We start from the raw sequence: 57,671 nt of genomic DNA, 5'->3' as shown, positions 1-57,671 counted from the left end.
CAGATTGCGGTCGTTCCTAATGCGCCAGGGCACCCGGGTCACAGCGCCTTCAGCAAGTGGATCTTCGCAGACTGGCGTGGCGTCTTCGATCTGAAGGCGCTTAGTGAGTCGGTAGACCTGATCTGCCTGATGACCTACGATCAGCACACTCGATGGACTACGCCTGGGCCGGTCGGGGGATGGGTGTGGATGAAGGAGAATCTGGACTATGCGCTGAAGGTCGTGCCGAGGAGAAGCTATCGCTCGGTATCGCGCTTTATGGATATCACTGGTACGCCGGCGATCCAGGTCTGAACGAAAAGGAACAGAAGCCAAACATCACGGCAGATTACATCAGCGCGATTGACTCTCAGACCCTGCGTGATACTTACGACGGTCATGAGCAGTGGGACCCCGAGGATCACAGTGCTTATTTTTTCTTTTATCGAGATCAGATGCGCGAGTGGATCTTCTATACCGAGAAACGTGGGTTTGCTGATCGCTATAACCTAGCCAAGGAACAACACCTGCAGGGGATTTGTGCGTGGGTTCTGGGTCAGGAAGATAACGCTATTTGGAGCGTTTTGCCCGAGCGGTAATAGCGTTGAGAATCGGGGGCGATTCAACACACCTGTGAACAGATCCCTCTGGTCGAACTCCGGGTTATGCGAGACCTTCTTTCGACATGGAGGCAGATCGGCTCTCCGGGTCGGAAGAACCTGGAAGCGGTTGAAGGCGTGAAATTGATGACGCGCCCTAGTTGGCAGGAAGCTGAACGGAGTCCCAACCTCCGCCGAGTGCCATCTGCAGCTGGGTGCTTGCCACGATTCGCCGGGCAATCAAAGCGGCGGCAGCTCTTTCGTCTGTCAATTCGATTGTCTGATTTGTCAGCACTTCCAGATAGGGAGCGAGGCCGCGCTTATAGCGAAGCGTCGAGAGCTCGGTGCTCTTCTGCGCCGCATCCACTGCCTTAGCCTGCACGGAGGCCTCCTGCTCCAGCACTCTCAAGGCAGAAAGCTGGTCCTCTACATCACGAAATGCAGACAGTACTTGCTCGCGATAGAGCGCGGTGGCTTGTTCTCGCTGGGCCACGGCAAAGTCCATCTGGGCCCTCCTGCGACCTGCATCGAACAGAACTTCGTTGGCCGAAGGTCCTGCGCTCCATTGCGCGCTGGAGGAGTTGAAGATTTTGCTGATGGCGGAGCTTTGCACGCCGGCTCCTGCTCCCAGGAAGATCGTGGGATAGTAGGCAGACTTAGCGACACCAATCAAAGCATTCGCAGAGGCAACACGACGTTCTGCGGCAGCGATGTCTGGCCGCCGCTCGAGCAGCTCCGAAGGAACACCCGTGGGGATGCTGGGGGGATCACCGGCGATGGGCCGCTCAGCGATATGAAAGCCTGTCGCGGGTTCTCCGACAAGCACCGCAATCGCATGTACAAACTGTTCGCGCTGCACACCGAGATCGATTAGTTGTGCGCGGGTCTCTTCCAGTTGCGCCCTTGCCTGTTGAACATCACTGTCGGAACTAAGGCCCCCTTGAGCCGGTCTTCTGTAAGTTGGAGGGTCTCGGTATATGCATCGAGTGTGGAACGAAGAAGCTGCGCCTGCAGATCAACTCCCCGGAGTTGAAAGAAGGTGACGGCGAGGAGTCCTTGCAGACTGAGCCGGGTGTTGGCGAGATCCGCAGATGTAGCCTGAGCGTTGGCTGCGCTCGACTCAATCTGTCTGCGGATGCCGCCCCACAGATCGGGCTCCCAGGAGATGTTCAACGGAATGAGAAAGTCCCAGTAAGATGTCGCTGCGTTTGTCGGTCTTAGCGGCGCATTACTCGAGGCTCGGTTGCGCGATGCAGATCCACCAAGGGATATGGTTGGGTAGAGAGACGCTCGATTCTCCCGAACGAGATCGTGGGCCTGCTCGTAGGCGTGAAGAGCGGCGGCGATGTTTTGGTTTGCAGAGGCACATCGTTGCTCGAGATTGTCCAGCTCGTTGTCCTGATAGATCGACCACCACAGCCCGCGATCGACTCCGTCGGCTGGCTTGGCTGAGGACCAGTCGCCGTTGTGGCCGTCGTCAGTGTAGGCGGGAGGAGCCGGCATAGTCGGAGCCTTATAGTTCGGCCCAACTTTGCATCCGCCCAGCGCCAAGGCGCTGAGGAGCGCTCCTGCAAGCGATAAGCTGCGGACTTTCATCGTTTCCCCTCCGCCGCCTGACTCTGATTGTTTCCGCTATTGACGACTCGAACTTCCTCTCCGTCGACTAGCGAATCGGGGGGTTACCGATGATGGATTCGCCGGGCTTGAGGCCGGCCAAAATTTCGACAGTCGTCCCATAGTCACGACCTGGCGTTACACGCGCCATGTGAACGTGATGATTTGCATCCACAGTCGCGACACGCAATCCGTCCGCTTCCAGAATCATCGCACTGACTGGCACTATCAGAGCGGGTGCGTCGCTCGACACACTTAAATGCACCTCCGTGTAGCTGCCCGGAAGCAGCTCACCCGAGCGATTGTCTACATCCACCTCTGCGAGCAGGGTCCGCGTTGCGGGATCAACGGCGTCGGACGAACGCACCAGCTTTCCTTGAAAGGTGCGACCAGGGTATTGCGGTAGAGTCAACTTCGCGATCGTTCCATTTTTCGCGTCTGGCGAGTAAATCTGCGGGACATTGATAAACACGCGGAGGGTGCGGACGGCGGAGATGTCGAAGATCTCTTTATTTCCCGAAACTGTACCAGCTCCCGCCGTGGTGGTGCTGCCGGTAGTTGAAATGAGCTGTCCAACATCGATGTTGCGGGCCGTGATTACACCATCGAAGGGTGCGACGATACGTTCGAAGGAAACCAACTCTTCCAATCGCTGCACGTTTGCTTCTGCCGAAGTTACCTGTGTGTTCCTCGCCTCGAATGCCTGTACGGCGTTGTCGGTGTCCTGCTGTGAGACGGCGTTGCGGCCGATCAAGTCGTTGTAACGATCCGCCGTTACCTTTGCGATACCGGCGTTGCTCTTAGCGGTAGCAAGATCGGCCTTCGCGGAAGCGAGTTCTTGATCCAGCTCAGGCGTTTCGATCACGGCAAGCAGCTCGCCCTTGCGTACAGGTGCTCCAATGTCGTGATACCAGGCCTTTACATAGCCGGTTGTTCGCGCGTAGATGGGCGCCAGGGTAAAGGCTTGAATATTTCCTGGGAGCACGATCTCGCGGGCATTCTGCTGCATGACCGGTTGCTCCAGGGTTACCGGAGGGGCGGAGGCATTCTCGGTGTACTTCGTCAATTCAGCGCTTGCGTGTTTGCGCGCTATGATGCCAAAGACTGCCACAACGACCGCTATCACCAGTACGATCGCGACGATGGACAGCAATGAACCACGCGAAACCTTCGGTGGCTCATGTCTTGTCTCCTGAGCGTCGCCCCTGGCCGGTTGCTCTTGAGCTATGCCTCGGTCTTGATTCACTTCTGATGTCTTCTGCTCGTCGTGGTTCATTGCCATCTCTCCAAATGCGCTGCCGGCGCAGAGTTTTATATGTTGAACGATCCTGCATTACTCATAGTGATTCTTCCGTGTCTTGTGCCACGGGAGGAGGATCGTTTCGATGCATAAACGAAAAGAAGACCGGAACGAAGGTAAGCGTTCCAAAGGTGGCCAGTAGGAGTCCTCCAATGACGGCACGACCGAGTGGCGCGTTCTGTTCGCCACCGTCACCCAGCCCAAGGGCCATAGGAACCATGCCAATAATCATTGCAAGTGCCGTCATAATGACAGGACGGAACCGCGTGAACCCGGCTGAGAGGGCGGCGTCGAGTGCGTTCATTCCCAAGTCCATTTGCTCTTTCGCGAAACTGACTACGAGAATCGAGTTTGCCGTCGCCACACCCACGCACATGATTGCGCCTGTCAACGCAGGGACGCTGATGTGGGTGCCGGTTAGAAACAGCAGCCACACAATTCCTGCCAAAGCCCCGGGTAGCGCGGCAATAATGATGAATGGATCAAGCCAACTCTGGAAGTTCACCACGATGAGCGCGTAGACAAGCACGATCGAGAAGAGGAGTCCATAAATCAACCCCGTGAAAGAGGTGTGCATCGTCTGAATCTGCCCACGAATATAGACCTCGGTCCCACGAGGCAAATTGCCTTTGCTGTCTTTGACCATCTTTTCGACTCTGGTCGAAACACTTGCGAGATCTGTCCCTTCGACCGCACCATAGATATCGATTACGGGCCGCGCGTTGTAATGGCTTACCGTGCCCTGTTCGGCTCCTCTTCGGATTGACGCCAGATTCGCAAGAATTTGAGGTTGCTGGGTCGATCCATTTGTCGCAATCGGAAAGTTTTCAAGCTGCTGCAAGTTTTGCACGTTATATTGCGGCGTCTGCACGGCAATGTTGTAGCTGACGTGATTTTGAGGATTGAGATAGAACGTCGGATTGGTCTGGAAGCTGCCGCTAAGACTGGTGAGCACGCTTACGGCCACGTCTCGCTGGCTGTAACCGACCTGCTGTGCTCGAGTGCGGTCCACGTCGATCGTCCATGTTGGGAGGTTGAACGGCTGTTGAATTCGCAGGTCGGTTGTCCCGGCGATGTGACTGATCTGCTGCATCATTTGTTCGGCCACGACGCGATTTTGTGCGACCTGCTGTCCAACAACCTGGATGTCAAGCTGCGCCGGTAAACCAAAGTTCAGAATCTGGCTGACCATGTCGGTCGGCAGGTAGTAAAACTCAGTACCGGGAAACTGTTGGGTAAGCTTGTCGCGCAGTTCGTGAGTGTACCCGGCTGTCGGGTGATGCTTCTCGTCGAGCGAGACCAGAATATCTGCGTCTGCGGTACCGACGGGAGCGGAGTTTGAGTAAGAGAGATTCAGGCCGGAGTATGGGATACCGATATTGTCGATAACGGAGGTCAACTCTTTGGCAGGGATCTCCTTGCGGATTACATCTTCGATCTGGTCGCATAGTCTGGCCGTGTCTTCGATGCGGGTGCCAGTGTGTGCACGAACGTGCAGCTTGAACTGTCCTCCGTCCACTGAGGGGAAAAAGTCCTGTCCCAGCCATGGATAGAGCAGAACCAGGGATGCGATCCAGAAACCGGCAATCGAAAAGAGAAATGCGAGCCGATACTCCAAACAAAAGCTCAGCAGACCGTGGTACCAATTGCGAAGTTTTTCGAAGTATTTCTCAAAGCTGAGTTGGAAGCGAACCAACGGATTGCGGCTGACATGCTTTGTTTGTCCCTCTTGATGAGGCTTCAAAAGATACTTCGCCATCGTCGGGACAATGGTTCGCGACAAGAAATACGACGCGAGCATCGCGAAGACAACCGCCTCAGCCAAAGGGACGAACAGGTATCGCGCAACGCCTCCGAGTAAAAACATTGGGACGAAGACGATGCAGATAGAAATTGTCGAGACAAAAGCTGGAACTGCAATCTGAGCGGCACCGTCGAGAATCGCCTGTTCGACTTCCTTGCCCTCTTCAAGATTTCGATTGATATTTTCGATCTCGACTGTTGCGTCATCGACAAGGATGCCGACCGCCAGCGCTAAACCGCCAAGCGTCATGATATTGATTGTTTCGCCGAGCGCGGCCAACATCAACAGAGAACAGATGACCGACAACGGGATGGAGACCGCGATAATAATGGTGGAACGCCAACTGCCGAGAAACAGCAAGATCATCGCGGCTGTAAGACAGGCGGCGATAATCGCTTCGCGAACCACCCCGCTAATCGCTCCTCGAACGAAGACCGATTGGTCAGCGATTGGCTGTATTTTCAGCGCTGGAGGCAATTGTGCGGCGATCAGCGGAAGTTGGGCTCGCACGTTCGAGATAATTTGCAACGTCGAGGCGTTTCCCGTCTTTTGTATTGTCATCAATGAAGCGCGCTGCCCATCTACACGCACGATATTCGTCTGCGGAGGAAATCCATCACGGACATTTCCGATGTCGCGGATGTAAACAGTCGCACCGTTCACCGTCTTTATGGGTAGATCATTCAGCGCCGCAATCGAACTTGGTGCGCTGTTTGTTTCCACCTGATAGTCGACGTGCCCCATCTTCATATCGCCGGCCGGCAGAATGATATTTTGCGTAGATACGGTGTTGACGATATCCGAAGCGGAAAGCCCATAGGCTTGCAGCTTTTGGGTATCGACATCCACCTGTATCTGACGTTGCTTGCCTCCATAGGGAAATGGCGTTGAAGCGCCCTGAACGGTAGCCAGTTGCGTGCGGATGAAGTTGGCGCCGAAATCATATAACTGCTGTTCGCTAAGGCCACGTCCTGACAACCCAAGCTGCAAGACGGGAACGCTTGACGCACTGTACTGAATGACCAACGGAGGCGTCGTACCCTGTGGGTACTGGCGAAGAGCTGTCTGGGAGACAGCCGTAACCTGTGCAACAGCCTGCGAGATGTTTACCGATGGTTGGAAGAAGATTTTTACTACGGAGACACCGTTCAACGTCTGGGATTCGGTGTGTTCGATATCGTTGACCACGGTGGTCAGGTTTCGCTCGAAGGGCAGCACAATTCGATCGCTTAGCTGCTCAGGCGATAATCCCGCGTAGTTCCATACAACGGATACGACCGGGATATCAATGTTCGGAAAGATATCGACCGGCGTCCGCAGCATGACTATGGGGCCGATAACAAACAAGAGCAGCGACAAGACAACAAAGGTGTAAGGTCTCCTAAGCGCGAGACGAACGATCCACATCAAAGCTCCTTGGAACGATACTTTCTTATTTTGCCAACTGCACCGAAGGCTCCATAAGAGATGTCAGTGTGAAACAGCTTCGTTTGAATCAAAAAAACCAAGCGTTTAGAAATCTGATGCGCGACGGCAGAACAAGACTCAAAGTTGCCCGTTGCGGCGTTTTAGAATGGATGCCGTCTTCTTCGCAGGACGCTGATAATCAAGTCGCCGCAAACCTCCGAATACAGCTTCTACCATTGCTTCGGACTCTGAGGCATTCAGTGAGCCGTGGCCGGCGAGCAATCGAAAAATAGTGGGCCCATAGATCAGATCGAGAACAATCTCCCCGTCAACAGCGCTGCGAATCTCCCCACGGTCCACGCCACGCCGCCACATGACACGCGCAGCATCTCTCCGGACGTAGAGGAAACGTTCTCGAAATGAGGCTAGAAAGCCCGGATCACTCTGACCTTCCGCGATGAACTGACAGAAGAGCCTCCCGAGCGTAGAGGTATAGAAAGCGGTCAATGATTTCAGCTGCTCGGTAAAATCTTCTTCGGCCGACCCCGTATCGGGCGTTGCAACCCTGTCCGTCATTCCGGCCAGATACGCGTCCAGGGCCACCATGCTCTTGTTAGGCCACCACTTGTAGATCGTGGCTTTGCTGACGCCGGCCCGCCTTGCGATCGCATCGGCCGTCACTTTGCGCAGTGAGTCGCGCTCCAACAGATGAAGGGTCGCCTTCAGAATGGCCGCCTTTGCCTGGAGACTGCGGTGCCGCCCGCGCCTTCTTGGCTCCTCCGCGTGTTCCAGGATTTGCTGTTTTTGCATACGCCAGTTCTCAACAAAAATTAAGCAGGTCAAACGAGCGTCCAAGTGAATCGAATACTCGCCATTACAGTCTCGGTCAGAGTCCGCAATATTCTGAACTGTACGTTCAGTATAGTTATTAACGGCCGATTTATCGAGTGGTCGACTTTTGCCTTGTGAGATTGTCCGCTAATTTTTTAAATAACAGGGTTACTTGAAAACCATTTACGCATCAATTTCGGTGACGGGCCGCCTGCAACCGCCCGGGGATCAGGCTTCGGAGATTACAGGAGGGAGTTTGTTGTCCGGCATAACGACGCTACTTAAACTGTCAGCCTTTTCATATACTCGGCGTCGATCTTAAGTGCTTCGAGTGGCGGGATGTCATACGCCTCCTGCTCGATAAAGTAGTGCCTGATGCTTGCTTTCTTCGCCGCTTCAAAAACTGGACGATAATCCAGAGTTCCCTTCCCTAATTCAGCGGCAGGAGGCGGCTCCATGACAGATGCTGGCTTATCGGTGTGCTTGAAGTCTTTGACGTGAAGCATGGAGATTCGAGAAGGATAGCGCTGGAGATAGTCCACCGGATTGGCACCACCAACGATGACCCACCCGCAGTCCAACTCGAAGGTCACGAGTTCAGGATCGGTCAGGCGAATCATCTCGTCGAGTGGGACAACTCCATCTTGTTTTCCGAACTCCATCGTGTGGTTGTGATAACCGAATTTCATGCCGGCGGCCTTCAGCTTTTCGCCAAATTTGTTGAACTGATCCGCGTTCCACCGATAGTCCTCCAGGGTGAAGGAGCGGATCAACGAGGGATAGGACATGTCTTTCAGCCGTGATGGATCTTTGATACCAGGGAAGGCGCAGATAATGTACTGCACGCCAATCTCTTTGTTGAAGGCAACAATCTTGTCGAAGTCTTTGCTGAGACTTGAGTAGGGATAGTGGGCGCTCACGCATCTGAGACCTGCCGCCGACATCGCATTCTTGACTTGTTCGGGCGAGTGGTCAAAGTAGCCAGCCGCCTCGACCTCCTGATAACCAAGCGAGGCGAGCTGTTTGAGCGTTCCCTCATAGTCTTTGGCGAGCATCTCGCGGACGGAATAGAGCTGGAGGCCAATCGGCAGGCCAAAGGGTGAGGCCAATAATCGATCACATTTGAGAAGAGAGGAGCTATAGACAACCGCGGCGGTGGCAGACTGGAGGAAGTTTCGACGTGTGTGACGGGTCATCCGGATCCTTTTCACTGATGGAACAATGGTTAGGTCAAATCATCTCTATCGTTTTTCGGCCAGAGCTTGGCCTCTACCGGGGTCGCGCTATGATCAATAACGACCACAGTACATCAATATTTGACTTCCTGGTAATACTCGCAAGGACGACGTGTAGCGAATCATTAGATGGGAGAGGTATGCAGCCCCGGAGGATGACCGATCGCCTCCTCTTGCCAGAATAAGGAGCAAGAGATCGGCGACCGATCCCTCGTCCACCCCGAGGGTCTCGGTCGCGAAAAGACTACGGAAAGGCAGGAGAAGGGCGGTAGCCGGACCGACCGGCAAAGTTTTCTCCTGTTACGTGAGACAGAGCATCGTCACTGGTAATAGGTATTTCCTCCAAGTAAGTGGACTGCGCCCTGCAGAGTCCGGAACCGTCAGGAGCCTGCGAGGGTCTGTCAACGACGTTATGGAGACGAGAGAGAGATTACCAGTGCCACGTGGCGAAATATTTCTATAGCCAAATGCGATGGCGAAGCGCGGCAGGCCTCTGAGTGGCGCAGGTTCTGTTACGAGAGAAACGCGCGCGCAACGCGTTCCGCTACGAGAAGAACTTGGGTCTCGCTCAGAGACGCAAATGCAAAGACGAATTGCACGTGACCCATACGCTCTACCGCAGAACATGCCGGCCAATAGACGCGCTCTAACCGAACCCCGGCGGCAAGCGCGCGCTCGAAGGCCTCTTGTTCAGAGAGGTCAATCTGGAAATCGGCCAGGAAGTGCATCCCTGCGTGGTCTCCATAGACCGTGACTCTGCGTCCGAAGTGTTTTTGCAACGATTCGACCAGGAGGGCGCGCCGGTTGCGGTAGATGACCCGCATCTTTCTAACATAGGGTTCAAGATGTCCCTCGGTGAGAAAGTCTGTGAGGATGCGTTGATCAATTGAAGAGCTCTGCAAATCACAGAGCAGTTTGCCGCCCGTGAATACGTCCTGAAAAGGACGGGGAACGACGAGATAGCCCAGTCTTAAGGTCGGAAATAAGAGTTTGGAAAAGGTCCCGATATAGAGGACCGGAGCGTCGGGCACCATTCCCTGTATAGAAGGGAGAGGCCTTTCGTTGTATCGATACTCGCTATCGTAGTCGTCCTCCAGGATGAGTGCGCCTGCTTGTTTTGCCCATGCCACTAAGTCCATACGGCGTGACATCGAGAGCGAGACCCCCGGGGATACTGGTGCGAAGGCGTCACATAAACGAGTTTGACAGCTTTGTCGCCGTGCTTTTTGAGTTGCGAGACTTGCATGCCGTTCCGGTCGACCGGAATAGGCAACACGGTGGCTCCCTGGGAGTCGAAGATTCGTCCTGCAAATCGATAACCCGGGGCCTCCATCGCGACGCAATCGGATTGATCCAGAAAGATTCTTGCGGCGAGGTAAAGTGCCTGTTGAGATCCGCTGGTGATGATGATCTGATTCGGATCGCAGACGACGGCGCGAGACATGCGCAGATAGTGGGCGACGGCTATTCGCAATTCGGTACTGCCATTGAACTCCTGGGTATATTGCAGGAGTTTTGGAGGGTCCTCCTGCATGCGTCGAACCCACAGCCTGGTCCAAAGCCTTCGAGGAAAGGCGGTTACATCCGGTCCGTGAGAGTCCAGGCGAAGCATCTCGGGTGGATTGGGCGGCCGGATTGGCGCGTCGATGATCGAGCCGTAGCGGGAGAGTCGCACTGGTGCATAACTCTGGACCTGCGGATCGATTTCGACTGTCACCCCGGACGCGTACATGTCCGTTTCCGGCAGAGAGGAACAGACAAAGGTTCCCGAGCCGCGCCGGGTTTCAAGATATCCCTCCGAGACCAATCGCTCGTAACATTCGGTGACGGTAATTCGCGAGACGCCAAGGGACGAGGCGAGAGCCCGCGAGGCAGGTAGTTTGGTCCCTGCTTCGAACCTACCTCCGACGATCCCGTCGCGCAGGCCGTCGTAGATCTGGCGATAGAGGGCTATCGGCGAGACGGGATCGAGATTGAGGGCTACTTCCATGGCATCAGACTAAATGCTTTACGTTCCGGGCCTAACGCTTGTTCCCAGGATAGTTGGCCTCACGAACCAGGTCTCCCAATCCCGGGCTTTGCGTTATTGCGACAGCGCTAGCGGTCGACTGCGAGGTCGAGACCCGATTTGGTGCGCACAAGGGCCCGGACGATGGAGGTGGCGGCGGGTTCGACGGTGTCGGAGCGGGCGTGGGTGGAGGCGAGTTGGAGACCGTAGACGAGATCGCTGCTCGTTTGGAATCAATGCGGTTGCGGGCCAGGGCCGCGACGAGCAGGGAGATGGAGATCTGGATGGACTCGACATCTTCAAGGGGAGGTCGAGTTCTATTGACATCCATCGACTTCTAGGTATAACTTGCTCGATACCGAGAAGTAGAGGGGTAGTGATGGCGAGAAACGATTTTCAGGGAAGTCTTGACTTGCTGGTTCTGAAGACACTCTCTCAGAGAGGGGAGCTGCATGGGTATGGGATTGTTCTGCATATCCAGCGAGCCTCTGAGGAGTTGCTTCGCGTGGAGGAGGGTTCGCTCTATCCTGCTCTTCACCGCATGGAGCAGAGTAAATGGATCAGCTCCGAGTGGGCACTGACAGAGACAAACCGCAGAGCGAAGTACTACAAGCTGACGGCTGTGGGGCGGAAAGAGTTGCAGGATGCGGAAGAGAGCTTTGAGCAACTGGTGAAGGGCATCCGCGCGATGTTGCAGTACGCATGAGGTGATTCCATGTCGCTTGTTCGGCGCATTACGAATCTTTTCTCCCGCTCGCGCGTAGACCGTGAGATCGACGCCGAGCTTCAGTCGCACCTTGACCTGCGGATAGACCACAACCTGGCTGCCGGTATGACCGCCGTCGAGGCGCGACGCGACGCTCTGGTGCGGTTCGGCAACCCCACCGCGACAAGAGAGCGCGTTGCCTCGGCTGATGTGGCGCTCGGCCTGGAGAGCATCTGGTCCGATGTTCGCTACTCGGCTCGGCAGTTGCGCCGCTCTCCAGGATTCGCGCTTACAGCGGTGCTGACGTTGGCGTTCGCCATCGGCGCGAACGCCGTGGTCTTCGGGATATTGAATGGACTTATTCTGCGGCCGCTGAATGTGCCGCAGGCCGAGAGCCTGTATGGAAGCGAGTATGGGGACGGCGCAGGATGGCAGTCGTATCCGAACTATGTCGATCTGCGAGATCGCAATCACAGCTTTGAGGCGCTGGCAGCGTTTAATTTCTCCTTTGTGGCGGTGCAGACGGGCAAGGACCTCTCCGTATCTGCTGGCTTTGCCACGAGTGGAAACTACTTCGACGTGTTGAGGATTGAACCTTATCTTGGTCGCGTCTTTCACAGCTCCGACGAGCATGGCCCGGATAGCGCGCCGTATGTTGTGCTGAGCTATGCATATTGGCATAGCCGTTTTCAGGATGATCGGGGTGTGATTGGCCGTGTCGTTCGGTTGAACCAGCATCCTTTCACCATCATCGGTGTAGCGCCGCAGGGATTTCAGGGCACGCTGCTGTTTATCTCTCCGGACTTCTTTGTGCCGATCGTCAACCAGGCGCAGCTGGCTGCAGGCTTCGACCTGAATGCGCGTGCAAACAACACAGGCATCTTCGAGGTTCTAGGTCACCTGAAGCCGGGTGTGACTCCTGCTCAGGCTGTCGCGGATATGAACGCCGTGGGTGCGTATTTGCAGAAGACTTATCCCAAGGAGTCGGTTCATAAGAGTTCTACGTTGTCACGCACGGGACTGACATCCTTTCGCCGTCCGGTGGAGGGGTTCATTGCGGGGTTGATGCTGCTGGCCGGATTGATTTTGCTGGCAGCGTGCGCCAACCTGGGCAGCTTGTTTGCGGCTCATGCTGCGGACCACACCCGCGGGGTTGCACTGCGGCTCGCACTTGGTTCGAGTCGTAGACGCATCTTGCAGCAGCTATTCACCGAAGCAATGCTGATCTCATTGGCTGGAGGCGCTGCGGGGCTGCTGGGCAGCGTCGTTCTGTTGCGACGGCTGAGCACGTGGCAGCCGTTTTCGGACGCGCCGATCCATCTGCCTGTGACGCCGGACGCAACAGTTTACGTAGTGGCTGTGGCTTTGGCTGTAGTGAGCGGACTGCTGTTCGCCATCGTTCCCGTGCGGCAGGTGCTTCGGACGAATCCGTATGAGATCGTCAAGGCGGGATCGAACGTTCGTCTCGGACGGAAGGTGACGGCGCGCGACGTGCTGCTTGTCGTTCAGATTGCGATCTGCGCGCTGCTCGTTACCTCTTCGATGGTGGCGCTGCGGGGACTGGTGCGTACGTTGCACAGCAATTTAGGCTTTGATCGGAACACGATGCTGGTCGGTGCGAATCTGGCGATGGCTGGCTACAGCGTCGACAGAGCGACCGCTATGCAGCGACGAATGATCGATGCGATCGAGACGATCCCTGGCGTCGAACGCGCTGGGATGGTTACCAACTACGCTCCGTTGATCTATGGCGCTGGTACCAGGGCTAATGTCTTCAAGGATGTAGTTACGGAGCTGAGTCAATCGAATGTCGCGGCGATGCCGTACCGGTATGACATCTCTCCTGGATATTTCGATGCAGCGGGAACGAGTTTGTTGGCGGGCAGAAGCTTCCGATGGAACGACGACATGAGCGCGCCGCCGGTTGCGGTAGTGAACAGAGAGTTTGCGGGCAAGATGTTTGGATCGGTAACGAGCGCGGTTGGGAGGTATTACAAGCTGCAGGATGGGACGCGGGTGCAGATCGTGGGTGTTGTCGAAGACGGGAAGTACCTGAGCGTTACCGAAGAGCAGGAGCCGGCGATGTTTCTTCCTTCCCTGCGAACACCATCGAGTGCGGGGTATATTGCGGTGCGTTCGCGGCGCGATCCTCAGGAGCTTGCCGGGGCTATCAGGAGTAAGGTGCGCGAGCTGGATGCGGGTTTGCCGGTCGACACGAATACGTGGAACAGCATGTTGTCCGTGGTGATGTTTCCGTCGCGGGTGGCCACGTTGTCGCTGGGTGTGCTGGGGATGATGGGTGCGCTGCTCTCGATCACGGGGATCTTTGGGATGGCGGCTTATTCGGTGAGCAAGCGGCTGCGGGAGTTTGGAATTCGCGTTGCCCTCGGCGCGCCGCGGACGGAGGTACTGCGGGCGGCGCTGGGACGCGCAGTCAAGTTGCTGGCATTCGGGTCGGTGGCGGGACTGATCTTCGGAGTTCTGGCGAGCCGGGTGTTGGCCTTCATTGTGTACCAGGCGACTCCGCGCGATCCGCTGGTGTTGGCTGGGGTTGTGCTGGCGATGGCTATGCTGGGATTGGTGGCTACGTGGATTCCGGCGCAGCGTGCGCTGTCGGTGGATCCTATGACTCTGCTGCGGGAGGAGTGAACTGCTCGACTAGAAGCGGTAGCCGAGGGAGAACTGTAGTTGACGAGCTGCGAGGGCGGCGGTGGGGTGCTCAAAGAGAGACGAGCTGAGAGAGCCGATGTAGCTGGTGTAGTTGGTGTGATTGAGGACGTTGAAGGCGGAGACTCCGGCGGAGAGGAACTTGGCTTTGTCGCCTGTCTCCCTGGTGAGACGGAAGTCGTGGTCGTAGATGAGGTCGAGCGAGGCGACCCCGCCGGCGTTGAGCGTGTTGCGTCCGACGCCGTTGGGACGGGCGTTGCCGAGGCCGGTGTGAAAGTCATCGTTGCCGGTGGTCTCGGTGTAGGGCGTGCCGGTGTAGAGGGTGGCGATGACGCCGAGCGAAAGCCAGTGATCGGGGTTGATGTTGCCGATGAGATTGAAGCGCTGACGGCGGTCCTGATCGGCGCGACCCCATTCGTCGTTGGGGTTGTATTGATCCTGAGGGAAGGCGTTGATGCCTCCGGTGTTGTTTTCGAAGCGGGAGAAGGTGTACTGGGCCTGACCGGAGAACCAGCGTCCTGCCTGGCCGCGGAAGGAGAGGTCGAGGGCGTTGAGTAGATTGCGACCACCGGATTCGATCTGTTGAATCTGGCCGTAGTTGAGATTGGGACGTGGGTAGTCGGCGGAGAGAATCGGGTCGGGTGGCAGGAGGGGGCGTTGGCGTCGCGGGAGCGGAAGGACTTTACTCCGACCTGACCGCGATAGGCTGCGGTGACGGTGATGGTCTTGTGGATCTGGCGTTCGACGCCGACGCTGTACTGGATCGCGTAGGGCGTGCGGACGTGGGAGTCAAAACGGACGAGATTGGTGGGGATGTTGTTGTAGTCGAAGCCGGGCGGGATGGGGAAGGTGGGATTCTGGATCTGGATGGAGTGGAGGACGACGCCGTTGTGGAGCTTGACGGTGGCGGGAAAGTCGCCGCCGGTGCGGTCGTAGAAGAAGCCGGTGCCGGTGCGGAAGATGGTCTTGCCTTTGCCGGGGGCGTAGGCGAGCGAGATGCGCGGGGAGAAGTTGTTGTTGTCGGGCAGGAAGGTCTGCCAGTCGTAGCGCAGGCCGAGAGAGGCCTGGAGATGGGGGTGAGCTTGATCTGGTCCTGGACGAAGGAGCCCAACTCATTGATCCAGTAGAGGGCGCGTCCGATGCCTTGCTGCGCGGTGAAGACGTAGGGCGTATTTGTGGCGTAGTTGGGGAGAGAGGCAAATTTGACGGTGCCGAGACGATTGGTGTGGTCGTCGACGGCGCGGCGACTGAACTGCGGAAGTTGAACGCCGACGCGGACGTAGTGCTTTCCGTGGCTCCAGGTGAGGATTTCGTTGACGTGGATGGTGTTCTCCGTGCGTGCGATGTCGGCTTGAGCGCCGCCGCCGATGAAGGAGCCGCTGACTTGCATGGAGGGGGCGTCGGTGACGGATTTGGTGACGTCCTCATCCTTCTCGAAGGTGACGAGGAGCTGGTTGATGAGATTGGGAGTGAGGATGAGGCGATCGTTGAATATGGCGTCGTCTTCGCGGGAGTTGAGGTTGTAGCCTGCCTCGGGGAGGGTGATGCCGCCGACTCCGGCGTTCGTGCTGGTGGAGCCCTCGTAGTTGTAGCCGATGGATAAGCGATGGTTGGGAGAGAAGTCGTGAGTGACGCGCATGGAGTACTGCGAGTTGCGGTTGGGGGTGAGGACGTTTTCGCTGATGGGGCCGTTGGGGCCGATGGCGTTGACGACGGAGGCGGTGTCCTGCTGGCGGTAGGATGCGGAGGCGATGAAGCTGGTGTGTCCGTCGCGACCGACAGGGCCGCCGATGTGGCCTTCGTAGATGCAGCGGGTCTCCGGTGGGTGGACGGGGAGAAGTAATTTTTGCGTTGAAGATGGCGTCGCGAAAGATGAAGTTGGCCTCGCCGTGGAAGTGGAAGATGGGGGAGCCGGGCTTGGTGGTGATCTCGATGCGGGCGCGACCGGGGCGGGTGAACTCTGCGGAGTAGGGGTCGTTGTTGATGCGGACCTCCTGGATGGCGGAGGCAGAGACGCCGACCGACTTCATCTCGACGCCGTCGACGATGATGGTGGTGCCACCGGATGAGCCTGCGGAGCTGTCGAGGAATGGAGTGAGGGTGGCGACGATGTCCTGGTCGAAGACGGGGATTTTGCGGAGGTCGTCGCCGGAGACTGAGACGGTGTCTCTGTTGGCGGAGGAGTCGGTGGAGAGGGTCTGGTCGGTGTCATCGACGTTGACCTCCTGATGGACGGACTGGGTGAAGAGGGTGATCTTCACGTTTGCGATGCTGGTGGTGAGACGGAGCGGAGCGGTGTAGGCAGCGAAGCCAGAGTAGGTGGGGACAATCAGGGAATAGTTGCCGGGGGTGAGGTTGTTGAGGGTGAAGTTTCCTCGGGCGTCGGATTCGGATTGGGCGGCGAGTGCGCCTACAGTGGTTTCGAGTCGCACGGTAGCGCCGGGGATGGATGCGCCCGTGGGGTCGAGGATGGAGCCGCGGACAGACAGCACAGTCTGCGCGAAAGAAGAACAGGACACAGCGAGCAGCAGAAAAACGAACACGTGACGCGGAAACATTCGCTTATGTTAGCGAGTGAAGCTTAAGAAATGCTGAACGGGAGATGAGATCGGTTTGTGTGAATCAGCGAGCGAGATCCTGGAACGTCACCGTGGCACGCTGAGGGCTCTTACTCATAAATTTGAAGGGTGTTTCTGGGTTTATGAGCCAATTCAACAGCGACAGAAACGAACTATCCTTAAGGTCCACTTAATCCCCACTTTGTAAGCTCTATTCATGGCAGATGCCCGAGGCCGTATCTACAGAATCAGCCGGGCTCTTCTCTTTCCCGTTCTAGTTGTTGGGCTAAGCGGATTCAACGGCACAAGCTCGCACGCGCAGAGTGGCGAAAACCTTGCGAATGTTGTGAGGTCAGTTGTCAGCGCAGAGCGAGAGGCGTCTACGCAAAGACCTCCGTTTCTCTATACTTCGATCGAGACGTCCGATCGTACAAAAGGGCATGTGTGGACTGAGCGTGTAGCGGATATCTGGGAGGGAAGACTCAGGTATCTCATTGCAGAGGATGGCCAACCGCTCTCCGCCAGCCGTCGCGCCGAGGAGATCGCGCGGATCAAGTCGATCGTAGCGGACCCGACTTCTCTTCGTAACAGTACGCAAGAGCAACAGAACGATGAGAGACACGCTCGGGGGATGGTCGACCTTTTGCCTCGAGCCTTCGTGTTCGAGGATGGCGGCCACGAGGGGTCCTGGCTTCGCATCAATTACAAACCCAATCCGAACTACATTCCTCAGACCTTCGAAGAACGAGCCCTCCACGGCATGAGTGGAACGCTGGTCGTTGACAGTCGATCTCGACGACTCCACCAGCTCAGCGGCTATCTGTTTGATGACGTTTCGTTTGGATACGGTTTGCTTGGCATCATTCATCGGGGAACGAACTTCACGACCACGCGCGATCTTGTCGGGCCCGGTGTCTGGAAGACTACCGTGCTCGACGTGAAGATCGACGGGCGAATCGCCTTCTTTAAAACGATAGGCCACCGACAGCACTCAATCCATCGCGACTTCCAGCCGCTGCCTCTGGACATCTCCCTTTCGCAAGCGGTGGCTCTTCTTCTAAAGTAGAGCGCGTTTGTCGTCACTCGCAGAGGCCACTCGCTTGAGAGCTTTATTTCACATGATTGGTTGCTTTTTCTGTTGTCCGACCTGATACGTGGGTCCTGGTGTCTAAGTCTCTGATTCGAAGTGGGTTTCTCGTATCTTAATGTTCAGTTAAGTTTCTGGGTTCATCATGGAGTATGGTTTTGCGAAAACTCCCGTTGTGCTCCTTGGCGTTTTTTGCCAGCGTCTGCACAGCTCAAAGCGTTACCCTTCCTGCAGGTACACCCTTTCCGGTCCAGACCGAAGATCATCTGCCAATGCGGGTCGGCCAACCGATAAGATCGGAGCTGATCTACCCGATCTATGTTGACGATACAGAGGTCCTTCCAGCCAAGACCATTGTTTCCGGCACGGTCGTGGGTCTCCGCGCCAACCACTCGCGTCGCGTTACCGCCCGTCTTCGTGGGGATTTCACTCCTTTTCGTACTCCGGTTGTTCGCTTCACGAGTGTGACTTTGGCTGATGGTACGACGGTCCCCCTCGTGACCGGTGTCGCTACCGACGGCGCTCCGATCTATCGTCTGGTCGCACCGCCGCCTCGTAAAGGAGGCTTCATCCACCAGCAATGGGACAATGGGGTCCAAATCTTAAAAGATAAGCTTGCCATCGTTACCGGCCCGGATAAGGGCGACCGCCTCAAGCAGTTTCTCTATACGCAGCTTCCCTATCACCCTCAGCGCATTGAAAAGAAGACGGCGTGGACGGTTGAAACCTCCGAGCCGCTCTCTCTTTCGCCACAAGCTGTAGAGGCTGCTGCAACGCCGCAGCCAGTCGCGATCTCACCTGCGTCGTCGCAGGCTGATAGCAAGACATGGATCATCCAGGCTTACCTCGGCGACTCGCTGAGCTCCGCTACCTCGAAGTCTGGCCAGGCGATAAAGGCGACGGTGGCGGAACCTATTTATAACCCGGACCACACAATTGCGGTGCCCCAAGGCGCCACAATCGTGGGTGCGGTTACAGAAGCCAAGCCGGCGCGCAACTTCGGTCGTGGCGGAACGCTGCACTTTGCCTTTCGGCAACTGATTCTTCCGAGCGGCACGACGCAGAATGTTCAGGCGTCTCTTACGGGAGCCGACTCGGCTGCTCCAGATAAGCTTGCGCTCGATTCAGAGGGCCAGGTCAAACCCAAGCCGCAGGATAAACTTCTGGTCCCCTTCACCCTGCTGGTGCTTGCTGCGCGGCCGCTCGATGAAGACCAAGGTGGGGAATTTGGGAAGAATGCAGTTGCTTCCAACAGCCTCGGGGTTATTGGTTTTATCGTCGGAACAGCTTTGCAGGAGCGAAACGTCGCTGCAGGAATCGGCTACTATGGAGCGGCGATTTCGATCTATGAACGGTGGATCAAGCGTGGACGAGACGTCACCTTCGCACGCGATACTCGTCTGGTGCTCCAGACGACGCCGCGTAACTCCGTTGCACTCCCAACTCCGAAGATGTAAGGGTGAGAAGTTCGGGAGAGCCTGCAGGAAAGCGACCGCAGAAACGAAATGCGGGGTCTCTCCACTACGCCGTGCGATAAGACCGCACGGCTCCGGTCGAGATGACGGATCAATAAAGATGGATAGCTCCGTGAAGACGTTGAGCGTCCGTAACGATGTTTAGAGTTCTTGAGGGGGTCTAATCGACGAAGTTCATCCGGTCGAGAAGGTGGCGAAAGCTCTGGTTGCTTCGCAGGCTATCGAGACGTGGATCTACATTAGCGAATACCATGCTGTTGGAGCGGTCCGCATAGGCTTTCTCGAGCAACTCCATGGTGCGACTCTCATCTTTCAAGCCCGCGTAGACAAGGGCGACATAAAAAGAAGAGACGTAGCCCGTTTGTGACTCCGACTGCAGCTCGTCGAGGATCTTGTAGGCTTCGTTGGGTCTGCCTGCAATGGCATAGACATGTCCGAGAGCTGCGATGACGGGTGGATTACGGTGCGACATGATCGCGGTCTTCTCCAACTCGGCGATTGCCTTGGTGTAGTCCTGCTTCTGCTACTGCGGATCTTTCACAATAGCCAATTGAAAGTAGTTCTCTTGCGCGATCACCTGGGATATCCTTTAGCCCTTACGATCTTTGAAGTTGTGGTCCTTGTGATGCTGCTATTCATCTTTGCCTTAGGTCCAGAGAGACGTGGAAGAAGCTTTCGAGCCAAAGCCGGTTGATCGGCCTGCGAGGAGTTTCACGGTTTAGCATCTTGATATTCGCGTTAGTCTCCACGCCGGCAAATCATTTCGGCGGATGGGCAGTTTAAGGCTGGCTTAAGCTTTGTGTGTTGAGATCTACTCATGCGTGTACTGCTAGTTGAAGACGAAATCAGGCTGGCTGAAAACGTGGCACATGCGCTGCGCGACGGACCTGGCTTCGCGGTAGATCATGCCGAGGATGGGCAAACGGGTCTGGATCTCGCTGAAAATCTGTGCTACGACCTGATTATTCTCGATCTTATGCTGCCGAAGTTGGATGGCTTGACGGTGCTTCGCCGGCTCCGCGAACGAAGGGACAGCACTGCGGTCCTGATCCTGACGGCACGGAGTGAGCGATCTTCGATTATTCAACTCCTCAACAGCGGCGCGGATGACTACCTGAGCAAGCCTTTCGATCTCGGAGAGGTGATTGCCAGGGCAAAGGCGCTTATTCGCCGGGGTAAAGGTATGGCTAGTCCTGCGCTTCGCCTGGGGGATTTGGAGTTGCATACCGGAGACCAGAGTGTCTTCCGTGCAGGCACTCCGATTGTGCTTTCTCCCATGGAGTACCGGATTCTCGAGTACCTGATGCATCGCCCTCGCGCCATTGTCTCCAAGCGAGAGTTGCTGGAGCACATGTACGACTTCAACTGGGTGCATCACTCCAATGTGATCGAGGCGCATGTTTCGAACCTGAGACGCAAGCTCGGGGAGGGAACGAATCCGCCGACCATCGAAAATCTGCGTAACCGGGGTTATAGGCTTGTGATGGAGTACACAACCCCCAAGGAAGCCGGGGATGAATCAGCATGAAGACCTACTCGCTGACACGACGCCTGATCACAGCTGTACTGTTGGTGGAGTTCTGCTCTCTGCTGGCCTTGATTGGAATCGCCAGTGTCTATGAGGGGATCTCACACTTCCGCGCACTGGATGTCGTGCTGCGTGGTCGAGCAGATTCCGTGCTGGGTGCGGTCCAGGACGCAGAAGACCCTGAAGACAACTTGATGCTTTACGGAACCGAGGGGCTCGCTCCGAAGCGGGATATTTATATCGTGCGCGATGACCGTGGCCGCGTGATCGGGTCGCAAGGGTGGCCGGGCGGCGAACAGGAGCTGGCTAGCACCGACAGGAGGGAGTTCCGAAATCTGACGGTCGGCGGGATTCGCTATAGAGTCATCCGCAGGCCCGGTTTGCGCGTGGTCGATCCGGGGGATGCCAAGGGTGGCGTTGCTCGACATATCATCATTCTTTATGGTTCGCGCACTCACCCGGTCTGGGAAAGAGTTCGGAATGCCATCGCTTTCTATGCACTCTCGGGCCTGTTACTTCTCGTCATAACCGGCGTCGTACTGCTGCGTCTGTTGCGCGGTGGGCTTCAACCTTTATATGAATTGGTCGAACAAGCGGGCAAGATCTCGGTAACTTCGTGGAACCTGGGTCCCTCCAGTCAGGCGCGCTATGTACGAGAGCTCGAGCCGCTGGTCTCGGCCATTGAATCCGCGCTCCTGAGACTTGAGCAGTCCTTTGCGCAACAGAGACAGTTCGTGAGCGATGCTGCCCACGAGCTGAAGACCTCGGTGGCGGTGGTGAAGTCTTCTCTGCAGCTTTTGACCATGCGCACGAGGTCCGCGAAGGAATATGAAGAGGGACTCGAGCGAGTAACCGTCGACTCTGAACGCATGGAGGAACTTGTAGCCAAGATGCTGACTCTGGCACGGCTTGAAGATGGCGGGGAACAGCCGGAGTCGTATCGTATTGTCGAACTGGGCGACGTTCTCCGCGACGTGGCTGAGCATTTTCGGACGCTCGCGAGCTTCAATCGCATCAGTCTGGTGGTGAACGCAGATACTTCGACTCTCGTTTTTTGCGATCCCGACCAGCTTCGCCTGCTTTGCTCCAACCTGATTCACAATGCGATTCAACACAGCGGAGCGGGCACCGAGGTCCGCGCGATCGTCAGTAGTCAGGGAGAGTTGGCCCAATTGATTGTTGAGGACGATGGGGAAGGGATTCCAGAAGATGTACTTCCGCACGTCTTCGATCGGTTCTACCGAGGAGATCCGTCCCGTAGCCGGCGAACTGGCGGCACGGGTCTGGGGCTGGCGATCTCAAAGGCAATCGTTTTGCGATACCACGGCGCTATTCGCCTGGAAAGTAAACCTGGGCATGGCACGAGCGCCATCGTTACCCTGCCAGTCGTGCCGTCGACAACCGAACGAACAGATCATAGGACCGCAAGAAATCTGGAAAGAGGAACTTTGACGTCTTAAGCGTCCCTTAAGCCACCTCTGCGATATTTGTAGGAACAAATTTCTTCAGTTCTGGAGTGTTTTAAATATGCCGAATCCAAGCAGGCGAGTAGTCTCCTCCCTCATCTTTGCCGCATCGACGCTGGTTCCTTTCCTTACGACGTCTGCTACGGCTCAAAAGCCATTCCAGATTGAACAGCGATGGACCATCGGAGGCACTGGAGGCTGGGACTACCTGACGGCCGACCCGACATCACATCGCCTTTACATCGCTCACCTGACGCGCGTCGACGTCGTCGACACCAATACTGGAAAGGTCATCGGAGCCGTGGAAGGATTGACTCGATGCCACGGCGTCGTTATCGCTCCTGATGGCAAGACTGGCTTTGCCTCAGATGGTGGAGCGAACAACGTTGTGGTCTTCGATACTTCCAATTTTTCTACACTCACGAAGATTCCTGCCGGAACGAATCCCGACGGAATGGCCTACGAGGGCTCCACCAACACGCTGTGGGCGTTCAATGGAACAAGCAAGAACGCCACGGTGATCGATGTAGCCAGTCGTAAAGCAATTGGCACTGTTGCGCTACCCGGCAGACCGGAGTTCCCTCAGAGCGATGATAAGGGGACGGTTTTCGTGAATATCGAAGATAAAAACAGCCTCGTCCGACTCGACGCCAAGGCTCAAAAAGTTACAGCCACCTGGCCGCTGGCCGGATGCGACTCGCCGTCCGGGCTGGCCTTCGATAAGGATGGCGGACGTCTCTTTTCTGTCTGCGACGGCAAGAAGATGGTAGTCACCGATTCGCACACCGGCAAGTCGCTGGGTACGCCGACCATAGGCGATGGACCTGATGCCTCTGGATATGACGCGAGCAAGAAGCTGGCGTTCTCCTCCAATGGCGACGGTACGCTGAGCGTTGTCGATGCAAGCCAGGCAACGTATCCAGTGATACAGACGCTTTCCACGATGAAGGGTGCACGAACGATGGCGTTCGACTCATCGACTGGAAAGATCTACACGGTAACGGCCAAGTTCGGCCCCACTCCGCCTGCAACGGCCGCAACACCTCGCCCCCGCCCCTCCATCCTGCCCGATAGCTTTACCGTGCTGGTGATCGGCCAGGACTAACCGGGTATATTCCTCGCAGTGGGCGGGTGTGAAGCAAACCATGAAACAAATCTTCCAACTCAATACGATCTTCGCGTTTGGCTGGGGGATGGCGATTGCAGTCGCGCCATCCCCGGCTAACGCGTGGCAGTCGAGTATTTCCGGGACAGCTGCCCAGGAGCTTACAGAGCCGACGCAGAGTGCTGCGGCTCCCGTCAACCCAGGAGCCACGCAGGCGACCGGTGAAGCAACGGCGCAGGCCTTCGTGCAAAATGGGAGCCAGCCCGGTCCGGCGATTACGCTTGACCAGGCACTATCGCTGGCACGAACCAATGAGCCCGCATTTGCCGCGGCAGTGGCAGCGAGCAAGACCGCACAGCTTGACCGGTCGATCGCTCGAGCGGCTTTGCTTCCTTCTGTGGTCTATCACAATCAATATCTCTACACGCAACCGAATGGTGCGCATAACGGGGCCGGCTCGATCGGAGCACAGGCTGCGCCCAAGTTCATCGCCAACAACACCGTGCACGAGTACACCAGCCAAGGCGTTTTTACTGAGACGCTGGGGCTTGCGCAGTACAACGCTGTGGCTCGAGCGGGAGCGGCCGCTGCTATCGCGAGTGCGGAGTTGGAGATCAGCCGCAGGGGTTTAACTTCGACGGTAGTCGGACTGTTCTACAACTCGACAGCGGCGCAAGAACGGACCGTTATTCAACAGCGCGCCACCAACGAGGCCGCTGACTTCGTCAAACAGACGCAGCAACGGGAAGCAGCAAGAGAAGTAGCACACGCGGATGTAATCAAGGCACAGTTGACGCTGCAACAACGGCAGCGAGATCTTGGCGATGCTCAACTGCAGGCGCAGAAGGCCCGTCTTGATCTCGGCGTTCTGTTGTTTCCTGATCCGCGCTCGCCGTACAGTGTCACGCTTCCCGCAGCAACTCTGCTTCCGGAGCGAACCGTGGTGGAGACCCAGGCAGCCGCGAATAATCCTGAACTGAATAGCGCCCTGGCAACGCTGCGATCGAAAGATCTCGACATTACCGCAGCACGCGCTGCTTACCTGCCTGATCTTGTGCTCAATTACTCGTATGGTATCGATGCGGCACAGTTCGCCGCGAACGGCCCTGACGGTGTTCGCAACCTTGGCTACTCGGCTTCGGCGACACTCGACATTCCTGTTTGGGACTGGCTTGCAACGCAGCATAAGATTAAACAAGCCCACATATTTCGCGATGCTGCCAAGGTGGCGCTGACATCTACGCAGCGCACACTGATTGCACAACTTGAGGAGTTTTACGGAGAGGCTTCTCTCGCTCACGATCAGCTTGCTTCGCTTGAGTTGAGCGTACAAACCGCGCGGGAGAGCCTTCGCCTGACCAGGATGCGCTACTCCGCAGGCGAGGCGACCGTTCTGGAGGTTGTCGACGCACAAAACTCTTTTACCAGCGCAGAGCTTGCGTATCAGGACGGCAACATTCGCTATCAGGTTGCACTGGCAAATCTTCAACTACTTACGGGGACGATTTAACCGTGGCCGACAAAATGACAACTAAAACGACTCAACGCGCTGGGGCACCGGGAGTGGCTGCATCTCTGATGTTCCTGTCCGCTTCCCTGCTGCTTCAGAACGGCTGCAAGAGGGCGGACGATACGGCCGAGAAGCCCGTCGTCACAGTTCAGGCCGTCCATCCCGCAACTGGCTCGATCACTGAGGAGATCGACGCAGACGCGACACTCGCCCCTGTTGCGCAGGCTGCAATCTTGCCTAAAGTGACTGCTCCGGTTCGTAAGTTTTACGTTCAACGCGGCTCCCATGTCAAAGCCGGGCAGCTCGTGGCCACACTTGAAAACGAAGATCTCGCCGCGGCTGCGATGGATAACAAAGGTGCCTTCGACGCAGCGCAAGGGGCGTATGCGGCGGCAACGCAGTCTGCGGTCCCCGAAGAGCAAACTCGATCCCGGCTTGATCTGGAGCAGGCCAAGGCCACTCTCGATCTTGACAACAGTATTCTCGAAGCCCGCAAGCAGTTGCTGTCTCAGGGAGCGATACCGGGCCGCGACTACGATACTGCGCGGACAACTGCTCTGCAGGCGCAGGCAGCGTACGATATTGCGAAGCAGAAGTACGAGGCGCTTGGCAAGGTTGGCACCAGCGCTTCACTGGAATCGGCGAAGGGTCAGCTCGCCTCCGCGAAGGGAAAGTACCTGGGTGCGGCGGCGCAGCTTAGCTACACAGAAATCAAAACGCCGATCTCTGGTGTGGTGACCGATCGACCTCTCTTCGCAGGGGAGACCGCCGCTGCTGGAACTCCCGTCGTAACCGTGATGGACACCACTTTCATGATCGCGAAGTTGCACATCGGTCAGATGCAGGCTCAGCGGCTTAGCGTGGGGTCGCCCGCCACGATTACCGTACCTGGTGTTGAGGAGCCCATAGACGCAAAGGTGTCACTCATCAGTCCGGCGCTCGATCCTGGCAGCACGACCGTTGAAGTATGGCTTCGAGTACCAAACCCGAAGGGCTCACTGAAGGCCGGTACGTCTGTGCATGCCACTCTCAAGGGAGGAACTGTAGAGAACGCACTTCTGATTCCGACTGAAGCGGTTCAGCGTTCACCGGAGGGCGCGGGCAAGATCGTCATGGTGATAGGGCCAGACGGTGCAGCTGCGAAACGGACCGTCACTGTCGGCATACAGACGGACGAATCGACGCAGATACTTAGCGGTCTCAAGCCCAGCGATACGGTGATTACAACTGGCGGTTATGGGCTCGACGAAGGCACGAAGGTCAAAGTGGGACCGGCGGAGGAGAAAGATTCGGCAGGCAAGAGGGACGCTGAAACGGGAGGCAAAGAGTGACTTTGCGGAACCCTCCTGCAGTCGACGAACAAGACTTCTGGCTGTCGCGTGCGGCCAAGCCGATCTTCTTCTTCCTGATCGTACTCACGATTGCCGGCATCTACGCGGCATTCCGAGTTCCGATCTCTGTCTTTCCGGATACGAACTTTCCGCGCGTCGTCATCGGCGTCGACAACGGCGTGATGCCGGTCGAGCAGATGCAGGTCACGATCACAAAACCCATTGAAGACGCCGTTAACAGCGTACCCGGATTGATGACGGTTCGCAGCACCACCAGTCGTGGATCGGCCGAAGTGAGTCTGTTCTTCGATTGGAATGTGGACATGTTCCGCACGCTGCAGCTCACCGACTCTGCTCTGGCGAAGATCCAGTCGAGCCTTCCCAGCACAGCAAAGATCACCACTAATCGCCTGACCTTCGCGACCTTTCCTATTCTGGGGTATGCGCTCACGGCCGATGATCGTGGTTCTAACACCGTGTCGCCCACTGCTTTATGGCAGATCGCGACCTATGATCTCAAGCCTCCTTTGAACCGCGTAATGGGCGTAAGCACGGTGGTGGTGCAAGGCGGTAAAGTTCCTGAGTTCCACATCGTCCCGGATCCTGCTCGTTTACAAACGGCAGGCGTCACCGTTCTAGACCTCGTGAACGCAGTGCAGACGTCGAACATTATTGATTCACCCGGGCTGTATGAGGCGGATCACCAGCTGATTCTTGGGCTCGTGGGTGCCCAGGCGCATGATGTCGAATCGCTCGGACGTCTCGTCGTCAAGACCACTGCTGCCGGTGTCCCGATTCGTATTTCGGATGTAGCAACCCTGGGGCCGGCTACGCTTCCCGTCTACACAACCGTGGACGCCAATGGCGTGCCGTCTGTGTTGCTCAACATAACGCGGCAGCCTTCCAGCAACACGGTTGCCGTGGCTGCTGCGGTCGCAGTTGAGATCGCGCAGCTTAGCAAGACTCTGCCCCCGGGGGTTCATCTCACACCGTTCTATGACCAATCGGAACTCGTTCGCGAGAGCATTGCCAGTGTTCGTGACGCCATTCTTATTGGGCTTTTGCTTGCGTGCGTCATTCTCTTTCTTTTTCTGCACGACTGGACCTCCTCGCTTATCGCCGGCATGGTGATACCTGTCACCGTCGCGGTTACAATCCTTTTTCTTTGGATCATCGGGCAGAGCTTCAACCTGATGACACTTGGCGGCCTTGCAGCCGCTATCGGCCTTGTCATCGACGACGCCATCGTGGTCGTAGAAAATATAGTCGTACATCGGGATCGTGGGCAGTCCCGTGTCGATGCAGTACGCAGCGCTCTGCACGAGATCACGGTTCCACTCATCGGTTCTACCGTCACACCAGTAGTCGTCTTTCTTCCTCTGATCGCTGTCACAGGGGTGACTGGCAGTTTCTTCCGGGCGTTGGCCGTGACCATGACTGCGGCGCTTCTCACATCGCTGCTATTGGCTTTGACCTTCACTCCTGCGCTCTCACTTTCGCTTCTACGTCAACGTGAAGATGCAGCGTCTAAGCCGTCTGCAGATAGCTCTATGGCGGAGCATCACGAGAATGGCCCATTCATGCGGCGCGTTCTCGACTTTCACAACCGCGTGCTCGGCTGGACGATTCGCCGAACCTGGGCATTAGTAGCCATATCCGGAGTTCTCATCGTAGTGGGCTACTTTGCTTATAGCGCACTAGGATCCAATCTGTTGCCGGAGATGGATGAAGGGAGCTTTATCCTTGACTACATCATGCCTGCGGGGAGCTCTCTTGCAACGACGAACAAAGCGCTTGATCGTGTCGAAAAGATTCTCCGCGATACGCCGGAGGTTTCGATTACAACGCGGCGGACTGGTCTTCAGCTCGGTCTCGCTGCCGTCACAGAGGCGAATACCGGCGATATCTCCGTTCGCCTGAAGACAAAACGATCACGTCCTATCGATGAGATTATCTCGGACGTACGTCAGAAGATTAAGGAGCAGGAGCCAGAACTTGACGTCGAGTTTGTGCAGGTCCTCGAGGATATGATCAACGATCTCTCGAACTCGCCCGAGCCAATTCAGATCAAACTCTTTTCGAACGACACCACCCTTCTGCACGATCTTGGGCCGAAGGTGCAGGCGGCCATCTCGGCTATCCCGGGGGTTGTCGATACTCAGAACGGAGTGGACAACACGCTGAGTGGTCCGGCGACTACATTCCAGGTGGATCCTGGCCTGGCGAGCCGGCTCGGCTTTACTGTTCAGGAGGTAGCGGAAGACGCAACCTCGCTGCTTGATGGTCTGCCCTCGACCGATCCTGTGATTGTAGCTGGCCGACCTTACACAGTTCGTGTGCGCATGTCAGACGAACATCGCGCCTCTTTGAGCGCGATCGAGAATACGGTCTTCAACTCCGCGACAGGGCACACCGCGACGCTAGGTGCACTCGCGGAGATCAAAGAACTTCCTCCGCAGAATGAGATCCGCCGCGAAAATCTTGAGCAGGTAGTGCTTGTAAGCGGTCGGCTGGAAGGTTCCAATCTGGGCGGCGCCATGGTGAAGGTGAAGGATGCGGTCGCTAAGCTGAATCTTCCGGCGAGTGTTCGGGTGCAATACGGCGGCACGTATGAGGAGCAACAGAAGTCTTTTCGCGAGCTGGTGCAGGTTCTTATTCTTGCACTTGCACTCGTCTTCGGCGTTTTGCTCGCCGAGTTTCGAAACTTTTCCGCGCCGATCGCGATCCTTACCAGCTCCATTCTTTCCATGGCCGGTGTCGTTCTGGCGCTTCTGATAACGCGAACCGACTTCAACGTAGCAAGTTTCATGGGTCTGATTATGGTGATCGGGATCGTAGCCAAAAACGGCATCCTGCTACTCGATGCGGATGAACGCGCGCGTGCCGAGGGTGCAGAAGCGCTCGATGCAATGATGCATGCAGCCCAAAGGCGGCTGAGGCCAATTGTGATGACTGCGACGGCAGCGATGTGTGGCATGTTGCCGTTGGCTTTTGCTTTGGGTGCCGGGTCGCAGATGCTGCAGCCACTGGCGATTGCTGTTATTGGCGGCCTTTTGATCTCGGTGGTTTTGAGTCTAATCGTTACGCCTGCGATGTACTACCATTTGACTTCCAAAAGCGAACGGGCAGGGGTGGAAGAGCCGCAAGCGACCGTCAGCAAATACTGAGTGCAGCCTGAAAGCTGATGGCCTCAAACTGATGGATCGGGCCGTGTTTTTTGCGCTTTGGCTTGTGTTATTGCCACGATGCGGAGAAATGGCGTGGCCTTTGACGGCCACTTCACGCTGATTTGCGTGGCGGAGCCTCGTCATTTATCGGCCACCCATTGGGGAATGGAGGAAAAGTGCGATTGCCCTGGGAAGGCGCCACCCGGCCGACTCGATTCTGACTATGAAGGCCATTGGAAAACTCGAACAGAAAGATTTTGGGGTGGGGGCATTGGGACCTACGAGTGCAGCAACCTCTCTCATGCCAAAACTGCATCTGTAGTACCGCTATAAGCCCGAGGCGTTTGGCGATGGATGGGTGCCGGAGGCATGAACAATGCTCCCCGGCACCCTTTCCCGTCTACCTTTCGCGCGAAGCAGACCATCGGAGACCGCCTCCGAAGGTTTGTTTGTAGAACTCACGCTGGATCGGATTCACCGTGCTGCCGTTGTAGAAACCGAACACCTCGTTGTTCAGGTTCAGCGCGTAGGCTACCGCAGTGAAGCCTCTCGGAAGCCTGTAGGTTCCCTGCAGATCCACCTGCAGGTGAGAGTACAGATAGGTGTCTCCGTTCGGTCCTGTGATGCCGCCGCCCGCGGCCTTGTATCCGGTGTTTGTCTTAGGGTTTCCGCCTGCGAACACAATCGGGCCAGCGCTGCTGTCGCTGTATTGATAGGAGAAGATGTTTGCTGCGTTGTAGCTCAGGCCCAGCCGGACAGACAGATTCCGCTTGTCATACGTAGGGCTGATGTTCCAGGTGTTCGGGGACTGGCGGAGCAGATCCGGCTTATCCGTCCTCGAAATTCCCGTGGGCGAGCCATTGGGGTCAAGCAATCCCGGGAAGGTGACCTGCGAGGCGGAGTAACCGTAGTTCGCCGACAGCCCTGTGCCATTGAGCAACCCCGGAAGATACGTGAAGTGCTGTTGGAACGAGATCTCGAACCCGTAGACATAAGCGCTGCCGGCGTTCTGCGGCTGGGTCTGAATTGTTCCATCGGACAGAGTAGTTTGTAGCGGAATGATCGGGTCCGACAGGTGCTTGTAATAAACACCCGCCTGCAGCAGCCCGATAGGGTTCAGGTTCCGCTCATAGAGCAGGTCCACGTTATCCGCATGTTCCGGCTTCAGCGTGGGATTGCCGATACTTGAAGTGGTCCGCACACCACCCGGTGACACCGTCGCAAACGACACCAGGTCCGAGAAGTCCGGCCGCGACAGGCCCCGTCCGTACACCAGCCGGATGCCGCTCGACGGCGTCAGCGAGTAGCGCACCGAGCCGCTCGGCAGCACATCGAGATACGATCCATTCCGAGCCACGGGAGGCGCATTCGGAACCGTATTGCCATTGTCGCTATCGCTGGTGTTTTCAAAGCGTACCCCTAACAGGATGCGGAATCTGTTCAGATTGACGGTGTTCATCAGGTACCCCGCCGAAACCTTCTCGACCAGGTTGAAGTTATTGGTCAAGATATTGGGATTTGCCGGATCTGCTGTGACGGCGGTAAATGCCTGCACCGTCTGATAGTTCACCGCCGGCCCGAACTGATAGGTCCCCCCGTAGTAGTTCGGGTCCTTGAACCCGTTCAGGAAGTTGGTCATCTGCAGCGAAGGGTCGTTCGCCGCCGCCGTCGGAATCGTAAAAATCTCATTCTGATTGGCAAACTTGTGCAAGTTCCGGAAGCGTCCTCCAAACTCGAAGCTCGACGCGTGGCCGAAGAACGTGTAGGACGTTGCCAGGTCTGCGCCGAAGCCGAGATCGACCTCGGGGTTGTAGTAGTTGTTCACTCTCTGGCCCGCGTAGTAATACTGAGTCGGATCGAAGATGTTCACGTTGCTGGGCGCCACCAGCTTCGGAGTCAGAGGATTGGAGTTATCCAGCGAGAACTGGATGCCTCCGTTCAACACCGAATTCGCCCCCGGAGCGAAGGTCGCGTCCGAATACCCCTCGTCCCGCGTCCGTCCCACCGAGCTCTCCACATCCCACGCAAGGAGAGACCGTCGGATTACGTGGCGCCCTCCGAGCTGCAGACTTCCCAGATCCTGCACCGGTCGACGAATCTCCGCGCCGAACGTAGTATTACCCGTGCCGTCCGGCTGTCCATCCTGCGTAAATGTCGTCGCGACGTTGTAGTCCCAGCGATTGCCGAAGTTGTGAAACAGTGAGTACAAGCCCTTCAGGTAGATGCTGGAGGTCTCATTGAACCGATAGTCTATCGTACCTGCGTAGCCTGTCCGGTTGCGGTAATACTGATAGTCCCTCTGGTCGTATCCGCCCAGAAGCACAGGTCCCGGTTCCACATCGTTGATGCCGCGTCCGTTCCAGTCATACGATCCGCCGAACAGCAGCCCTAATTTGTTTCCCTCGAGAAACCGCTTCCCCAGCGTCCCATCGAACTGGTACACCGGCCGCCCTCCGATAATCGGGGTATACCCTCCGGTCGACTCGAGCGCAACGGTCGGCCTGTCACCCGCACTCTTCGTGCGCAGGTCCACCGACCCGCCGATCCCGTCCCCGGGCATGCTCGCCTCGAGCGTCTTGTTGATCTGCACCGACTCCACCAGGTCCGCCGGAATAATATCCAGCTTCACCTGACGCACTGTCTCAGCCGAGGCGAGGTTCACTCCGTCAACCGTCACATTGGTCAGACGTGGCTCCGTGCCCCGCACCTGCACGTACTTGCCCTCGCCCTCATCCCGCTCCAGCGTAACGCTCGCCAGCCGCCCGAGTGCATCCGCTACGTTCGCATTCGGCAGGCTCTTGATCACGTCTGCAGGCAGCACATTGATGATATTGTCCGCATTGAAGGTTCGGTTGATCGCCTCGATCTCTCCGCCCTCGCGCCCCGCATACACCTGTACATCCTGCTTGTTCGAGGCCACGCTCAACGAAGCCTCCAGCCGCACCACCTGCCCCGAAACTACCGTCACCTTCTTGGTGAAGAGAGCAAATCCCGCGTACGAGACCGTTACCTCGTGGTCTCCTGCGCTTAGCCCATTCAATGTGAACTGCCCCTGCGCATCCGAGAGCGTCGAGGCTGCCCCCGGGTTTACCTCTACCTTCGCACCCTGCAGCGCGCCTCCCTGGCTATCGACCACCGAACCAGATAGTAGTCCGATTCCGGTCTGCGCTCCTGCCGGTAACGCGCAGATGAACAAGAACATAAATATAGATACTGCGAATTGCTTCGCATAATTTCCAAGAGACATCGCCAACTCCGTTTCTGAATGACTGGAAGATCGCGCCCGAGGATGTGCTTCGGTTGAACGCACTGCTGTAGAAGGCACATTGCACTTTAAGGCTTCCAGTCAAACTAGGGGAGGCTTTTGCAGAGGTGTGAACGCAGCGTAACAAGCGTGTGAAGCGGTCTTAAGGCTAGCTTAAGCTTTGACGATTCAGTCGTTTTGAGGACAGGATTACGGTGTCCCAAAGTTCCGAGCCAGGCTGAGATCAAGGCGCGTCGTTTGACGCTATGGATCGTCGGACTTGTTCTTAGGTGATTCTGCGTTGAGGCCCGATGCCGCCAGACGTTCCTACTCAGTTGGACATAAAACGCTAACGATCCCGCAATAGATTCAGAGCGGGATCGTTATTACAGCCGATCGTTCTATACGAGAGATCAGATTTTGAAGATTGAGTGGGTCGCTTATTTCTGCACTGTCGATCAGTAGCCCGTTATGGGGTGGCTTTGAGATTTTGATCGAGCCATGGAAGAATGACCTGTTTGAAGATGCGAGGATCTGGCCATACTCCCACCTGACGGCCGAGGTGACCTCCCTGAGGATTGATCCACGCGTCCTTCGGGACATCGCCACTGTCAAGCAGCTTATAGACATCGGCGATCGGCACCTGGGTGTCTTTGGTGCCAGCGAGAATCAGCATGGGCGCTGTTGGCTTGCCGAGGAGATGCTGATTGACCAGAGACATCTTCGAGAACTCGTCGATCACCTGATCCAGAGTAGTTACATTTTCGAAGATGGACATCATGGCGGGAATCTGATCGAAGAGATACTCGCGGTTGCCTACCAGCGAGTTCACGACAAAGTCTTTCTGGAAGAAGAGGTCGGTGGGCGGAGATTGGACGCTGACGCACTTGAGGCGATCTTTCTCGAGGATTGCCATCTTGGTGCCCCAGTAGGCTCCCCAGCTGACACCATGCATGGCGATACGGTGGGAGTCGACTTCGGGCCGGGTGGCGAGGTAGTCGAGGACTTTAGAGAGGGCGCGATCCGCGGTGGGGCTGGCTTTGACGGGAGATTGGCCGGTGCCAGGGCCGTCGACGGCGATGTAGCCGATGCCGTAGGGCAGGATGGCGGAGAAGCTCTCGGTGAGATCTTCCTTGCGGCTATCAAGTCCATTGACGGCGATGACCATAGGGATGCGGCCGGTGGCGCCTTTGGGTAGACGCAGGTAGCCGATGATCTCCTTGCCTTCGAAGGGAATGTGAACGACCTCGACAGGTGGATCCATCATGCGGGCATGAGCGAGAAATGCTTCGATGCCTTTTGCGTAGGAGAGTTTTTTCTTGGGCGAGGAGTCGGTGGGCCAGCGGCCGAAGAAGTAGAGGTGCCAGGCACGGATGTAATCTGCGTTGGCCTTGGCGGGATCGGTCTTTTCGAGGCTCTTGCCCTCGGCCATGTAGCGGTCGGCGACCCCCATGAAGCCTTCGGCCCACTCATCCTTGTCGCGGGTGTGGATGGACTTGAAGGCCTCGCGGACGTCGTTGGGATCGAGGCCGATGAGAGGATATCCGCCGACCTCAGCACGATGGACGGCCTCAACCTTGATCTCGTCCAAGGTACGCTCCGGCGCCCCTGGGCCAGGAGGCCGGCTGAAGAGAGCCCGGCGCATACGGCGAGTAAAGATGCGATGGTTTTGAACTTCCTGTTTGCCGAATGCCTGTTTGCCGAGTGCCTGTTTGCCGAGTGCCTGGTTGCCACGATAGAAATTCCTCTCTTCCACAGTTTTCAAAGCAGTTGAATTTCGACGTTCGCCTTGAGCCGAAGCCGAACGCTAGAAGGAAAGCTTAAGACCGAGTTGCACAGCGCGACTGCCCCCTGAACCGATGACAGGATTTGAGGCAGCTACGTCGGGCGTCGCACAGCCGCAGCCGAACTGGCCAGGGACGGAGGGATCGTTGTGACCCCAGCCGTTTTGGCCTCCGAAGGGATTGGCGAAGTTGGGATGGTTGGTGAAGTTGAACAACTCCGCGCGGAACTGCGCTGCGTATCGGTCGTGGAAGTGCCAGTTCTTATCCACCGAGAAGTCCCAGTTTTTATAGCCGGTGTCGCGGAAGGTATTGCGGCCCATCGTGCCGAAGGTTCCAAGCGCGGCTGGAGTCATGACGGAGTTTCCCGATCTATAGCAACCGCCGGTACCTAGAGTGGCGATCGAACGCGCGTGGGCCATGCAGACTGGATCGTTGACAGCATCAGCGCCTGCGAGATAAGGGGTACCCACCGCGCCCCTGACTTGAAGTCGCCGGGGTTGCCGAAGAAGTCCCAGCGGTCGACTCCCTCTCCGGTCTGACTGAAGTCGTTGCCGGTATCGATGGGACCCCAGGGTTGCGCTCCGTAGAGGCTGACGATGGAGTTGACCTGCCAGCCTTCGAGGGATTGAAAGAACGATTTTCGGCCGGGGATGGCGTAGGTGGTGGTAAGAGTGAAGCGGTGGCGGATGTCAAAGTCGCTGCTGGCGTACTCGCGCTGAGGATGTGTGCTGTCCTGCGGAATACCTGAGCCGGCCCCAAAGTCCCAGTTTGCGCCTACGTTGTCGAGCGAGTGAGAGTAGGTGTAGCCGGCAACGGCGGTGAAGTGGTGGTAGTTGCGGGCGGTCATGGTCATCTGCAGACCGTCGTAGTTGGAGCGGTAGATGTTGCCCATCTGATAGATGAAGCTGAGATAGGGATAGAGAGCGTTGAAGGGACGGCCGGACTGCTCGTCATGATTGAAGTCCGCCGAGGGAACGTTCTGGTTGATGTCGTGAATGCCGACGAGCTTTTGCCCGTGGTTGCCAACATAGGCAGCCTCAAGCACGAGGTCCGGCCGGAAGGAGTGCTGGACGTTAATGTTCCAGCTATAAACCTGTGGGGTGCGGAAGTTCTGCACCATGCCGAGAATGCTGCAGGGGTTGGCGCCGCAGTTGATCACGCCGGTGGGGAACACAGTGGACGGGCCGCTGTTGTAACCGGCGTTCCAGTTGAGAGCGGAGCCAGTGAAGTTTACGGTGCCGACGGCGATTGAACCGGATCCCTGGCCGCCGTTGGGACCTACACCCATCGCGCCGGTGGGAATAGTGCTGATACCGAGAGAGTTGTTCAGAGCAAGGAAGGATTCCCAGTTGATGGTTTCGTAGATGAGCCCTGCGCCGCCTCGCAGCACGGTTCGGCCGCTTCCGGTGATGTCCCATGCGAAGCCCACGCGGGGGCGAAGTTGTAGTGCTCGCCGTTGTAGGGGCCGCTGATTCCCTGGCCGACCTGGACCAGCCCTACGCTGGGATCGAAGTTGCCGAGCAGGTTGTTTGCCTCCTTGACGACGGTGTTGAGTTCGTAACGAAGGCCGAGGTTGAGGGTGAGGTTCTTGGTGAGTCGCCAGTCATCCTGAGCGAAGCCGGCGAATCCCCAGTTGTGAATCTGCCGGGTGGGGTCTCCGCTAAGCAGACTGCCGGATGCGGGCACACCGGCGAAGAAGTCTTCGAGCGGTGTTGCGCCCGGGAAGGCGTCGGTGCCGAACCCGAACTTGATGCGGCCGCGGCTGCCGGCGTAGGCTCCCCCGGTGAAACTATCGCGGTGTATCTCGCCGCCAAATTTGTAGGCGTGCTTGCCGACCGTGTAGGAGACGTGATCGATGAACTGGAACCTCCGGTCGGGACCCTGAATCTTCGGCCAGTTGAATCCTCCCAGTTCGTTGAGCGCGGGGAAGAAGTCGGAGATGTTGACGCGAGGCAGGCCGAAGTACAGCGGATTGGTGACACCGGTATTCAAACCATAGGCAGAGGCCGGCTTGTCGCGGTCGTTGACGAAGGTGGGCTGGTAGACGGTGTTGTAACCAAAGCGTGCTTCGTTGAGCCAGCGGGGGTTGAGGATCCAGGTCCAACTCGCCCCAACGACCTGGGCGCGAGTATGGATCTGGGTCAGCCACTTGGTCTGGAGTTGGTTGGCGTCGGAGACTGTTCCATTGTTGTTGCCGAAGAAATACAGACCGTTGATCGAGTGACGTTGATTGATCTGATAGTCCATTTTGGCTACGGCGTTGTCAGTGGTGACGTCGTTGGGTAGGCCGTAATTAATGAACGTAGGGCCAGCCGCGTTGGTGCCGTTGTTGGTGGGGAACCCTGTACCGTTGCATACGATGGGCGGACCCACGGTGCATCCTCCTATGGTGAGACTGGGGGTGCTGGGAATGATGCCAGCCGCTTCGACCCCTGCGATGGCATCAACAACACTGTTCTTCGGGTCGCCGTTGAGTGAGACCGTAACCGGCGTGTTCAACTGGCTGATACTCGCTACCTGGTAGGTCTGCCTCTCGTATCCGCCGAAGTAGAACAATTTGTCCCTGAGGATCGGGCCTCCCGCGGTCCCGCCGAACTGCTCAAGGCTGCGTGGATTCTTCGGCCCTCCTGCGATGGGATTGAAATAGTTGCGCGCATCCATCGGAGTGTTTCGGCCGAAGGCATAGGCTGTGCCGTGGAGTGTGTTGGTACCGGATTTGAGCGCGACGTTGACCATGGCTCCGGGCTTCCACCCGTACTCCGCCGGCGGATTCTCGATGAGGTTGAACTCCTGGATCGCATCGACGGGGAGGATGGTTGCGGAGTCTCCCGCGATGCCAGCTCCATTGATGATGCTCTGCCCGGAGAACGGCTCGCTGTTGAACAGTCCGTCGATGATGTAGGCGTTATCTTCTGCGCGCAGGCCGTTGGTGCTGGTAGTGGAGAAGCCTCCGCCGGGATAACGCACGATACCGGGACGAAGCTGAAGCAGATTCTCATAGTTGCGGCCGTTGAGAGGGAGATCGTTGATCTCCTTGTTTCCCAGCGTGCCCCCAAGAGTTGATGAAGTCGTATTGATGAGCGGCACCTGCATCGTGACCGTGACTGTCTCGGAAGCTGCTCCTGTTTGCAGAACGAAATCAACCTGGGCGTCAGAAGCAACTTCGATCTGAATATCGGTGCGCTCTGTGGCTTTGAAGGTCGGAGCCTCGACACGTACCGAGTAGATGCCGGGCATCAGATCCGGCGCCACATACTCACCTGCCTGGGAGGTGACCAGAGAGCGCGTGGTTCCCCGCTGCACATCCGTAATTGTCACCTTTGCCCCGCTGACCAGCGCGCCCGAGGAGTCGCTGACGTCGCCAAGGATGCGGCCGGTGTTTGTTTGAGCAACTGCGGAAGCGGAAATAGAGAGGAACAACACCGGGACGGCGAGGGCAACAGCGATCCCTTGCATCGATCTGGTTACAAGGCTGGCTGCTCTGTGAAAGTTCATTGCGTGTACGCCCCCTAAATTTTGGTACGACAGCTTTACCACCGCACCACAACACCAGTCAAGGAATTTGGGAAAACAAATTATTTTGGAAGTCACTTGACAAACTTATCCGGACTTGCGGTATAACTGTCAGACCACAAGCGCCTCTCCTCAAGGTGCCATGAGAAAGGTCTTCCGAGATGGGCATTGCAAGCATCAATCCGGCCACCGGCGAAGTAATGAAAACCTTTGATCCGCTGACCGACCAGGAGTTGGCGACCAAGCTCGATAAGGCTGCTGCAGCGTTTGTCCTTCATCGTGAGACAAGCTTCGCCTATCGCGCGGAACGGATGATTAAAGCGGCGGAGATTCTCGAAGCAGAGAAGGAGCAGTTTGGCCGACTCATGAGCCTGGAGATGGGAAAGCCCATTCAGGCTGCTATCGACGAGGCCGTAAAATCTGCCTGGGCCTGCCGCTACTACGCCGAGAACGCCGAGCGATTTCTGGCTGACGAGGCGGTCGAGACCAGCGCGAACCGCAGCTACATTCGTTATCAGCCGCTAGGGCCTGTCCTCGCTATCATGCCGTGGAACTATCCTTTCTGGCAGGTCATTCGGTTCGTCGCTCCTGCATTGATGGCCGGTAACGTCGGACTGCTTAAGCACGCCTCCAATGTTCCGCAGAGCGCGCTGGCCGTGGAAGATGTCTTTCTTCGCGCGGGCTTCGCGGAGGGAGTCTTTCAAACTCTATTAGTCGGCGCCTCCAAGGTAGAGGGCATTCTGGCCGACCCGCGCATCGCGGCAGCAACGCTCACAGGAAGTGAAGGCGCTGGAGTTCAGGTTGGCATCTCTGCAGCCAAAAGTATCAAAAAAGTCGTGCTGGAGTTGGGCGGAAGCGATCCCTTCATTGTGATGAAGACAGCGAATTTTGACGAGGCCGTTGCAACGGCAGTCAAGGCACGGGTTGCAAATAACGGCCAGTCCTGCATCGCAGCCAAGAGATTCATCGTGGAGGATTCCATCGCGGACAGGTTTGAGAAGGAGTTCGTTGCACGCATGGAGGCGTTGAAAGTTGGTGATCCACTCGATCGGACGACCGAACTAGGACCGCTGGCCTCTGCCAGTGCAGTCGAAGATCTGCACCGCGATGTGCAGAAGTCAGTCGATGCAGGCGCAAGGCTGTTGACTGGAGGAAAGCCGATTCCAGGAAAGGGCAGCTTTTATCCGCCGACAGTCTTGACCGACATCCCACTCGACTCCCCCGCATACAGCGAAGAGTTTTTTGGCCCGGTTGCGACCATCTTCCGCGTGAAGGATGTAGAAGAGGCAATCCGCATCGCCAATGACACGCGCTTCGGCCTGGGCGCGAGTGTGTGGACTCAGGACGAGTCCGAACGAGACCACCTGATCCAGGAGTTGGAGGCGGGAATGGTCTTCGTCAACAAGATGGTCGCCTCGGACCCGCGGGTGCCGTTTGGCGGGGTCAAGCAGTCTGGATTTGGACGCGAACTGGGACCATTCGGCATTCGCGAGTTCACGAATGTCAAAACTGTATGGATTGAGAAATAGACACGAGATCTGTCGAATTTTGAAAAGGTGGCATCTAGGTAGGGCCACCAGACCTTAAGTGTTTTGTAACCCAATAGACGATTTGGTCTATTGGTATAACCAAATACCCGAAACGGAAATCATCTACCGGAATGGCAATTTCAACCCATGGCGTCCTGTATAGTGTTTCGACCACGACCACCCTTCCCGGTGGCCAGACGAAGGGGATGCCTATGTACAAAGTAGTTCGAACCGCAAGACTTTATGAGCAGATAGTGCAGCAGATCGAGCAGTCGATCCGGGAAGGAAAGCTGAAACCTGGGGACCAGCTCCCGGCAGAACGGGAGTTAGCTCAGGAGTTTGGCGTCAGCCGCACAGCTGTGCGCGAAGCAGTTAAGACCCTGAGCGAGAAAGGGCTGGTCGAAGCGTACTCAGGCCGAGGCACGTTTGTCAGCACGGGCAAGTCCCAGGCGATACGCCACTCCCTGAACTCCTTTCTCAAGAGCGGCGACCTCGAAGACTCGGACTATGTTGCGGAGATGCGCGAGATTCTGGAACCCGAGTTCACGGCACTCGCCGCAACGCGTATCGAAGAGCAACACCTGGTCATGATGCGAGAGGCTGTGGCCGTAATGGACCGCAGCATGAAAAATCCTGATGCCTATATTGAAGCCGATCTCGACTTCCATCTGGCGCTGGCCGAGGCTGCCGGGAATCCGCTCATCCTGTCATTACTCGATTCCCTGGTAGGCGTCCTGCGCGAGCAGCGGCTGGGAATCTTCGCTGTCACTGGCGGCCCGGAGCGTGGTCAGGTCCATCACAAGCTAATCCTCGAAGCGATTGAAAAGAGAAGTGCCAGCGGTGCGCGCAAAGCGATGCGTGCTCACCTGCAACAGGTGCACCAGGATTCGAAGGTTTCTGCAGTTATGAAAACCAAATCAACTAAGGGAAACCCCACTTAGCACGAAAGGCAGGATCGAATGGCGAACCTCGGCTTTATTGGCCTCGGAGTAATGGGAAGTGAGATGGTGGATCGGCTCTTGGCGAAGGGCCACTCTGTGACCGGGTACAACCGGACACGGTCCAAGGCGGAACGGCTTATTGCGAAGGGAATGAAGTTCGCAGAGTCTCCGCGTGAGGTAGCCAAAGCAGCCGATGTTGTTCTCTCCATGGTCACGAACGGCTCCGCATTGAAGGGTATTGCGGAAGGCCCGAATGGCTTTCTCGCAGGGCTCAGCGCAGGAAAGATTCTGGTCGATATCAGCACCGTTGGACCGGATCTAAGCCGTGAGATCGCGGAGAGGGTTAGGGCTCTTGGTGCAGACATGCTGGACGCTCCTGTCTCCGGAAGCGTCATTACTCTCCAGCAAGGCAATCTGTCCGTGATGGTGGGCGGCAGGGCTGAGACCTTCGAGAAGGTCAAGCCGATCCTGTTGGATATAGGCCCCAAGGTGACGCACGTCGGCGGCAATGGACTTGCGCTGTCGATGAAGATTGCTTCGAATCTGAGCCTTGCCGTGCAGATGCTGGCCTTCTCCGAGGGCGTGTTGCTGGCCGAGAAGAGCGGAATCAAGCGCGAAGTTGCGGTGGACGTACTCACTCACAGCGCCATCGCCTCTCCCATGGTCAAGTACCGCGGCCCCTTCGTGCTTCAGCAGCCGGAAGAGGCATGGTTCGACGTGAACATGATGCAGAAGGATATGTTGCTGGCGTTAGATCTTGGACGCCAATTGAATGTACCCCTCCCAACTACTGCGGTTACCAATGAATTTCTAACTGCGGCACGCGCCATGAACTGGGCCAAGCTGGACTTCGCCGTGATCTTCGACGTTCTCGCAAAGATGTCCGGCATCGACACAGGAGTTGGAAGATGACACCCGAAACCGCAGAAGCTGTAAACACCTTCAGCAAAACACTGGCGCTTCACGCTTATCGACAGATGCTTCGTATCCGCATGTTCGAAGAGCAGGTGAATGAACTCTATACGCGTGCGCTGATGCCTGGCCTCGCCCACTTGTACAGCGGCGAAGAAGCCATTGCAGTCGGAATCTGCGAAGCTCTCAAAAAGAAGACTACGTCACCAGCACGCATCGCGGACACGGTCACTGCCTGGCGAAAGGCGCAACACCAAGTCTCATGTTCGCCGAGCTGCTAGGCAAGGAAGCGGGATACTGCCACGGCAAGGGCGGCTCGATGCACATCGCCGATCCTGCCACGGGCAATCTAGGCGCGAATGCGATCGTCGGTGGCAGCATGGGCATCGCGACAGGTGCCGCCTTCTCAGCAAAGTACCTGAACAATGGACGGGTTGCTGTGTGTTTTTTGGCGAAGGAGCACTCGGTCAGGGGTTGCTTTATGAGGTGCTCAACATCGCTCAGCTTTGGAAGCTTCCTGTGATCTACGTATGCGAAAACAATCTCTACAACGAGTACACACACTACAGTGAGACCACAGCGGGAGACATCTGCGCTCGAGCCACAGCATTCGGCGTGAAGGCCGAGACTGTTGACGGCCAGGACGTGCAAGCTGTCTATACCAAGGCGAAGCAGCTTATTGATGGCGCAAGAGCAGGCGACGGACCGGCCTTTCTTCTCTGCAATACGTATCGCTACACCGGCCATCACGTGGGCGACATCAATCGCGACTACTACCGCACCAAGCAGGAAGAGCAGGAGTGGAAGACCCGACGCGACCCCATTCTGCTTCACGGCGAACGGCTCCTTGAAGAAGGGCTCACCGATAAAGCTACGCTCGATAATCTCGAGGCCGAAGTTCGAGAAGAGATGAAAGCCGCTGTGGAGTTTGCCATCGCTGCCCCATACCCAGCATTAGAAGAAGTGGAGATGCACGTCTATGCCTGAGACTACTGATCGTGAATTGACCTTTGCCCAGGCCGTAAGAGAAGCGCTCGCCGAAGAGATGCGGCATGACTCGCGAGTCTGCATTCTTGGCGAAGACGTGGCCGAGGCCGGAACCCCGTTCAAGGTGTTATCTGGACTGGTCGAGGAGTTCGGAACCAATCGTGTCTTTGACACGCCGATCTCTGAGGCAGGCTTTACAGGCATAGCCGTGGGCGCTGCCATGACAGGGATTCGTCCCGTCGTCGACATCATGTTCGGTGACTTTCTCACCCTGACGATGGACCAGATGGTTAATCAGGCTGCGAAGATCCACTACATGTCGGGGGGCAAGTGGAAGGTGCCGATGGTTCTGCGTACTACGCTTGGAGCCAGTCGGCGCTCCGCCGCTCAACATTCGCAGTCTCTCCACGCATGGCTATGCCACGTGCCGGGGCTGAAGGTTGTGATTCCATCCACTCCAGCTGACGCGAAAGGTCTTCTGAAGACCGCGATTCGCGATGAGAACCCCATCATCTTCTTCGAAGACAAGATGATGCACCACAAGCTGAAAGGCCCCGTACCGACCGGAGAATATATGATCCCTCTCGGCGTTGCGGAGGTGAAGCGGATTGGCAAAGACATCACGCTGGTAGCGACCAGCAGCATGGTTCAGGTGGCGCTCGGCGCAGCAGATATGCTCGCGGAGATCGGCATCAGCGCGGAGGTCGTCGACCCACGAACTCTCTGGCCGCTCGATGAAAAGACGCTCATTGACTCTGCGAAAAAGACGTCGCGCGCCATTGTGATCGATGAAGGATACGGCCGCTATGGTGTGACCTCGGAGTTAGCATCCGTGATCTCAGAGGGTGCTTTCTATGATCTCGACGGCCCCGTACTTCGCATGGGAGCGATGCACGTTCCCATACCATTCTCACCGCCGCTTGAGGACCTGACCGTGCCGACCGAGAAGATGCTCTTTGATGCAGCGAAGAAGCTTTGTAGCAAATCGTAGAACCAGAAACGGGAGAAGCAACAATGGCACAGCCGACTTACGGAACCATGGGAGTTGATTGGGAGCAGCGAATCGATTTTGATCGTCTTCGCGTAGAGAGACTTCAGCGCGCGAAGAATTTGCTTGCGAAGTCTGAGATGGGCGCTCTGCTCTGCTTCGACATGAACAATGTGCGTTATCTCACATCGACACACATTGGCACATGGGCTCAGGACAAGGCGAACCGATTCGTCCTGCTCCCACAGAACGACGAGCCCATCCTCTGGGACTTCGGCTCCGCAGCACGACATCATCAACTCCATTGTCCGTGGCTCGGAGAACGCTCGCGGCCGGGGATCTCCATGTTGCGTGGAACAATGTCTCCCGAGCACGGTCGCGCGGAAGACGTCGCGAAGAAAATTCGCATTGAGCTAGAGATGCGTGGCTTGCATAAGGAGCCGGTAGGAATTGACATCATCGAGTTGCCAGTCCTGTTCGCGTTGCAGCGCGAGGGCATCACCGTTATCGACGGTCAGCAATTAATGTCCGAAGCCCGCGTCATCAAGACCAAAGACGAGATTGCGCTACTCAATACCTCTGCCTCCATGGTCGATGCCGCCTACCATGAGCTTTACATGGCGATGAAGCCGGGCATGCGAGAGAACGAAGCCGTAGGCCTGGTCAGCAAGGTGCTTTACGACCTCGGCTCAGAGTACGTCGAGGCGGTCAACGCCATCTCCGGCGAACGATGCAATCCTCATCCGCACGTGTTCTCCGACAGAATCATGCGACCCGGCGATCCTGTTTACTATGACATTCTTCACTCTTACATGGGCTATCGCACGTGTTACTACCGCACGTTCTCGATCGGTTATTCATCCCACGCAATGGTCGACGCCTATAAGAGATGCCGAGACTATCTGGACGCCGCGATCGATCTGATCCGTCCCGGCCGTTCGACGGGCGATGTCGCTTCGGTGTGGCCGAAGGCACAGGACTTCGGATTCCCCAATGAAGAGGCGGCCTTCGCGCTCCAGTACGGACACGGTATAGGACTCGCGATCTGGGAGAAGCCGGTTATCAGCCGCCTTGTCTCTTTGGATCATCCACAGGAGATCAAGCCTGGAATGGTCTTTGCTCTCGAGACGTTTTGGCCCTCGAAAGATGGGTGGAGTGCCGCACGAATCGAGGAGGAGATCGTTGTCACGGAGACCGGCCACGAGGTGATCACGCGCTTCCCTGCCGAGAAGCTTCTTGTCGCCGGTGCGCATTACTACACGGTCGGCGGTCCACTTCCCACGGTGCGAGAGACAGAAGTAGAACCTAACTCGGATGTTCGCAACCTGGTTGCATCCAGCGCACAAAAAGAGAGGATCGGGAGCTAACGCTGCGCCTTAGGGTCATGCGTATCCCAATAATTTATGGCTATCAGCGTCGTAATGCCCGCACTCGAGATGGCGCAGGAGACAGGAAAGCTCGTCTCCTGGCTCAAAAAAGAAGGCGATAAGGTTTCGAAGGGAGACCTGTTGCTTGAAATCGAAACCGATAAAGCCGTGATGGAAGTTGAAGCCACTTCCGACGGCGTTCTCGGCGGAATCACAGGCGAAGTAGGGACCGACATTCCGGTGGGCCAGACTATAGCGTGGATCCTGAAGCCGGGAGAGGAGGTGCCGTCGGAGGCGAAGCCTCAGCCGCAGGCGGCCACTCCAGTTACAGAAGCAATCCAGAGCGCCGATGAATCCTCTCCGCAATCGTCGACTTCCAACTCCACCGCGAGAGTCTCTCCGAAGGCGCGCAGGCTCGCCAAAGAGAACGGCATCGATCTCAACTCCGTGCAAGGTTCCGGCGATGGCGGAGAGATTCTTGCCTCCGACATACAAGCACTCATAGACGGTGGTCATCATGACTCTCACCCTCCTGCGGTTCAAACCGAATCCCTCTCTTCCATCGGCCGCCTCATGGCCGAACGAACCGTCCAGAGTTGGACTACAGTACCCCACTTCTTTCTGCAACGAGAGGTGGATGCAACTGCGTTGAATTCTCTGCGTGCCTCTCTTGGGCCTGGAGTCGAGCAGTCCTCTGGAGTGAAGCTTACGCATACGGATATTCTTGTCGCACTCGTGGCTCGCGCCCTGGCCCGGCATCCTCGCGTCAATGCAAGCTGGATCGAGAACGGAATCCGTCTCAACTCCGACGTGAACGTCTCCATAGCGATGGCCGTGCAGGACGGCGTCGTAGCACCTGTTGTCCACAACGCAGACACTGCGACGCTGGGTGAGATCGCCAAACAACGTCGCGAGTTGACGGACAGAGCGAAAGCGGGCCGTCTCCGCCCCACCGATTTTGCGGGCGGGACCTTCACTGTCAGCAATCTGGGAATGTTCCACATCGATTCTTTTTGCGCAATCATCACTCCCCCACAGGCCGCAATTCTGGCCGTGGGTCAAATTGCTGACAGCGTAGTTGCTATTGATGGAGTCATGGTTGTGCGACCGGTCTTCAGCATGACGATCTCTTGCGACCATCGCGTATTGGACGGGGCAAAGGCTGCGACATTCCTCCACGACCTTGCCGAGTCAATACGCGAACCAAACCTATAGCTTACCTGTGCGCTCGGCTAGCGATGATGCGCGCAGCAGAGGCACTCCTGGACGACCGTAGGAAGGGACATCAAAGATGGAAAGCGTCGATGTAGAGCAACTACCTGTAGGTACGTCCGCTGAATCGAAGGGCAAAACCCCCTTTTATTTTAGTTTTTGGTTTCAGGTCTGCATCGCCGTCGTCTTAGCAATTGCCTTCGGATATTTGAGCCCGGCTCGTGCCGTAGCCATGAAGCCGCTGGGCGACGCGTTCATTCGCCTTATCACCATGGTTGTCACGCCGATCATCTTCTGCACGGTGGTCTCTGGGATAGCCGGCATGCAGGATTTGAAGAAGGTCGGTCGAGTCGGCGGAAAGGCGTTGATCTACTTTGAAGTAGTCTCCACGCTGGCGCTCTTCATCGGCTTAGTCGTAGGAAACATCGTTCACCCGGGTGCAGACTTTCACGTAAACCCAGCCACTCTCGATGCGAGAGCAGTGGAAGGCTATGCGGGGCAAGCTAAAGCGCAAACTATAACCGAGTTTGCAATGCACATCATCCCGACAACGATCGTGGATGCCTTTGCAAAGGGTGACATCCTGCAGGTCCTGCTGGTCGCTTTGCTCTTTGGCTTTGCGCTGTCGTTGATGGGTGACCGATGCAGGCCGCTTCTCGCTCTCCTGGACACCTTTACAACCGCCATCTTCGGAGTCGTTGGCATCATTATGCGCTTCGCCCCCTTGGGGGCATTCGGTGCTATGGCATTCACGGTGGGCAAGTACGGCATCGCATCACTCGGGCCGCTCCTCAAATTGATTGGAACGTTTTACATTACCTCAATCTTTTTCGTTGTTGTGGTTCTGGGAGCAGTTGCTCTCCTTGCTGGATTCAGCATCTTCAAATTTCTGTTGTACATCAAAGAAGAGATTCTTCTCGTGCTGGCTGTCAGTTCCTCCGAGCCTGCTCTTCCCACGCTGATGGAGAAACTTGAGACACTAGGGTGCTCGAAGGCACTCGTAGGGCTGGTAGTGCCTACGGGATACGCCTTCAACACCGACGGCACGAGTCTCTACATCACGCTCGCAGCTCTCTTCGTGGCCCAGGCTACGGGAACGCACCTCACTCTGGCGCAGCAGTTGACCATCTTTGCTGTAGCAGTCCTCACTTCAAAAGGCGCAAGCGGCGTGCAGGGCGCTTCGTTCATCGCGCTGGTGGGAACTCTCTCCGTCGTCTCTACCGTTCCCGTCGCGGGCATGGCTCTCATTCTGGGGATCGACCGCTTTATGAGCATGTTCCGTGCCGCGGTGAACATGATTGGCAACGGAGTGGCAACGTTGGTGATAGCACGATGGGAAAAGGAGGTCGACAAATCGACGCTCCGCATCCATCTGTGACGGATTACAGCTCTCTAGTTAGCTAAGACCACTAGAGAGCTGTAATCCGCCCGCTTTGTAAAAATAACAAAGCGTAATTCGCAGCAAGAAGCGGTGCTTACGCAGGCCAGCGAGCCCAAGGCCCATCACTGACGAGCGTCAGCCCGCGGAGCGTTAGGCAGTCGGACTCTCCAGTATCTGAGCCAGCGCATGCAGCCTCCTGGTATCCTCAGGAGTCTTTGCATCTGACGCGCTCGTTTCCACCGACGCTGCCATGCCGCGCAGCTTCGCCAAATCCTTCTTGCCAAGGTGCGACTTCTGCGTACGCGTAATTGCTTTGTTCAAATCTGCGATCCGATCAGACGACAGCGCCTGCGACCGGCCCAACTGGTCTAGATACGCTTTCGCTACCGTCAGTTGAGAGGGCCAGGTAATCTTCTGCTGGTTCTGTACATTCAACTCGCTGACCTGGACCAGCTTCGCCGCATCGATCTCACTCTGGGTTAGAAATTTGCTTGGGACCAGCTTGAACACATCCAGTCCGCGCGCGATCTCCGACCCGTAGATATAGCCGTTGTACCAATACGCAGACCAATCACCACCCAGGACCAACGCGTTGGCATCGACGGGCCCGCGATCGAAGTAGGCGATCTCGTACGCATGTGCCGGGTCCGTAAAGTCCATCACCGAAATTCCGCCTTGATACCAGGCCTGTACTTCGATGTCGCGCCCGGGAACCGGTATCAGTGAGCCGTTGTGAGCCACGCAGTTTTCCGTCTCCGTCTGGGCAGCCGACATCTTGTAGTAGCTTGCAAACGACAGCTTGTCATCCTTCAGGTTGAAGATCGCATCCGCTCCCCACTTGTTCGGGTCGGTGGGACGGCATCGTGGCTGCAAACCGCCGCCCCACTCATCGGTAAACACCACCTTCGTTCCGTCATTTGAGAAAGACGCCGAGTGCCAATACGAGTAGTTCGGATCGTTTACCGCATCCACGCGCTTAGGATGCACAGGGTCCTTAATGTCGAGCAGGATGCCATTGCCTGAGCAGGCCCCAGCCGCAAGTCCCAAGGCCGAATACACCGTGATGTCATGGCACTGGTTGGTGTCCGCAGGCTTCTCGGCTTTCTTGTCGTGGCTTCCACCATTGTTCAAGCCATTCAGAGCGCCCGTGCGCGCATCGATAAATACTCGCGGACTCGAAACCACCTTGGCCTGTTGTGGCGCGGCGAGCGGCACTTTGATCACGTCGATCCGAAACAACGACGTGTTCGGGTCCTTCTCCGGCTTCTCTTCCCCCGAGCAGCCCGCAAGCTCCTCACTCTGGCGCACAAAGGACGTTCCTGAAACGTAAATGTAGACATTGTCCTTATCGTTCGGATCCACCACCAGCGTATGCGTGTGTGATCCGCGGCAGGTCTGCACCGCCGCCACCTGCTTCGGATTCTTGATGTCCGAGATATCAAAGACCCTCACACCGCGAAAGCGATCCGCACTCGCCGTCGGAATTCTGTGGTCCTTCTCATGCCCCGGTTCCGGCGGGGGCAACGGCGGAAACCCTTGCACTCCGCAATCCAGACGTCCGTTCGGCATCTCCACCGACATGAACAGCAGGTTCCCATACACCGACACATCGCCCTGCCCGCCCGGACACACCAGCGACGTAATCAGCGACACCTTCGCCGGGTTCGAGATGTCGTAGAAGTTCACGCCATAGAAGTTGCCCTGGAACAGGTGCGTTCCCTGAAACGCAAAGTCGGAGTTTGCGAACGCGAGCTGCGCAATCACCAACTGCATGGGCTTCGGTATCTTATCTCTGTTACCCACACCTATCAGGTCCAGACTCTTCTGCACCGCCGGATCGTCTGGATTCGTAGACGACAGTTGAAACGCGTTAGGCTTCTTCACAAACGCAAGGTGCTCCATCCCCATCGCAGTTTCACCCGCGTCATACAGTCCAGGTTTCAGCCCCACGCGCGGATCGTTCGTCGTCGACCCCGTCATACCCGGCGGCAGTGGCACAGCGGGCTTCGGCGTAAACGGATTATCGTCTTCCTCTGAATCCGCCTGCGCAGCAGAGGCAGAGGGAGCCTGCGCAGCCGGAGCCTGCGCCCGAAGAACTCCAAAGCTCGAACACACCAAAGCCGCGCCAAAGGCCACACCGGCCAAACGAAAAGCGAAAGACTGCGTACGATTCATCGTTTCTCCTTCAACATGTCCTGCATAATTCCAATCTCAGCCCGCTGCGTATTGTCAGCATCGGTGGCAAAGTCGAACAGCTCCGCATCCTGCCCCGCGCCCGGCGTATCGAACAGCTGCTTGACCATCACCAGCGCCCCATTATGGTGCTGAATCATCCCCGTCAAAAACTGCCGGTCAAACTCCGCACCCTTGGCCTGCCGCAGCGCCTCCATCTGTTTCGGCGTCAGCATCCCCGGCATCGCCTGCATGGGAGACCCGCTCTTATCCATATCCGGCATCCCCGGCATCGCCATCGACACGGGTTCCCCGCGAGCCACAAGCCAGCGCTTCATAAACTTCATCTCGTCCGCCTGCGAAAGGCCGATGCGCGCTCCCAAAGAGCGAATTTCCTTGTTCTCCGTGTGCGATGGAATCAGCGCTGTCATCTCGACCGCCTGCCCGTGATGCATGATCATGCCCTGCATGAACTCGACATCAGCCTGCGACCTTTGAGGCGCCTGCCCCGTTGTAGACGATGGCAGCTGTCTGCTTGGAGTGCCCGGAGCGCCCGGCTGGACCACCACCGGCGCCGAGCCGGGCTGCGTTTGTTGACCATACAACGCGAGCACCGACGAGCTGCAAAGCACCATAGTTGATAGCCATCCACAGAGTGCTGCGGTCGTCGCCCTGATCCGCGGTTTGCGGCTCCAACCAATAGAATCGAGTCTCAATCTTCCCATCGCACCGGGCAACTTTCGTTCTCCCACGGTATCATGGCGGCGGTGAGTCGCAGAGAGAAAGCCACTCTCCACAGCGCCATAGTGACCCAGTACGCCCTTCCAGAAGCATCGACAACACGCACAAAGCGTCGCCTGCGCGGGCAAATCCCCTTGCGACTTCTACCAAAAGAGGAGTGTCACCCAAATGAAAGTTCTCTCAATCCAAATGCGATTCTTCTGTAATCTCGCCGTAGTCGCAGCCTCCCTGATAGCACCTGCTCTTCGGGCACAGCAATCTCCGTCGCACTCAGAAGAGAAGCATCTGCGCAGCCGTCTCTTCGTCTATGACATGCGCACCGGCTCCTCGCATCTGGTCTACACCACCGATTCCATCTGGGAGGCGCCGAACTGGTCCCCCGACGGCAAGTACCTCATCGCCAACTCCGGCGGGGCCATCTACAAGTTAGTCCTCAAACAGGACGGCACGGCCGAGCCATCCAAGCTCGCGATCCCGGCTGACTATCAGTGCAACAACGACAAGGCCATCTCGCCCGACGGCACAAAGATCGCCTTCTCAGCCACCGTCCCGCCAAACAAAGGCTCGCAGGTCTTCCTCGCCGACGCCGACGGCAACAACGCAAAGCTGATGACGCCCGACTCCCCCAGCTACTTCCACGGCTGGTCGCCCGACAGCATCACCCTGGCCTTCGTGGCCCAGCGCAACGGCAGCGGCCAATTCGACATCTACGGCATGCCCGCCGCCGGTGGACCCGAGAGACAATTCACCTCCAACCCCCACCACGACGACGGCCCCGACTACTCTCCGGACGGCAAGTGGATCTACATCAACTCCGACCGCTCCGGCAAAGAAGCCATCTGGCGCTTCCCTGCCGAAGGCGCAGGCCACAACGATGAGAAAGCCCAGATGGTAGTCAACGATGCACTCGAAGACTGGTTCCCTCACATCTCACCCGACGGCAAAAAGTTGGTGTACATCGGCTACCCCGCCGGCACGCCCAACCACAATCCCCGCAACGTATCCATCGAACTAAAGCTGGTAGCAATCGATCAGGGCAAGGTAGCGACCACCCAAAAGAAACTCATCCAGGCCACCGGCGGTCAGGGAACAATGAACGTCAACTCCTGGTCCCCCGACTCCACCCGCTTCGCCTACGTCACCTATGAGGCCCTGCAATGAGCGCGAATATGGCGACTTCTAGGAAATACGCGAGGGAATCTGGGAGCGCCTCAATACATCCGCGAAATGGCTTGTCATTCCAACGTTACCTATAAGTCGAACTCCCCAAGCCCTTCCTTCCATTTCAGAAAGCAAGAGCCTTAGCTCACTCAATCCCCTTGTTACGTCAAATTCAACCTCGTGGTCAACATTGCCTGAAACAATCGTTCTACCCGCTGACATAGCTTGAATTTGTTGAAGCTGAAGTATCCAAATTTCTGATCCGTCAAAAGCCCATTCGATACGAACACCGCCCAGCGCGGTCTGGATAGCAGAATGCATTGTGAGTAAGCGATTCTGGATTTCTGCCGGGAGTTCGACAGGGCCTGACTTGCCCAACATAAAATCATCACCGAATCCAAATACGCCTTCGATAAGCGCACCACCGTTCGTCGCAGAGATCATTGCACCCGAATACTTCGCCCTCACCTCATCTTGTATCAGGAGTGAAGCCAACTGACCGGAGCCCTCAGAGCTTTCCATAATCTTGAAGGGATCCGTCCATCCTCTAACAGTCGGGTAAAGACCTGGTTCAGGTTGCATGGGAGCAGTTCTAAGCCACACTTCGTCTTCACCCGTAGGCCTGCCAAAACTAAATGGGGGAATCTTACGAGAAATCACGCTGGATCGTGGAACCAAATAACCATATGCATCTGCGACTAGAAGCCCGAAAACCTTATCACCTATGAGTTCACTAAATAGGTTGGGCCATCGTAGCGGAGCGTGTAAGTTTTCCGCGTCTGTCTGCTCGGCTTCCCACAAAATTGTATTGGTGTTTCTCACTCCACATCTGTGAGGATGAATGCTGAATTCAACTCGCAGGTCGTGCTCTTTAGGCACATCGGGTTCGACGTGATAGACCCCAGCGAGAATGCGCACTGCTTCTGGTTCGTGGAGTGTAGCGACTGCGCCGCTCTCTACGATTCGCGGCGTCGCGCCAGGAGCAAACTCAAATGAACCTCCTTGCGCCACGCCCGAGACCCCCATCATTAACGTCAATTGTCTCGTTTGCAATAACAAACATGCCAGACGCCGTGAGTCGTCGGAAGCTGGCTCAGCTCCGGGGCCGGGGCCGAATACTATAACTCGCCTATCCGACACCGGACAGTAACAGGGGACCGATAGAGATGACGCCAGGGGATATACCGATCGGTGTGCTTTCGCCCTTGCCGATCACCAAGGGATGCTTGTGCTTTCCCAGCGCGTGAATGTACCTGTCGGTTCCTCCGGGCCGAGGAGTGCAACGCGCACAACCTCGCGAGATCGGTCCTCAACAGACTCGGTACCCGCATAGCCATTGAGGTTCGTCTTGGTGAAAGCCGGGGAGACCAAGTTGATTTTGATCTCGGTCGACTCTAGTTCGGTCATCATGGCCATCGTTATCGCGTTGAGAGCCGCCTTGGACCCGGGGTACACCGGACCGTAGAACGCACGGGAAAGGCAGGTCTGCGTTCATCGTCAGCGAGCCTACTCCGCTCGACACGTTGACGATGCGGGCATCCGACGACTCGCGGAGGAGCGGAAGCATCGCCTGGTAAACGGCGAGGACAGTGTGGGTTGAGAAATACGAAATCATCCGGCAAGTGCTGTCAGGTGTCGGCCTGTCGCGTCGCGTTGAATCACTGTCAAACTGACGTCGTCGCAAAGCGGACTACCGTTCGCAAAGTCTTGTAAGGTGGCGAGTAGCATCATGAGCGTGGCTTGAGCGAGCGGCGATTCGGCGCCTCGCAGAGCCGCTACAATCCGATCCAGCCCGAATTCTTCGTCTGAAGTGTTACGGCATTCAAGTACACCATCGGAGTATGCGACAAGCGTGTCTCCGGGTTCGAGAGTCAGTTTGCCCAACTCGAACTTCGCACCTTCGATAGCACCTAACAGCGGGCCACCTGTTTCGAGCAGTTCAATCCGTCCATCCGCGCGAAGCAATATTGGCGGAAAATGGCCGGCATTGCAGTAGGTCAGATCTCCAAGATTGCAGTCAACCCGCGCGAGAAATGCGGTGGCGAACGGCGCAATCGGCCGCAAATAGCAGAGGTGGCGATTTATCTCGGAGGCGATCTTTGCCGGGTTGGAACTCGGACGATCGTAACTTTGCAAAAGCCCGGCCAGATTAGTGAACCACATGCCAGCCGCAACTCCTTTACCGGCAATGTCTCCGTGCGCCAAAAGAACCCTGGACTCGCTTTGCAGGAACGACGTGAAATCTCCAGGAAGAAAGCGCGCCGCGAAGACCTCGCTTGCGAACTGTAAACAACCGCGGCGAAACTCGCGCGGGCCGCTTAGTTTGCGCTGGATCTGTGCTGCCTCGAACAGCTGGGAATGGAGATCAAGTTTCTCTCGCAGAAGCGAGTCCCTCTCGTCTTGCAGAGGCAGGTCCGATGGTAGCGGCATCGACGCCAGCATCGAGGATTGTGGCATGCTGTAACTTTGGCGCCCGCCGCTAGTCCGGAACTTGCCTTCACTTTTTGGTAGTACTTTGCCGTCGTTCATAATCCGTACCTCTTAGATTTTGATCGTTGCCTTAGCCGACGAACCGATACCCTGTTCCATGCACTGTGAGAAAGTATTGTGGCTGTTCGGGATCGGGTTCGAGTTTTTGGCGCAGACGTACCAGGTGCGTATCCACCGTCCGGGTAGTTGGGAAATTCTCATACCCCCAAACCTCTTCCAGAAGACGATCGCGACTGAGCGTTTCGCCCGAATGACAGATGAAGTACTTCAATAGCTCGAACTCTTTAGAGGAGACATCGAGAGCCTTGCCTGATCTGAGCACTCGTTGACGTCGTAGATCGACTTCCACGTTACCGAACGAGTGTTGATCCTGATTTTTGGGAACCACTGCCGTGCGTCGCAGCACGGCCTTCACTCGCGCCAACAACTCGCGGATTGAGAACGGTTTGGTCACATAGTCGTCCGCGCCGAGCTCGAGGCCCACCACTTTGTCTAGTTCCTGACCGCGGGCAGTCAGCATGATGATCGGAATCGAACCACGTTGAGCGCGTAGCTGTTTGCATACTTCCAGTCCGCTCATGCGCGGCATCATGACATCGAGGACCACTAGATCGGGGGACTCTTCGAGCGCTCTCTGAAGGCCTTCGATTCCATCTCCCGCTGTCAGTACTTCATAGCCTTCAAACTCGAAGTTGTCTCGAAGTCCAGCCACCATATTGGGCTCGTCCTCCACTACAAGAATTCTCGCTGGCCTCGGTGTTTCTGTTACCTTCGTCTTCTCTTTCTGTCTCATGCCGGCATCCCTTTCGCCTGCTGGACCTCTGAAGTCTGCACTGGCAGAGTAATGGTGAACTTGCTGCCTCGACCGGGCTCGCTCTCAACCGCGACTTCACCCCCATGTGCCTGCACGATATGGCGCACCAGAGACAGCCCCAGTCCGCTTCCCTTGGTGTCGTGCATCATTGGATCACCCACTCGATAGAACTTCTCAAAGATCTTCGGCTGCTCCTTCGCGGGAATGCCGATCCCATGATCGACAACCTCAAGATTGACGTCGCCATTGTGCCGGTAGAGGTTTATACCAAGGTATTTCTCCGTCGCCGAGTACTTCACCGCGTTGTTCACCAGATTCAGCAGCGAACGCGCAATCGCTTCGCGATCCACACTCACTTGCGGCAGATCGTTATCGATCTTCTGTTCGAACTGGAAACCGTTTTGTTCGATTTCAAAACGATACGACTCCAGCGTGCCCCGTACCAGATCGGCCACATCCGTCTCGCGGAAGTCGTACTCTTTCTTGCCGGACTCGATGCGCGAGAAGTCCAGAATATTGTTGATCAGCGAACTTAACCGCTCACTCTCTTTGCGAATGATCTCGTAATATTCCTGACGCTTTTCGGGGTTGGAGATGCGTCCCAGTTCGAGCGTCTCTGCGTAAAGGCGGATGAGCGCCAGAGGAGTTCGCAGCTCGTGTGAGACGTTCGAGACGAAATCGGACTTCAACTTCGCCAGTGCAAGTTCGCGCGACACGTTTCGATAGGCGAGCAGCATTCCTCCGCCCATCAGCAGCGAAAGCGCTCCGAGAATAAGGAAGGCCGTCCGCACAAAGTGGTTGCTGATGTTCGCGAACGTGGTCCCGCGCAGCTTCATTCCCAGAATCAGTCCTGGGAAGACTCCTTCGAACCCACGCTCTACTTCAGGCGAACCTCCATCCCAACAAATCGAAGCAGCCAAAGGAGCGTGGTCCTTTGCAGTCCTGACCATGATCACTGGTTGAGGATGGGATGTATCGTTTTGGTTTTGATTTGGCAGCACTTCGTTCAGCGCTTGCGGAAAAAACTTGTTGCTCAGATAGTCGGTATCGTAGACAAACCCTGCCAGAGCGGGATGCTCCGCAGTCGAACCGCGCGGCATGAATACCACCAAAGACTGGTACTGCATCTTGTCACCCCTGGTGACCCAATTGTCGGTAAGGTAGACGTGCCGCCCTTCCTTCGCCTCGATCTTCTTGAGCTTGGCGATCCAGTCTTCGGGCTCCAGATCAAACCAATGTCCGACTTCACTAACAAATTGAGGATCGCCCATCCGCCCAGGCTGAGATTGACTCTCCAGGTGGCCTTTCCCTGTCCAGAGGAATGCAAGGGCAATGTCTGGATGTGACTTCAGGAAATCCTCGAGTTTGCCGCCTTGGTTCGCCTCGGGAAATTTCGCACTGGCTTCCTCGGCGATATCATAGGCCCGCGCATCAATCCGCTTTTCGGCGATAGCCAGAACCTGTTGATACTCCCGTTGAAAGACAGCCTCGATCGATTTTTCACGCTGTATGGTCCTGAGGTGCCATACACCGACCGCGATGAGCGCGGCCGCGGGCAGCATAACTCCGAGCATGAACACCAACATGCGGGGGCGGTCGGACCATCGGCGAACTTGAAACTTCACCATATCGACTCTCTCGGAGAGGCGCCCAGTGCACTCTGACAAACGCCCCATCTCCATCGGATTGAAGAATAAGCGAGAAAACTCCGCGATATGTCACAACGGAGCAACAAATTGCAAAAAGTTGTGAACTCACAGGACCATCAAAAAAGAGCCCAAGAGCAAGATGTTCAAACCTAAGCCCTTGATGAGACGCAACTAGTAAGTCGTCACAGCTCCTGGAGCGAATCGCCAGCCGGAAGTTGTCTTCTCATTTGTTGCAAGTCGCCGAGGCACTCATCGAAGAATCCTGCGGTAAATTGCGGGATCACTGCCGTCTAGAACTTCTAGACGGTTGACGGTCCATACGGAAGTTGCTCTCCTCCCTGATTGGCTAGCTGGCTAACTTGCTGTTTGCCGACGATACACCCGGAACTCGGAGGCAAAAATGGTCTTTCCTTCATCGATACCGACGCCCTCCCAGTGATAGGCTGTTTGCCATGCCACAAGCCCCCTCAGATCTCTTGAACGAAAAGCTTGCATCTGTCGCGACCGACATTGAGGCCATCGAAGAATTGATCGACTCGGAGCCGCCACAGACCACCGACCAGATACTGGCGCTCCGCACCATACAGGAGCTATACCGGCGCCTGGCCGACGATCTCCGGGTCGCCATCTCCCTCTTCGAGTAGCTCATGCCCGAGCGAAGGCGCAGACAAAGCGAGGCGTGTCGTTCTTCGAAACGTACCCAGAAATGTAGGTGCCGAGGCTCCTCCGCGCTAATATCGTCTATTCTGAGCAGATCGTCCGCTTCCTGAGTCAGTAGATCCTCGCCCTTATCAGCTCAACTGGAACAGCACACAGTTCGACGGCGGCGAGCCTGACACTATACAAGCGGCTCACGACGTCGGTAAAGTACTGCGATTTTGCGGTCCCGATGACATAGTTGCTGCCCGATATCGCTCCTACATATTGATCAACAATAGCCGATCGCGCTATGTCCCGTAGGAGGGAACCCCTTCTGATGTTGCTCGCTAATCCGCCGGCGACTGCGCTTATGAAGTCGTCACCGACACAGTGAACGATTTCGGCCATCTCCAGCAAAGGTCGATTCATGCGCTGAGAGATACCCCTGCCACACAACTTGCTCAGCGCCATCAGGGCTGCCTCAACCGTCCGCGCATGCGTCTGCCGCTCTCGAAGCGGCTTCGTCCAAGTCGGCTTGTAGTTGCAGATACAATCCATTCTGCCACTCAGTGCATCGGTATGCTGCCACCCCGCGCAATGGAATGCTGCCACTAAATGCGACGTTATGCTGCCACCTAGTGCGCCAGCTATGATCCACGCCGGAGGCGTGTGGTGCCGCGGTGCGGTTCGGTCAGGACGATGTCCGGTTCTAGTTCAGGGGAGTAAGGTGCGGTTAGCCGACAATTCGGAAATTCACTGACGAGGAGAGT

Annotated in this window: 47 protein-coding genes and 1 pseudogene (1 of these 48 running past the window's edge); 25 read left to right on the top strand and 23 right to left on the bottom strand. The window is 56.7% G+C overall.

All coding sequences use genetic code 11. The features are described from left to right. Positions 1–294 carry the 3' portion of a glycosyl hydrolase family 18 protein gene (locus RBB80_RS13235; protein ID WP_433968665.1) on the top strand. 453 nt of this gene lie to the left of the window's left edge, so the window shows 294 of its 747 coding nt (coding positions 454–747); its start codon lies off the left edge, out of view; it ends in the stop codon at positions 292–294. After that, complete coding sequence (locus RBB80_RS13230; protein ID WP_433968663.1) at positions 186–578, top strand: glycosyl hydrolase family 18 protein; 393 nt, start codon at positions 186–188, stop codon at positions 576–578. The genes RBB80_RS13235 and RBB80_RS13230 overlap by 109 nt, the downstream gene beginning before the upstream one ends. Before the next feature lie 157 nt (positions 579–735). On the opposite strand, the gene RBB80_RS13225 is transcribed toward RBB80_RS13230, so the two are convergent. The 8 genes from RBB80_RS13225 to RBB80_RS13190 all read right to left on the bottom strand — a co-directional run bounded on the left by RBB80_RS13225 (position 736) and on the right by RBB80_RS13190 (position 10,759). After that, complete coding sequence (locus RBB80_RS13225) at positions 736–1,473, bottom strand: efflux transporter outer membrane subunit (protein ID WP_433969656.1); 738 nt, start codon at positions 1,471–1,473, stop codon at positions 736–738. After that, positions 1,449–2,174, bottom strand: coding sequence for a TolC family protein (locus tag RBB80_RS13220; protein ID WP_433968662.1), 726 nt, complete (start codon positions 2,172–2,174; stop codon positions 1,449–1,451). Before RBB80_RS13220 ends, RBB80_RS13225 begins: the two co-directional genes overlap by 25 nt. 67 nt (positions 2,175–2,241) lie before the next feature. Then, positions 2,242–3,474, bottom strand: a complete 1,233-nt coding sequence (locus tag RBB80_RS13215; RefSeq protein WP_433968661.1) for an efflux RND transporter periplasmic adaptor subunit — start codon at positions 3,472–3,474, stop codon at positions 2,242–2,244. Positions 3,475–3,529: 55 nt separating this feature from the next. Then, positions 3,530–6,703: an efflux RND transporter permease subunit gene (locus RBB80_RS13210; RefSeq protein ID WP_433968659.1), complete on the bottom strand. Its 3,174-nt coding sequence runs from the start codon at positions 6,701–6,703 to the stop codon at positions 3,530–3,532. A 138-nt stretch (positions 6,704–6,841) separates the two neighbouring features. Next, the gene (locus RBB80_RS13205) at positions 6,842–7,513 is read right to left on the bottom strand and encodes a TetR/AcrR family transcriptional regulator (protein ID WP_433968658.1); all 672 of its coding nucleotides are present in this window, start codon (positions 7,511–7,513) and stop codon (positions 6,842–6,844) included. Between the two features lie 302 nt (positions 7,514–7,815). Then, a complete protein-coding gene (locus tag RBB80_RS13200) occupies positions 7,816–8,730 on the bottom strand; it encodes a sugar phosphate isomerase/epimerase family protein (RefSeq protein ID WP_433968656.1) in 915 nt (304 codons plus the stop codon). A 551-nt stretch (positions 8,731–9,281) separates the two neighbouring features. Further along, on the bottom strand, positions 9,282–9,908 hold the full coding sequence (locus RBB80_RS13195; RefSeq protein WP_433968655.1) for an aminotransferase class I/II-fold pyridoxal phosphate-dependent enzyme: 627 nt from the start codon (positions 9,906–9,908) through the stop codon (positions 9,282–9,284). Next, positions 9,899–10,759, bottom strand: a complete 861-nt coding sequence (locus tag RBB80_RS13190; RefSeq protein WP_433968654.1) for a PLP-dependent aminotransferase family protein — start codon at positions 10,757–10,759, stop codon at positions 9,899–9,901. The genes RBB80_RS13195 and RBB80_RS13190 overlap by 10 nt, the downstream gene beginning before the upstream one ends. A 397-nt stretch (positions 10,760–11,156) precedes the next feature. On the opposite strand from RBB80_RS13190, the gene RBB80_RS13185 reads away from it, so the two are divergent. The 4 genes from RBB80_RS13185 to RBB80_RS13170 all read left to right on the top strand — a co-directional run bounded on the left by RBB80_RS13185 (position 11,157) and on the right by RBB80_RS13170 (position 15,277). Beyond that, the gene (locus RBB80_RS13185) at positions 11,157–11,483 is read left to right on the top strand and encodes a PadR family transcriptional regulator (protein WP_433968653.1); all 327 of its coding nucleotides are present in this window, start codon (positions 11,157–11,159) and stop codon (positions 11,481–11,483) included. A gap of 9 nt (positions 11,484–11,492) precedes the next feature. Next, the gene (locus tag RBB80_RS13180; RefSeq protein WP_433968652.1) at positions 11,493–14,132 is read left to right on the top strand and encodes an ADOP family duplicated permease; all 2,640 of its coding nucleotides are present in this window, start codon (positions 11,493–11,495) and stop codon (positions 14,130–14,132) included. 39 nt (positions 14,133–14,171) lie between these two features. After that, complete coding sequence (locus RBB80_RS13175; protein WP_433968651.1) at positions 14,172–14,708, top strand: hypothetical protein; 537 nt, start codon at positions 14,172–14,174, stop codon at positions 14,706–14,708. 83 nt (positions 14,709–14,791) lie between these two features. Beyond that, a complete protein-coding gene (locus tag RBB80_RS13170; protein ID WP_433968650.1) occupies positions 14,792–15,277 on the top strand; it encodes a hypothetical protein in 486 nt (161 codons plus the stop codon). A 297-nt stretch (positions 15,278–15,574) separates the two neighbouring features. Here the strand turns inward: RBB80_RS13170 and RBB80_RS13165 are convergent, their stop codons facing one another. Then, a complete protein-coding gene (locus RBB80_RS13165) occupies positions 15,575–16,642 on the bottom strand; it encodes a carboxypeptidase regulatory-like domain-containing protein (RefSeq protein ID WP_433968649.1) in 1,068 nt (355 codons plus the stop codon). Between the two features lie 283 nt (positions 16,643–16,925). Here RBB80_RS13165 and RBB80_RS13160 point away from each other — a divergent pair, with 283 nt between their 5' ends. Beyond that, the gene (locus RBB80_RS13160) at positions 16,926–17,774 is read left to right on the top strand and encodes a hypothetical protein (RefSeq protein ID WP_433968648.1); all 849 of its coding nucleotides are present in this window, start codon (positions 16,926–16,928) and stop codon (positions 17,772–17,774) included. Between the two features lie 293 nt (positions 17,775–18,067). Beyond that, positions 18,068–19,252, top strand: coding sequence for a hypothetical protein (locus RBB80_RS13155; protein WP_433968647.1), 1,185 nt, complete (start codon positions 18,068–18,070; stop codon positions 19,250–19,252). Between the two features lie 178 nt (positions 19,253–19,430). Here RBB80_RS13155 and RBB80_RS13150 read toward each other — a convergent pair whose 3' ends face one another. Next, on the bottom strand, positions 19,431–19,742 hold the full coding sequence (locus RBB80_RS13150; protein WP_433968646.1) for a hypothetical protein: 312 nt from the start codon (positions 19,740–19,742) through the stop codon (positions 19,431–19,433). A gap of 345 nt (positions 19,743–20,087) precedes the next feature. Here RBB80_RS13150 and RBB80_RS13145 point away from each other — a divergent pair, with 345 nt between their 5' ends. The 6 genes from RBB80_RS13145 (at position 20,088) to RBB80_RS13120 (ending at position 29,377) form a co-directional block, all read left to right on the top strand. Next, entirely contained in the window at positions 20,088–20,798 is a 711-nt protein-coding gene (locus tag RBB80_RS13145; protein WP_433968645.1) for a response regulator transcription factor, read from the top strand. Beyond that, positions 20,795–22,258 (top strand): sensor histidine kinase, encoded by a 1,464-nt coding sequence (locus RBB80_RS13140; protein ID WP_433968644.1) that lies wholly within the window; start codon positions 20,795–20,797, stop codon positions 22,256–22,258. The genes RBB80_RS13145 and RBB80_RS13140 overlap by 4 nt, the downstream gene beginning before the upstream one ends. 67 nt (positions 22,259–22,325) lie before the next feature. Next, complete coding sequence (locus RBB80_RS13135) at positions 22,326–23,369, top strand: YncE family protein (RefSeq protein WP_433968643.1); 1,044 nt, start codon at positions 22,326–22,328, stop codon at positions 23,367–23,369. A 40-nt stretch (positions 23,370–23,409) separates the two neighbouring features. Beyond that, complete coding sequence (locus tag RBB80_RS13130; protein WP_433968642.1) at positions 23,410–24,879, top strand: TolC family protein; 1,470 nt, start codon at positions 23,410–23,412, stop codon at positions 24,877–24,879. 14 nt (positions 24,880–24,893) lie between these two features. Next, complete coding sequence (locus RBB80_RS13125; protein ID WP_433968641.1) at positions 24,894–26,210, top strand: efflux RND transporter periplasmic adaptor subunit; 1,317 nt, start codon at positions 24,894–24,896, stop codon at positions 26,208–26,210. A gap of 2 nt (positions 26,211–26,212) precedes the next feature. Beyond that, entirely contained in the window at positions 26,213–29,377 is a 3,165-nt protein-coding gene (locus RBB80_RS13120) for an efflux RND transporter permease subunit (protein WP_433968640.1), read from the top strand. Between the two features lie 400 nt (positions 29,378–29,777). Here RBB80_RS13120 and RBB80_RS13115 read toward each other — a convergent pair whose 3' ends face one another. The 5 genes from RBB80_RS13115 to RBB80_RS13095 form a co-directional block, all read right to left on the bottom strand. Further along, complete coding sequence (locus RBB80_RS13115; protein ID WP_433968639.1) at positions 29,778–32,624, bottom strand: TonB-dependent receptor; 2,847 nt, start codon at positions 32,622–32,624, stop codon at positions 29,778–29,780. Positions 32,625–33,090: 466 nt separating this feature from the next. Next, positions 33,091–34,377: an alpha/beta hydrolase family protein gene (locus RBB80_RS13110; RefSeq protein ID WP_433969655.1), complete on the bottom strand. Its 1,287-nt coding sequence runs from the start codon at positions 34,375–34,377 to the stop codon at positions 33,091–33,093. A gap of 51 nt (positions 34,378–34,428) precedes the next feature. After that, a complete protein-coding gene (locus RBB80_RS13105; RefSeq protein WP_433968637.1) occupies positions 34,429–34,758 on the bottom strand; it encodes a hypothetical protein in 330 nt (109 codons plus the stop codon). Positions 34,759–34,793: 35 nt separating this feature from the next. Further along, positions 34,794–35,795: a hypothetical protein gene (locus RBB80_RS13100; RefSeq protein WP_433968635.1), complete on the bottom strand. Its 1,002-nt coding sequence runs from the start codon at positions 35,793–35,795 to the stop codon at positions 34,794–34,796. Further along, positions 35,732–37,861, bottom strand: a complete 2,130-nt coding sequence (locus RBB80_RS13095; RefSeq protein WP_433968633.1) for a TonB-dependent receptor domain-containing protein — start codon at positions 37,859–37,861, stop codon at positions 35,732–35,734. The genes RBB80_RS13100 and RBB80_RS13095 overlap by 64 nt, the downstream gene beginning before the upstream one ends. Positions 37,862–38,079: 218 nt before the next feature. On the opposite strand from RBB80_RS13095, the gene RBB80_RS13090 reads away from it, so the two are divergent. From RBB80_RS13090 to dctA, 9 genes and pseudogenes are all read left to right on the top strand, one after another. Next, entirely contained in the window at positions 38,080–39,447 is a 1,368-nt protein-coding gene (locus RBB80_RS13090) for an NAD-dependent succinate-semialdehyde dehydrogenase (protein ID WP_433968631.1), read from the top strand. A 131-nt stretch (positions 39,448–39,578) separates the two neighbouring features. Further along, the gene (locus tag RBB80_RS13085; RefSeq protein WP_433968630.1) at positions 39,579–40,388 is read left to right on the top strand and encodes a FadR/GntR family transcriptional regulator; all 810 of its coding nucleotides are present in this window, start codon (positions 39,579–39,581) and stop codon (positions 40,386–40,388) included. 18 nt (positions 40,389–40,406) lie between these two features. After that, on the top strand, positions 40,407–41,300 hold the full coding sequence (locus RBB80_RS13080) for an NAD(P)-dependent oxidoreductase (RefSeq protein WP_433968628.1): 894 nt from the start codon (positions 40,407–40,409) through the stop codon (positions 41,298–41,300). Continuing rightward, on the top strand, positions 41,297–41,581 hold the full coding sequence (locus RBB80_RS13075) for a hypothetical protein (RefSeq protein WP_433968626.1): 285 nt from the start codon (positions 41,297–41,299) through the stop codon (positions 41,579–41,581). The genes RBB80_RS13080 and RBB80_RS13075 overlap by 4 nt, the downstream gene beginning before the upstream one ends. Continuing rightward, a pseudogene (locus RBB80_RS13070) lies at positions 41,476–42,287 on the top strand (thiamine pyrophosphate-dependent dehydrogenase E1 component subunit alpha). Before RBB80_RS13075 ends, RBB80_RS13070 begins: the two are co-directional and overlap by 106 nt. After that, positions 42,280–43,278, top strand: coding sequence for an alpha-ketoacid dehydrogenase subunit beta (locus tag RBB80_RS13065; protein WP_433968624.1), 999 nt, complete (start codon positions 42,280–42,282; stop codon positions 43,276–43,278). Before RBB80_RS13070 ends, RBB80_RS13065 begins: the two are co-directional and overlap by 8 nt. Positions 43,279–43,301: 23 nt before the next feature. Next, entirely contained in the window at positions 43,302–44,642 is a 1,341-nt protein-coding gene (locus RBB80_RS13060) for a M24 family metallopeptidase (RefSeq protein ID WP_433968622.1), read from the top strand. A 54-nt stretch (positions 44,643–44,696) separates the two neighbouring features. Then, positions 44,697–45,857: a dihydrolipoamide acetyltransferase family protein gene (locus RBB80_RS13055; RefSeq protein WP_433968620.1), complete on the top strand. Its 1,161-nt coding sequence runs from the start codon at positions 44,697–44,699 to the stop codon at positions 45,855–45,857. Positions 45,858–45,933: 76 nt separating this feature from the next. Beyond that, positions 45,934–47,232, top strand: a complete 1,299-nt coding sequence (dctA, locus tag RBB80_RS13050; protein ID WP_433968619.1) for a C4-dicarboxylate transporter DctA — start codon at positions 45,934–45,936, stop codon at positions 47,230–47,232. Positions 47,233–47,385: 153 nt separating this feature from the next. On the opposite strand, the gene RBB80_RS13045 is transcribed toward dctA, so the two are convergent. Both RBB80_RS13045 and RBB80_RS13040 read right to left on the bottom strand, forming a co-directional pair. Continuing rightward, positions 47,386–49,410 (bottom strand): LVIVD repeat-containing protein, encoded by a 2,025-nt coding sequence (locus RBB80_RS13045; RefSeq protein ID WP_433968617.1) that lies wholly within the window; start codon positions 49,408–49,410, stop codon positions 47,386–47,388. Further along, positions 49,407–50,021 carry a DUF305 domain-containing protein gene (locus RBB80_RS13040; RefSeq protein ID WP_433968615.1) on the bottom strand — a complete coding sequence of 205 codons (615 nt, stop codon included), beginning with the start codon at positions 50,019–50,021 and terminating at the stop codon, positions 49,407–49,409. The genes RBB80_RS13045 and RBB80_RS13040 overlap by 4 nt, the downstream gene beginning before the upstream one ends. Before the next feature lie 295 nt (positions 50,022–50,316). Between RBB80_RS13040 and RBB80_RS13035 the strand changes: the two genes are divergently transcribed. Beyond that, on the top strand, positions 50,317–51,309 hold the full coding sequence (locus RBB80_RS13035) for a TolB family protein (RefSeq protein ID WP_433968613.1): 993 nt from the start codon (positions 50,317–50,319) through the stop codon (positions 51,307–51,309). Between the two features lie 18 nt (positions 51,310–51,327). Here RBB80_RS13035 and RBB80_RS13030 read toward each other — a convergent pair whose 3' ends face one another. The 5 genes from RBB80_RS13030 to RBB80_RS13010 form a co-directional block, all read right to left on the bottom strand. Beyond that, the gene (locus tag RBB80_RS13030) at positions 51,328–52,347 is read right to left on the bottom strand and encodes a hypothetical protein (RefSeq protein ID WP_433968612.1); all 1,020 of its coding nucleotides are present in this window, start codon (positions 52,345–52,347) and stop codon (positions 51,328–51,330) included. Between the two features lie 174 nt (positions 52,348–52,521). Next, positions 52,522–52,719: a hypothetical protein gene (locus RBB80_RS13025; protein WP_433968610.1), complete on the bottom strand. Its 198-nt coding sequence runs from the start codon at positions 52,717–52,719 to the stop codon at positions 52,522–52,524. A 201-nt stretch (positions 52,720–52,920) separates the two neighbouring features. Then, entirely contained in the window at positions 52,921–53,838 is a 918-nt protein-coding gene (locus tag RBB80_RS13020) for a PP2C family protein-serine/threonine phosphatase (RefSeq protein WP_433968608.1), read from the bottom strand. Between the two features lie 31 nt (positions 53,839–53,869). Beyond that, entirely contained in the window at positions 53,870–54,592 is a 723-nt protein-coding gene (locus RBB80_RS13015; RefSeq protein ID WP_433968606.1) for a response regulator transcription factor, read from the bottom strand. After that, entirely contained in the window at positions 54,589–56,241 is a 1,653-nt protein-coding gene (locus RBB80_RS13010; RefSeq protein WP_433968605.1) for a sensor histidine kinase, read from the bottom strand. Before RBB80_RS13010 ends, RBB80_RS13015 begins: the two co-directional genes overlap by 4 nt. 473 nt (positions 56,242–56,714) lie before the next feature. Between RBB80_RS13010 and RBB80_RS13005 the strand changes: the two genes are divergently transcribed. Then, positions 56,715–56,906: a hypothetical protein gene (locus RBB80_RS13005; RefSeq protein ID WP_433968604.1), complete on the top strand. Its 192-nt coding sequence runs from the start codon at positions 56,715–56,717 to the stop codon at positions 56,904–56,906. Positions 56,907–57,033: 127 nt separating this feature from the next. Here the strand turns inward: RBB80_RS13005 and RBB80_RS13000 are convergent, their stop codons facing one another. Then, the gene (locus RBB80_RS13000) at positions 57,034–57,309 is read right to left on the bottom strand and encodes a hypothetical protein (RefSeq protein ID WP_433968603.1); all 276 of its coding nucleotides are present in this window, start codon (positions 57,307–57,309) and stop codon (positions 57,034–57,036) included. Positions 57,310–57,671 lie beyond the last annotated feature (362 nt).

The organism is Tunturiibacter gelidiferens (assembly GCF_051013345.1).
GTDB classification, from domain to species: Bacteria; Acidobacteriota; Terriglobia; order Terriglobales; family Acidobacteriaceae; genus Edaphobacter; species Edaphobacter gelidiferens_A.
Note: the sequence above shows the minus strand (reverse complement) of the source record. Positions and strands in the feature narration are given on the sequence as shown.

Bases quoted from the DNA above. Each gene is read 5' to 3' on its own strand.
- RBB80_RS13220 (WP_433968662.1), bottom strand. From the start codon at position 2,174: ATGAAAGTCCGCAGCTTATCGCTTGCAGGAGCGCTCCTCAGCGCCTTG.
- RBB80_RS13215 (WP_433968661.1), bottom strand. From the start codon at position 3,474: ATGGCAATGAACCACGACGAGCAGAAGACATCAGAAGTGAATCAAGAC.
- RBB80_RS13210 (WP_433968659.1), bottom strand. From the start codon at position 6,703: ATGTGGATCGTTCGTCTCGCGCTTAGGAGACCTTACACCTTTGTTGTC.
- RBB80_RS13205 (WP_433968658.1), bottom strand. From the start codon at position 7,513: ATGCAAAAACAGCAAATCCTGGAACACGCGGAGGAGCCAAGAAGGCGC.
- RBB80_RS13200 (WP_433968656.1), bottom strand. From the start codon at position 8,730: ATGACCCGTCACACACGTCGAAACTTCCTCCAGTCTGCCACCGCCGCG.
- RBB80_RS13195 (WP_433968655.1), bottom strand. From the start codon at position 9,908: ATGGACTTAGTGGCATGGGCAAAACAAGCAGGCGCACTCATCCTGGAG.
- RBB80_RS13190 (WP_433968654.1), bottom strand. From the start codon at position 10,759: ATGGAAGTAGCCCTCAATCTCGATCCCGTCTCGCCGATAGCCCTCTAT.
- RBB80_RS13185 (WP_433968653.1), top strand. From the start codon at position 11,157: ATGGCGAGAAACGATTTTCAGGGAAGTCTTGACTTGCTGGTTCTGAAG.
- RBB80_RS13180 (WP_433968652.1), top strand. From the start codon at position 11,493: ATGTCGCTTGTTCGGCGCATTACGAATCTTTTCTCCCGCTCGCGCGTA.
- RBB80_RS13160 (WP_433968648.1), top strand. From the start codon at position 16,926: ATGGCAGATGCCCGAGGCCGTATCTACAGAATCAGCCGGGCTCTTCTC.
- RBB80_RS13155 (WP_433968647.1), top strand. From the start codon at position 18,068: ATGCGGGTCGGCCAACCGATAAGATCGGAGCTGATCTACCCGATCTAT.
- RBB80_RS13150 (WP_433968646.1), bottom strand. From the start codon at position 19,742: ATGTCGCACCGTAATCCACCCGTCATCGCAGCTCTCGGACATGTCTAT.
- RBB80_RS13145 (WP_433968645.1), top strand. From the start codon at position 20,088: ATGCGTGTACTGCTAGTTGAAGACGAAATCAGGCTGGCTGAAAACGTG.
- RBB80_RS13140 (WP_433968644.1), top strand. From the start codon at position 20,795: ATGAAGACCTACTCGCTGACACGACGCCTGATCACAGCTGTACTGTTG.
- RBB80_RS13135 (WP_433968643.1), top strand. From the start codon at position 22,326: ATGCCGAATCCAAGCAGGCGAGTAGTCTCCTCCCTCATCTTTGCCGCA.
- RBB80_RS13130 (WP_433968642.1), top strand. From the start codon at position 23,410: ATGAAACAAATCTTCCAACTCAATACGATCTTCGCGTTTGGCTGGGGG.
- RBB80_RS13125 (WP_433968641.1), top strand. From the start codon at position 24,894: ATGACAACTAAAACGACTCAACGCGCTGGGGCACCGGGAGTGGCTGCA.
- RBB80_RS13115 (WP_433968639.1), bottom strand. From the start codon at position 32,624: ATGTCTCTTGGAAATTATGCGAAGCAATTCGCAGTATCTATATTTATG.
- RBB80_RS13105 (WP_433968637.1), bottom strand. From the start codon at position 34,758: ATGACTCCAGCCGCGCTTGGAACCTTCGGCACGATGGGCCGCAATACC.
- RBB80_RS13095 (WP_433968633.1), bottom strand. From the start codon at position 37,861: ATGCAAGGGATCGCTGTTGCCCTCGCCGTCCCGGTGTTGTTCCTCTCT.
- RBB80_RS13090 (WP_433968631.1), top strand. From the start codon at position 38,080: ATGGGCATTGCAAGCATCAATCCGGCCACCGGCGAAGTAATGAAAACC.
- RBB80_RS13085 (WP_433968630.1), top strand. From the start codon at position 39,579: ATGGCAATTTCAACCCATGGCGTCCTGTATAGTGTTTCGACCACGACC.
- RBB80_RS13080 (WP_433968628.1), top strand. From the start codon at position 40,407: ATGGCGAACCTCGGCTTTATTGGCCTCGGAGTAATGGGAAGTGAGATG.
- RBB80_RS13075 (WP_433968626.1), top strand. From the start codon at position 41,297: ATGACACCCGAAACCGCAGAAGCTGTAAACACCTTCAGCAAAACACTG.
- RBB80_RS13065 (WP_433968624.1), top strand. From the start codon at position 42,280: ATGCCTGAGACTACTGATCGTGAATTGACCTTTGCCCAGGCCGTAAGA.
- RBB80_RS13060 (WP_433968622.1), top strand. From the start codon at position 43,302: ATGGCACAGCCGACTTACGGAACCATGGGAGTTGATTGGGAGCAGCGA.
- RBB80_RS13055 (WP_433968620.1), top strand. From the start codon at position 44,697: ATGCCCGCACTCGAGATGGCGCAGGAGACAGGAAAGCTCGTCTCCTGG.
- dctA (WP_433968619.1), top strand. From the start codon at position 45,934: ATGGAAAGCGTCGATGTAGAGCAACTACCTGTAGGTACGTCCGCTGAA.
- RBB80_RS13045 (WP_433968617.1), bottom strand. From the start codon at position 49,410: ATGAATCGTACGCAGTCTTTCGCTTTTCGTTTGGCCGGTGTGGCCTTT.
- RBB80_RS13035 (WP_433968613.1), top strand. From the start codon at position 50,317: ATGAAAGTTCTCTCAATCCAAATGCGATTCTTCTGTAATCTCGCCGTA.
- RBB80_RS13025 (WP_433968610.1), bottom strand. From the start codon at position 52,719: ATGATGACCGAACTAGAGTCGACCGAGATCAAAATCAACTTGGTCTCC.
- RBB80_RS13020 (WP_433968608.1), bottom strand. From the start codon at position 53,838: ATGAACGACGGCAAAGTACTACCAAAAAGTGAAGGCAAGTTCCGGACT.
- RBB80_RS13015 (WP_433968606.1), bottom strand. From the start codon at position 54,592: ATGAGACAGAAAGAGAAGACGAAGGTAACAGAAACACCGAGGCCAGCG.
- RBB80_RS13010 (WP_433968605.1), bottom strand. From the start codon at position 56,241: ATGGTGAAGTTTCAAGTTCGCCGATGGTCCGACCGCCCCCGCATGTTG.
- RBB80_RS13005 (WP_433968604.1), top strand. From the start codon at position 56,715: ATGCCACAAGCCCCCTCAGATCTCTTGAACGAAAAGCTTGCATCTGTC.
- RBB80_RS13000 (WP_433968603.1), bottom strand. From the start codon at position 57,309: ATGGCCGAAATCGTTCACTGTGTCGGTGACGACTTCATAAGCGCAGTC.